The sequence below is a fragment of the Arsenophonus endosymbiont of Crataerina pallida genome (assembly GCF_964020125.1).
In the GTDB taxonomy this organism is placed as follows: Bacteria; Pseudomonadota; Gammaproteobacteria; order Enterobacterales; family Enterobacteriaceae; genus Arsenophonus; species Arsenophonus nilaparvatae.
Genome location: NZ_OZ026540.1, coordinates 2,102,393 through 2,160,063 on the forward strand (window position 1 = coordinate 2,102,393; position 57,671 = coordinate 2,160,063).

Annotated in this window: 53 protein-coding genes and 4 pseudogenes (1 of these 57 cut by a window edge); 26 read left to right on the forward strand and 31 right to left on the reverse strand. The window is 38.1% G+C overall.

Annotation, left to right across the window (positions count from 1 at the left end):
* Positions 1 to 12 precede the first annotated feature (12 nt).
* On the forward strand, positions 13 to 783 hold the full coding sequence (locus AACL31_RS11365; protein WP_310512765.1) for a YciK family oxidoreductase: 771 nt from the start codon (positions 13 to 15) through the stop codon (positions 781 to 783).
* Positions 784 to 862: 79 nt separating this feature from the next.
* On the opposite strand, the gene AACL31_RS11370 is transcribed toward AACL31_RS11365, so the two are convergent.
* The 4 genes and pseudogenes from AACL31_RS11370 to AACL31_RS11385 form a co-directional block, all read right to left on the reverse strand.
* Positions 863 to 1,795 carry a hypothetical protein gene (locus AACL31_RS11370; RefSeq protein ID WP_310512766.1) on the reverse strand — a complete coding sequence of 311 codons (933 nt, stop codon included), beginning with the start codon at positions 1,793 to 1,795 and terminating at the stop codon, positions 863 to 865.
* 158 nt (positions 1,796 to 1,953) lie between these two features.
* Entirely contained in the window at positions 1,954 to 2,880 is a 927-nt protein-coding gene (gene rluB / locus AACL31_RS11375; protein WP_310512767.1) for a 23S rRNA pseudouridine(2605) synthase RluB, read from the reverse strand.
* Positions 2,881 to 2,991: 111 nt separating this feature from the next.
* Positions 2,992 to 3,612, reverse strand: coding sequence for an L-threonylcarbamoyladenylate synthase (locus tag AACL31_RS11380; protein WP_310512768.1), 621 nt, complete (start codon positions 3,610 to 3,612; stop codon positions 2,992 to 2,994).
* Between the two features lie 121 nt (positions 3,613 to 3,733).
* Positions 3,734 to 3,910, reverse strand: a pseudogene (locus tag AACL31_RS11385) (phosphatase); the annotation flags it as partial.
* 8 nt (positions 3,911 to 3,918) lie between these two features.
* Between AACL31_RS11385 and AACL31_RS11390 the strand changes: the two are divergent.
* From AACL31_RS11390 to yciA, 7 genes and pseudogenes are all read left to right on the forward strand, one after another.
* Positions 3,919 to 4,544, forward strand: a pseudogene (locus AACL31_RS11390) (hypothetical protein).
* Between the two features lie 45 nt (positions 4,545 to 4,589).
* A complete protein-coding gene (trpB, locus tag AACL31_RS11395; protein WP_310512769.1) occupies positions 4,590 to 5,780 on the forward strand; it encodes a tryptophan synthase subunit beta in 1,191 nt (396 codons plus the stop codon).
* A complete protein-coding gene (trpA, locus tag AACL31_RS11400; protein ID WP_310512770.1) occupies positions 5,780 to 6,586 on the forward strand; it encodes a tryptophan synthase subunit alpha in 807 nt (268 codons plus the stop codon). The genes trpB and trpA overlap by 1 nt, the downstream gene beginning before the upstream one ends.
* Before the next feature lie 227 nt (positions 6,587 to 6,813).
* Positions 6,814 to 7,128, forward strand: a complete 315-nt coding sequence (locus AACL31_RS11405) for a BON domain-containing protein (RefSeq protein ID WP_032114990.1) — start codon at positions 6,814 to 6,816, stop codon at positions 7,126 to 7,128.
* Positions 7,129 to 7,459: 331 nt separating this feature from the next.
* On the forward strand, positions 7,460 to 8,215 hold the full coding sequence (locus tag AACL31_RS11410) for a YciC family protein (protein WP_310512771.1): 756 nt from the start codon (positions 7,460 to 7,462) through the stop codon (positions 8,213 to 8,215).
* Between the two features lie 340 nt (positions 8,216 to 8,555).
* On the forward strand, positions 8,556 to 9,092 hold the full coding sequence (locus tag AACL31_RS11415; protein ID WP_310512772.1) for a septation protein A: 537 nt from the start codon (positions 8,556 to 8,558) through the stop codon (positions 9,090 to 9,092).
* 69 nt (positions 9,093 to 9,161) lie between these two features.
* Entirely contained in the window at positions 9,162 to 9,602 is a 441-nt protein-coding gene (gene yciA / locus AACL31_RS11420) for an acyl-CoA thioester hydrolase YciA (protein WP_310512775.1), read from the forward strand.
* Positions 9,603 to 9,659: 57 nt separating this feature from the next.
* On the opposite strand, the gene AACL31_RS11425 is transcribed toward yciA, so the two are convergent.
* Positions 9,660 to 10,373, reverse strand: a complete 714-nt coding sequence (locus AACL31_RS11425) for a TonB family protein (protein ID WP_310512773.1) — start codon at positions 10,371 to 10,373, stop codon at positions 9,660 to 9,662.
* 449 nt (positions 10,374 to 10,822) lie between these two features.
* On the opposite strand from AACL31_RS11425, the gene cls reads away from it, so the two are divergent.
* Positions 10,823 to 12,283: a cardiolipin synthase gene (gene cls, locus AACL31_RS11430; protein ID WP_310512774.1), complete on the forward strand. Its 1,461-nt coding sequence runs from the start codon at positions 10,823 to 10,825 to the stop codon at positions 12,281 to 12,283.
* Positions 12,284 to 12,783: 500 nt separating this feature from the next.
* Here the strand turns inward: cls and AACL31_RS11435 are convergent, their stop codons facing one another.
* On the reverse strand, positions 12,784 to 13,428 hold the full coding sequence (locus AACL31_RS11435) for a YchE family NAAT transporter (protein WP_180816526.1): 645 nt from the start codon (positions 13,426 to 13,428) through the stop codon (positions 12,784 to 12,786).
* A 509-nt stretch (positions 13,429 to 13,937) separates the two neighbouring features.
* Positions 13,938 to 14,906: pseudogene (locus AACL31_RS11440) on the reverse strand (IS110 family transposase).
* 188 nt (positions 14,907 to 15,094) lie between these two features.
* Between AACL31_RS11440 and adhE the strand changes: the two are divergent.
* The gene (gene adhE / locus AACL31_RS11445) at positions 15,095 to 17,761 is read left to right on the forward strand and encodes a bifunctional acetaldehyde-CoA/alcohol dehydrogenase (RefSeq protein ID WP_310512401.1); all 2,667 of its coding nucleotides are present in this window, start codon (positions 15,095 to 15,097) and stop codon (positions 17,759 to 17,761) included.
* A gap of 176 nt (positions 17,762 to 17,937) precedes the next feature.
* On the opposite strand, the gene AACL31_RS11450 is transcribed toward adhE, so the two are convergent.
* Positions 17,938 to 18,567, reverse strand: a complete 630-nt coding sequence (locus tag AACL31_RS11450; RefSeq protein WP_310512402.1) for a thymidine kinase — start codon at positions 18,565 to 18,567, stop codon at positions 17,938 to 17,940.
* Between the two features lie 611 nt (positions 18,568 to 19,178).
* Between AACL31_RS11450 and AACL31_RS11455 the strand changes: the two genes are divergently transcribed.
* On the forward strand, positions 19,179 to 19,592 hold the full coding sequence (locus AACL31_RS11455; protein ID WP_063655671.1) for an H-NS family nucleoid-associated regulatory protein: 414 nt from the start codon (positions 19,179 to 19,181) through the stop codon (positions 19,590 to 19,592).
* 814 nt (positions 19,593 to 20,406) lie between these two features.
* Here the strand turns inward: AACL31_RS11455 and galU are convergent.
* Together galU and rssB are read right to left on the reverse strand one after the other, a co-directional pair.
* Positions 20,407 to 21,351: a UTP--glucose-1-phosphate uridylyltransferase GalU gene (galU, locus tag AACL31_RS11460; protein WP_310512403.1), complete on the reverse strand. Its 945-nt coding sequence runs from the start codon at positions 21,349 to 21,351 to the stop codon at positions 20,407 to 20,409.
* A gap of 155 nt (positions 21,352 to 21,506) precedes the next feature.
* Positions 21,507 to 22,523: a two-component system response regulator RssB gene (gene rssB, locus AACL31_RS11465; RefSeq protein WP_339053164.1), complete on the reverse strand. Its 1,017-nt coding sequence runs from the start codon at positions 22,521 to 22,523 to the stop codon at positions 21,507 to 21,509.
* Positions 22,524 to 23,226: 703 nt separating this feature from the next.
* On the opposite strand from rssB, the gene purU reads away from it, so the two are divergent.
* Positions 23,227 to 24,075 carry a formyltetrahydrofolate deformylase gene (purU, locus tag AACL31_RS11470; RefSeq protein ID WP_310512416.1) on the forward strand — a complete coding sequence of 283 codons (849 nt, stop codon included), beginning with the start codon at positions 23,227 to 23,229 and terminating at the stop codon, positions 24,073 to 24,075.
* 382 nt (positions 24,076 to 24,457) lie between these two features.
* On the opposite strand, the gene AACL31_RS11475 is transcribed toward purU, so the two are convergent.
* Positions 24,458 to 25,291, reverse strand: coding sequence for a LysR family transcriptional regulator (locus tag AACL31_RS11475; protein WP_339053165.1), 834 nt, complete (start codon positions 25,289 to 25,291; stop codon positions 24,458 to 24,460).
* 501 nt (positions 25,292 to 25,792) lie between these two features.
* On the opposite strand from AACL31_RS11475, the gene xthA reads away from it, so the two are divergent.
* Positions 25,793 to 26,602, forward strand: coding sequence for an exodeoxyribonuclease III (xthA, locus tag AACL31_RS11480; RefSeq protein WP_310512406.1), 810 nt, complete (start codon positions 25,793 to 25,795; stop codon positions 26,600 to 26,602).
* A gap of 31 nt (positions 26,603 to 26,633) precedes the next feature.
* On the opposite strand, the gene AACL31_RS11485 is transcribed toward xthA, so the two are convergent.
* The 3 genes from AACL31_RS11485 to AACL31_RS11495 are packed head-to-tail and all read right to left on the reverse strand — an operon-like array spanning position 26,634 to position 30,183.
* Positions 26,634 to 28,574 carry a DNA topoisomerase III gene (locus AACL31_RS11485; RefSeq protein WP_310512407.1) on the reverse strand — a complete coding sequence of 647 codons (1,941 nt, stop codon included), beginning with the start codon at positions 28,572 to 28,574 and terminating at the stop codon, positions 26,634 to 26,636.
* Positions 28,575 to 28,577: 3 nt separating this feature from the next.
* Positions 28,578 to 29,621, reverse strand: a complete 1,044-nt coding sequence (gene selD / locus AACL31_RS11490; RefSeq protein WP_032114973.1) for a selenide, water dikinase SelD — start codon at positions 29,619 to 29,621, stop codon at positions 28,578 to 28,580.
* Between the two features lie 10 nt (positions 29,622 to 29,631).
* Entirely contained in the window at positions 29,632 to 30,183 is a 552-nt protein-coding gene (locus AACL31_RS11495; protein WP_310512408.1) for an NAD(P)H nitroreductase, read from the reverse strand.
* 250 nt (positions 30,184 to 30,433) lie between these two features.
* Here AACL31_RS11495 and sppA point away from each other — a divergent pair, with 250 nt between their 5' ends.
* From sppA to pncA, 3 genes are all read left to right on the forward strand, one after another.
* Positions 30,434 to 32,314, forward strand: a complete 1,881-nt coding sequence (sppA, locus tag AACL31_RS11500; RefSeq protein WP_310512409.1) for a signal peptide peptidase SppA — start codon at positions 30,434 to 30,436, stop codon at positions 32,312 to 32,314.
* A 151-nt stretch (positions 32,315 to 32,465) separates the two neighbouring features.
* Positions 32,466 to 33,488, forward strand: coding sequence for an asparaginase (ansA, locus tag AACL31_RS11505; protein WP_310512410.1), 1,023 nt, complete (start codon positions 32,466 to 32,468; stop codon positions 33,486 to 33,488).
* A 10-nt stretch (positions 33,489 to 33,498) separates the two neighbouring features.
* Positions 33,499 to 34,161, forward strand: a complete 663-nt coding sequence (gene pncA, locus AACL31_RS11510; RefSeq protein WP_310512411.1) for a bifunctional nicotinamidase/pyrazinamidase — start codon at positions 33,499 to 33,501, stop codon at positions 34,159 to 34,161.
* Between the two features lie 38 nt (positions 34,162 to 34,199).
* Here pncA and AACL31_RS11515 read toward each other — a convergent pair whose 3' ends face one another.
* Together AACL31_RS11515 and msrB are read right to left on the reverse strand one after the other, a co-directional pair.
* Positions 34,200 to 34,457: a YeaC family protein gene (locus AACL31_RS11515; RefSeq protein ID WP_310512412.1), complete on the reverse strand. Its 258-nt coding sequence runs from the start codon at positions 34,455 to 34,457 to the stop codon at positions 34,200 to 34,202.
* A gap of 40 nt (positions 34,458 to 34,497) precedes the next feature.
* Positions 34,498 to 34,911, reverse strand: a complete 414-nt coding sequence (gene msrB, locus AACL31_RS11520; protein ID WP_180816544.1) for a peptide-methionine (R)-S-oxide reductase MsrB — start codon at positions 34,909 to 34,911, stop codon at positions 34,498 to 34,500.
* 352 nt (positions 34,912 to 35,263) lie between these two features.
* Here msrB and gapA point away from each other — a divergent pair, with 352 nt between their 5' ends.
* On the forward strand, positions 35,264 to 36,259 hold the full coding sequence (gene gapA / locus AACL31_RS11525) for a glyceraldehyde-3-phosphate dehydrogenase (RefSeq protein WP_310512413.1): 996 nt from the start codon (positions 35,264 to 35,266) through the stop codon (positions 36,257 to 36,259).
* A 122-nt stretch (positions 36,260 to 36,381) separates the two neighbouring features.
* Positions 36,382 to 37,278: a D-hexose-6-phosphate mutarotase gene (locus AACL31_RS11530; RefSeq protein WP_310512417.1), complete on the forward strand. Its 897-nt coding sequence runs from the start codon at positions 36,382 to 36,384 to the stop codon at positions 37,276 to 37,278.
* Positions 37,279 to 37,421: 143 nt separating this feature from the next.
* Here the strand turns inward: AACL31_RS11530 and fadR are convergent, their stop codons facing one another.
* On the reverse strand, positions 37,422 to 38,144 hold the full coding sequence (fadR, locus tag AACL31_RS11535; RefSeq protein WP_310512414.1) for a fatty acid metabolism transcriptional regulator FadR: 723 nt from the start codon (positions 38,142 to 38,144) through the stop codon (positions 37,422 to 37,424).
* A gap of 225 nt (positions 38,145 to 38,369) precedes the next feature.
* Between fadR and nhaB the strand changes: the two are divergent.
* Positions 38,370 to 39,913 (forward strand): annotated as a pseudogene (gene nhaB / locus AACL31_RS11540) (sodium/proton antiporter NhaB).
* A 215-nt stretch (positions 39,914 to 40,128) separates the two neighbouring features.
* Positions 40,129 to 40,659, forward strand: coding sequence for a disulfide bond formation protein DsbB (gene dsbB, locus AACL31_RS11545; protein WP_310512415.1), 531 nt, complete (start codon positions 40,129 to 40,131; stop codon positions 40,657 to 40,659).
* A gap of 138 nt (positions 40,660 to 40,797) precedes the next feature.
* Here the strand turns inward: dsbB and AACL31_RS11550 are convergent, their stop codons facing one another.
* Positions 40,798 to 41,130: a DMT family transporter gene (locus tag AACL31_RS11550; protein WP_032114963.1), complete on the reverse strand. Its 333-nt coding sequence runs from the start codon at positions 41,128 to 41,130 to the stop codon at positions 40,798 to 40,800.
* Between the two features lie 185 nt (positions 41,131 to 41,315).
* Here AACL31_RS11550 and AACL31_RS11555 point away from each other — a divergent pair, with 185 nt between their 5' ends.
* Together AACL31_RS11555 and ttcA are read left to right on the forward strand one after the other, a co-directional pair.
* Positions 41,316 to 42,284, forward strand: coding sequence for an IS110 family transposase (locus tag AACL31_RS11555; protein WP_339053166.1), 969 nt, complete (start codon positions 41,316 to 41,318; stop codon positions 42,282 to 42,284).
* Between the two features lie 214 nt (positions 42,285 to 42,498).
* Positions 42,499 to 43,407 carry a tRNA 2-thiocytidine(32) synthetase TtcA gene (gene ttcA, locus AACL31_RS11560; protein ID WP_310510926.1) on the forward strand — a complete coding sequence of 303 codons (909 nt, stop codon included), beginning with the start codon at positions 42,499 to 42,501 and terminating at the stop codon, positions 43,405 to 43,407.
* Between the two features lie 225 nt (positions 43,408 to 43,632).
* On the opposite strand, the gene zntB is transcribed toward ttcA, so the two are convergent.
* Entirely contained in the window at positions 43,633 to 44,613 is a 981-nt protein-coding gene (gene zntB / locus AACL31_RS11565; protein ID WP_422389247.1) for a zinc transporter ZntB, read from the reverse strand.
* A 319-nt stretch (positions 44,614 to 44,932) separates the two neighbouring features.
* Here zntB and AACL31_RS11570 point away from each other — a divergent pair, with 319 nt between their 5' ends.
* Entirely contained in the window at positions 44,933 to 45,487 is a 555-nt protein-coding gene (locus AACL31_RS11570; protein WP_310513035.1) for an Ail/Lom family outer membrane beta-barrel protein, read from the forward strand.
* A gap of 89 nt (positions 45,488 to 45,576) precedes the next feature.
* Here AACL31_RS11570 and AACL31_RS11575 read toward each other — a convergent pair whose 3' ends face one another.
* Positions 45,577 to 46,983 (reverse strand): peptide ABC transporter substrate-binding protein, encoded by a 1,407-nt coding sequence (locus AACL31_RS11575; protein ID WP_310513034.1) that lies wholly within the window; start codon positions 46,981 to 46,983, stop codon positions 45,577 to 45,579.
* Positions 46,984 to 47,262: 279 nt separating this feature from the next.
* Between AACL31_RS11575 and AACL31_RS11580 the strand changes: the two genes are divergently transcribed.
* Positions 47,263 to 48,816, forward strand: coding sequence for a phosphoethanolamine transferase (locus tag AACL31_RS11580; RefSeq protein ID WP_339053167.1), 1,554 nt, complete (start codon positions 47,263 to 47,265; stop codon positions 48,814 to 48,816).
* A gap of 23 nt (positions 48,817 to 48,839) precedes the next feature.
* On the opposite strand, the gene AACL31_RS11585 is transcribed toward AACL31_RS11580, so the two are convergent.
* From AACL31_RS11585 to AACL31_RS11595, 3 genes are all read right to left on the reverse strand, one after another.
* Positions 48,840 to 49,487 (reverse strand): tail fiber assembly protein, encoded by a 648-nt coding sequence (locus AACL31_RS11585; RefSeq protein WP_339053168.1) that lies wholly within the window; start codon positions 49,485 to 49,487, stop codon positions 48,840 to 48,842.
* Positions 49,487 to 50,368: a tail fiber protein gene (locus AACL31_RS11590; RefSeq protein ID WP_339053169.1), complete on the reverse strand. Its 882-nt coding sequence runs from the start codon at positions 50,366 to 50,368 to the stop codon at positions 49,487 to 49,489. The genes AACL31_RS11585 and AACL31_RS11590 overlap by 1 nt, the downstream gene beginning before the upstream one ends.
* A 242-nt stretch (positions 50,369 to 50,610) precedes the next feature.
* Positions 50,611 to 51,201 carry a recombinase family protein gene (locus tag AACL31_RS11595; protein WP_339053136.1) on the reverse strand — a complete coding sequence of 197 codons (591 nt, stop codon included), beginning with the start codon at positions 51,199 to 51,201 and terminating at the stop codon, positions 50,611 to 50,613.
* Positions 51,202 to 51,254: 53 nt separating this feature from the next.
* On the opposite strand from AACL31_RS11595, the gene AACL31_RS11600 reads away from it, so the two are divergent.
* Complete coding sequence (locus AACL31_RS11600) at positions 51,255 to 51,671, forward strand: phage tail protein (protein WP_339053170.1); 417 nt, start codon at positions 51,255 to 51,257, stop codon at positions 51,669 to 51,671.
* Complete coding sequence (locus AACL31_RS11605) at positions 51,671 to 52,204, forward strand: tail fiber assembly protein (protein WP_310513625.1); 534 nt, start codon at positions 51,671 to 51,673, stop codon at positions 52,202 to 52,204. Before AACL31_RS11600 ends, AACL31_RS11605 begins: the two co-directional genes overlap by 1 nt.
* Positions 52,205 to 52,209: 5 nt before the next feature.
* Here the strand turns inward: AACL31_RS11605 and AACL31_RS11610 are convergent, their stop codons facing one another.
* The 8 genes from AACL31_RS11610 to AACL31_RS11645 all read right to left on the reverse strand — a co-directional run.
* Complete coding sequence (locus AACL31_RS11610) at positions 52,210 to 53,274, reverse strand: phage tail protein (RefSeq protein WP_339053171.1); 1,065 nt, start codon at positions 53,272 to 53,274, stop codon at positions 52,210 to 52,212.
* A 96-nt stretch (positions 53,275 to 53,370) separates the two neighbouring features.
* Entirely contained in the window at positions 53,371 to 53,937 is a 567-nt protein-coding gene (locus AACL31_RS11615; protein ID WP_310513015.1) for a phage tail protein I, read from the reverse strand.
* Entirely contained in the window at positions 53,927 to 55,051 is a 1,125-nt protein-coding gene (locus AACL31_RS11620; protein ID WP_310513016.1) for a baseplate J/gp47 family protein, read from the reverse strand. Before AACL31_RS11620 ends, AACL31_RS11615 begins: the two co-directional genes overlap by 11 nt.
* Positions 55,042 to 55,404: a GPW/gp25 family protein gene (locus tag AACL31_RS11625; RefSeq protein WP_310513017.1), complete on the reverse strand. Its 363-nt coding sequence runs from the start codon at positions 55,402 to 55,404 to the stop codon at positions 55,042 to 55,044. The genes AACL31_RS11620 and AACL31_RS11625 overlap by 10 nt, the downstream gene beginning before the upstream one ends.
* A gap of 19 nt (positions 55,405 to 55,423) precedes the next feature.
* The gene (locus tag AACL31_RS11630; RefSeq protein WP_310513018.1) at positions 55,424 to 56,065 is read right to left on the reverse strand and encodes a phage baseplate assembly protein V; all 642 of its coding nucleotides are present in this window, start codon (positions 56,063 to 56,065) and stop codon (positions 55,424 to 55,426) included.
* Positions 56,022 to 57,248 carry a phage late control D family protein gene (locus AACL31_RS11635; protein ID WP_339053172.1) on the reverse strand — a complete coding sequence of 409 codons (1,227 nt, stop codon included), beginning with the start codon at positions 57,246 to 57,248 and terminating at the stop codon, positions 56,022 to 56,024. Before AACL31_RS11635 ends, AACL31_RS11630 begins: the two co-directional genes overlap by 44 nt.
* Complete coding sequence (locus AACL31_RS11640; RefSeq protein ID WP_310513019.1) at positions 57,236 to 57,478, reverse strand: tail protein X; 243 nt, start codon at positions 57,476 to 57,478, stop codon at positions 57,236 to 57,238. The genes AACL31_RS11635 and AACL31_RS11640 overlap by 13 nt, the downstream gene beginning before the upstream one ends.
* 14 nt (positions 57,479 to 57,492) lie before the next feature.
* Positions 57,493 to 57,671: the end of a phage tail protein gene (locus AACL31_RS11645; RefSeq protein ID WP_339053173.1), read on the reverse strand. It continues 703 nt past the right edge of the window; the window shows 179 of its 882 coding nt (coding positions 704-882); its start codon lies off the right edge, out of view; it ends in the stop codon at positions 57,493 to 57,495.

Sequence of the window (57,671 nt, forward strand, 5' to 3'; positions counted from 1 at the left end):
TAGGAAAATATCATGCTACCTTACCAAGCTAAAGCTGATTTACTTAAGCAAAAAACCATTTTAATTACAGGCGCGGGCGATGGCATTGGACGTGAAGCGGCATTAACTTATTCACGTTATGGCGCCAATCTTATTTTAGTCGGTAGAACAACCGCAAAACTAGAACAAGTCAAACAAGAAATTATTTCTAATAGCAAATTTACCCCTTCAGTTTCTATTTATACCCTTGATTTATTAACAATAACCGAATCACAATGCCATGAATTAGCAACTGACATTAGCCAACATTATCCCTATCTTGATGGTGTATTACATAACGCAAGCATATTAGGAAAAATTGCGCCGATTATTGATCAACCTATAAAACTTTGGCATGAAGTTATACAAATAAACGTTAACGCAACTTTTATGCTAACACAAGCCCTACTACCACTGCAGCTACAAGCACCAAATAGTTCCTTAATATTTACCACTTCAAGCGTCGGCAGACGAGGTCGTGCTAATTGGGGGGCTTATTCAGTTTCCAAATTCGCAACCGAAGGTCTAATGCAGGTATTATTTGATGAATATAAAGATACTAATTTACGTGTTAATTGCATTAATCCCGGTGGCACAAGAACGCAAATGAGAGTCAATGCTTTTCCTTCAGAGGATCCTATGCAACTAAAAACTCCACAAGAAATTATGCCGATATATCTTTATCTAATGGGAGAAGATAGTATTAAGGAATCAGGAGTAAGTTTTGATGCACAGCCTAATCGTAAACCCGGTGTGGCAATTTAATATTTAGCTATAAAAACTAACCGCAATAAAAATTAATAATAAATGATATAACCAATTATCAAACAAAGTGATTAGTCAATTAATGAGCTTTATAGTTATTTACTGGGTGCTGCTTTAATATCCCTGCATTAAAAATCATATTTGTTTGATTGATAAAAGCAGAATACTCATCACGATCATGTTTATTCTGCCCTAAATGGAAAGTGCTATAAATTTTCGCCATATTGTAAATGTAGTGGTAATATTCATCATAGATTTGCGCTTTTGATTCTATATTACTGATGTTTTTAAAGTCATCAACAATTTCAACAATTCTATTAGCATAAGATTGTAAAGAATAATTATTAAAATTTGCAATTGGAAGTGCATATTCAAACGAATGCGTTACCGTGTTTTGTTCCTTTATTCCTTTATCAACAGTATGAATATTATTAACTTTTGATCCTACTACTGACAAAAAATCAATAAACTCTTCTTTGGTAAAACATTTTGCTTTCACTTGACCGTCTGATTGTTTACTTTTATTCAAAGCGAAAACATTGAGAAAAGATGCGCCTATAGGGTAATCACATTTAAAAACATTATTATCAATAAATAAGGCATTACTACTTAGTATTGGACCCTGTACTTTTATTCCATCAACAACAATTTGATTATATTTCAAAGAGAATAATTGGTTAGAAATGATTTTTTTAAAAACCGAACTATAAGCATAATAATATTGCCGGGTAGGATTAATAATTCCACCCTGGTTACCAGGGTAAATGATAAATTCAGTTTTTTGGCCAATGGGGTATTCAATCGTATGCTTGCCAGCTCGTAAATCAAGTTGTTTAATTTCACCCTGAACAAGTTTAACAGGTTGATTATCAATCTTAAAATAAAGGGCATCTTTATTATTATGACTAACGTAAAATTTCCCATCAGCAGAATGGGTTAATTGCGGCTCATCACAGCTTGCTAACAGCAATATAAATATGCTGCTAGCGATAATTTGCCCAAATTGTGGCATATAAAATTTCAACCTTCTAATCAAACTTAGCCTAATGAAAGTAGCCTATTCTAAGGATAATCTCAATTAAATTAAAAGTATTTATATAGCACTATTTTTATCTATTAAAAAAGCATTAGGCAGCTGAATTTGACTATAATATTGCCTTTAATTTTATATTATCCTTTACGCGAAGATGTATTACGCCCCCTGGCAGCCCCAGTTGCTCGTTTATTTGTTACTCGCATCGAAGAAACTTGTGTATGCCGTTTTACAGCACGACGGATCTGATTTGCTTTAATACGACGTCTATCTTGCTCAACCGATATTTTACTGGCTGTTTCATCTGTAAGACCAACCAGTTGACGCAAATAATTAATCTGGGCTAAACCTAATTCCGTCCATCCTCCTCTGGGTAATCCTTTTGGTAAATAAATATCACCATAACGAACGCGGATCAGGCGGCTGACTTGTATGCCTACCGCTTCCCATAAACGCCTTACTTCACGCTTACGGCCTTCCGTTAAAGTAACATTAAACCATTGATTCATGCCTTCTCCGCCACGAAACTTCAGTGTCTTAAAATTAGCTTCACCATCTTCAAGTTGAACACCTTTGGTTAATTGCCGAATTTTAGCATCATTAATTTCACCAAAAACACGAACTGCATATTCACGTTCGACCTCATGACGAGGATGCATCAAACGATTAGCCAGTTCCCCATCTGTGGTAAATAATAATAAACCACAGGTATTTACATCTAAACGACCTATCGCAATCCAGCGAGAGCCGGTTAATTTAGGTAAGAGATCAAATACGGTTGGACGTCCTTCTGGATCATGATGAGTACATAGTTCGCCTTCCGGCTTATAATAAGCCAAGATCCGACAAACAGTTTTCTCCGCTTCTTTGATTTTCAAAAGGTGACCATCTAAGCGAATTTTAGTGTTAGATTTAACTTCTATTCGGTCACCCAAGGTCGCTAATTGACCATCAACACTGATCCTACCGGATTGAATAAAACTTTCTATTTCCCTGCGCGATCCATAACCACAACGAGCAAGTACTTTTTGTAACTTTTCACTTTGCTGCTTTTTAACGCTCATAGCGTAAACCTCTTGTGTCACCTTCACAGGCGTCATAATTATAAAAATAACTAAAAAAATAAACTGTGGTTATTATACACCGTTTTTCTATTAACCTCATCTGAAGCTTTTTTATTCAAATGGTATCGTGGAACCCATTCCAACTCGGATGATATTTGGCGTACTCTCTGTTAAATCAACTACAGTGGTTGGTTTTTCACTTAAATAACCACCATTTATAATCAAGTCAACTTGTTGACCAATTAAACTTTCTATCTCATCTGCTGAGGACTGAGCAAAATCTTCACCTGGCAATATTAAACTAGTCGATAGCAAAGGTTCGCCAATTCCGGCAAGCAGATCTCTGGCAATCGGATTATTGGGTAAACGTATGCCTATTGTTTTACGTTTTTTATTCATTATTCGACGTGGGACTTCTTTTGTTGCACGTAAAATAAAAGTGTAATGACCCGGTGTACTATTTTTAATCATTCTAAACACCTGATTATCTAGATAGGCATATTCAGCTATTTCAGATAAATCACGACACATTAGGGTAAAATTGTGGCGAGAATCCAATTGACGTAGGCGACAAATTTGCATAAGCGCGTTTTTATTATCTAACTTACAGCCAATTGCATAGCTGGAATCAGTCGGATAAACAATAATGCCACCTTTGTTTAATATTTCTATACATTGGTTAATTAATCTAGGTTGCGGATTTTGTGGGTGAATATGGAGAGATTGTCCCATGAATGTTCTCTATATATTTATTTAATCACTATATTATTTAATTAAACTTGAAAATTAAGTTATCAATATACCTAGGCTGCTTACTATATAATATTTAAGCCTAAACGATAATCCCAAATTTTTATTGCCAGGTTTGCCAAATCGGTGTAACACCCGCGGGTAACCAAAGATTTCTACCTAGCTCAGTCCAGGCGCAGGGGCGATGAAAATCAGAACCGACCGAAGCATATAAATCATGTAGTCTAGCTAATTCAGTTAAATTTTTTCGTTCATCAGGCGATTGTTGGCATTGAGCAATTAAATTTAATGTTAGCTATTCGTCGGCTAATTATTGGTGACAATAAAGTTTGTGGTCTCACTCTCCCACAAGATGCCCAAAGCGCTTATCAAGTTGGGGCGATTTATTGCGGTTTAATTTTTGCAGACAAATCGCCACGCAAAGTAACACTTGAGCAAGCAAGAGCCGTTATAACCGCAGCCCCTCTTAACTATGTTGGCGTTTTTCAACACCAGGTAAATTCATTAATCGCTGAAATTAGTCATCAGTTAAATTTATTTGCCGTCCAGTTGCATGGTTATAAAACAGCTGCTGACATTCAGCAACTTCGTTCTTTATTACCCGCAAATTGCGAAATATGGCAAGCAGTTAATATGGATCAATCACCACCTTGTTTCAACGCAAAAAATATCGATCGCTATTTACTTGATCATGGTGAGGTGGCACAGGCAAAACTTTTGATTGGTCCAAATTACCTGAGAAACAACTTGATAAAATTATGTTAGCCGGTGGATTAAATGCGGACAACTGCCAACAAGCAGCTGCGTTAGGCTGCTTAGGCCTTGATTTCAATTCTGGTGTTGAACAGCGGCCTGGCATAAAAAGTTGCCATAAGTTACAGATTACCTTTGAAAAATTGTTTGATTATTTATAAGCATAACAATCAAATTAACAATTTAACGATCAAACGAATAAAGCAATGAGTAAATTAAATCCCTATTTTGGCCAATTTGGTGGTCAATATGTGCCTGAAATTCTTATTCCCGCACTTAACGAACTGGAACAGGCTTTCATCGAAGCCCAGCAAGATGATACGTTTCAACAACAATTTCACGATCTATTACAAAATTACGCTGGCCGTCCCACCGCCTTAACGCTATGTCGCAATTTAACCATCGGTACTAAAACTAAACTTTATCTAAAACGAGAAGATCTATTGCATGGCGGCGCACATAAAACAAATCAAGTGTTAGGCCAGGCTTTATTAGCCAAACGGATGGGCAAAACTGAAATTATTGCAGAAACTGGCGCTGGACAACATGGCGTTGCTACAGCACTGGCTTGTGCATTACTTGGGCTAAAATGTCGCATCTATATGGGAGAGAAAGATGTCCAACGCCAATTGCCCAATGTATTTCGGATGCAATTATTGGGCGCTAAAGTTATTACGGTAAATAATGGCTCAGCAACCTTAAAAGACGCCTACAATGAAGCCTTGAGAGATTGGTCAGCCAGTTATAGCAACACCCACTATTTACTTGGCACCGCCGCCGGGCCCCATCCCTATCCAACGCTAGTACGCGAGTTTCAACGTATGATTGGCGATGAAGCCAAAGCACAAATTTTAGCTAGAGAAGGACGACTACCCGATGCCGTAATTGCTTGCGTTGGCGGAGGCTCTAACGCTATCGGATTATTCACGGCGTTTAAACCAGAGCAAAATGTACGTCTAATTGGGGTTGAGCCAGCCGGTCTAGGTATCGACTCTGGCGCCCATGGTGCACCATTAAAACATGGTCGGCTTGGTATTTACTTTGGTATGAAATCTCACCTAATGCAAACCGATGAAGGCCAAATTAAAGAGTCTTATTCTATTTCTGCCGGATTAGATTTTCCTTCAGTAGGACCAGAGCATGCTTATTTGAATAGTATTGGCCGTGCTGATTATGTCTCAATTACCGATGATGAAGCGTTATCGGCATTAAAAAAATTGGCTAATCATGAAGGTATTATCCCAGCTTTAGAGTCGTCACACGCCCTGGCTTACGCCTTAAAAATGATTGAAGCAGAACCGGAAAAAGAACAACTACTGATTGTTAATATCTCCGGCCGTGGAGATAAAGATATTTTTACTGTACAGGCTATTTTGCAAGTCAAAGGAGAGATCTAATGGAGCGTTATCAGCAACTGTTTAACACCTTAAATGCTAAAAATCAGGCAGCATTCGTCCCATTCATCACCTTAGGCGATCCCAATGCAGAAATGTCATTAAAAATTATTGATACATTAATTGAAGCAAAAGCCGATGCATTAGAGATTGGTATCCCTTTTTCTGATCCATTGGCTGATGGTCCAACGATTCAAAAGGCCAATTTACGCGCACTTAATGCGAACATCACGCCAACATCCTGTTTTGAGTTATTAGCACAGATCCGCAAAAAGCACCCTTTGATTCCTATTGGCTTATTAGTTTATGCAAATCTGATTTTTAACTATGGTATTGATAACTTTTACGCTCAATGTCAGAATGCCGGCATCGATTCCGTTTTAATCGCCGATGTACCGATGAATGAGTGCCTGCCATTTCGCACTTCAGCGTTGCAACATAATATTGCACCAATATTTATTTGTCCTCCTAATGCTGATGACGATCTTCTACGCCAAATTGCTTTATATGGTCGTGGCTATACTTATCTACTCTCGCGTTCAGGTGTAACAGGCACAGAAAAAAAAGCCAATATTCCTGCTAGCCAGTTATTAACCAAGCTACAAACCTACCATGCCGCCCCACCACTGTTAGGTTTTGGTATTGCTGAACCAAAACAAGTCACTGAAGCAATCAAAAATGGTGTAGTTGGCGCAATATCTGGCTCTGCGGTTGTAAAATTAATTGAAATTCATCATCAGCAATCTGATATATTACTGGCCAAATTAAAACAGTTTGTTTCACAGATGAAAATGGCTACGCAAAAATAGTCAATTTAAAGCTAGCGGAAAATGGTAGTTAGTCTTGCTATTTTGTAATTACTAATTATCGATTCTAATAAACTATTGTAATTAACAAGTCGCTATCGATACCAGCTATTCATTTGTAATTTATTTATATTTCATCAATAATCAGTATATTGACTGCGATGAAATTTTCATTTAGCACTCATATACGATAAATAAAAATAACCCTCGTATTAATGGAGAATTGAATAATGAAATATCTTAAATCAATGACAGCGCTCTGTACCGTGCTATTTATGGCATTATTCCTTTCTGCTTGTGCTCCAACAGCAAAAACAGAAGGAACTGGTGGATATATTGACGATACGGTTATTACAACTAAAGTGAAGACAGCATTATTGGCAGAAAAAAACTTGAAATCAACGCAAATCAATGTTGAAACCTTTAAAGGTCGTGTGCAATTGAGCGGTTTTGTCAGTTCGCGTGCCGACGCTCAGCGTGCAATTCAAGTAACACAAGGTGTAGCAGGTGTACAATCAGTCATTGATTCGATGAAAATACGATGATTGTTTTACTTTTCAGCCCCAATATAGGGGCTGAAATAAATATAATTTATCACATTGGCCCCTCAAATCAGATAATAAAATAATCGCTTTTATCACCATAAAGTCATTACCATATCAATTATTAAAACCAATCATTACATTGTTATATTCAAAATTACTATAATATAAATATCACTCTATTTTTAGTATTTTATCCTTACTTATAGAATAACCACAAAATTTACTGATATAGCAATAGCTTTACCATAGAAAAGCTATACGCTCTCTTCACTGTCAGTTACAATATACAATTAAAATGTGATGATAAAAACCAGTTATAGGAGCAGTTTTCATGTCCATTACGGCCAACTCACTTATCAGCGATAGCTTTAATTTTTTTAAAAATCAGCTGAGCGGCCTTTTTATCCTGTCATTCATTTCAGCTACCATCAGTCTAATACTTTATTATTTTCTGGTTCCCATCGATGAAATGGCAACCATTGTCAAAACCCTTGGTGGTCAAAATGACTCAACTTCACTTTTAACCTGGGTAAGTCAATTATCTGATGAAGAAAAATCGATAATGATGAGAGTCTCACTACTCTCATTGGCTGCGGTTTTTATCGGATTAATATTATTAGTTTCTTCAGTAGTTACTTATTTGTCAGAACTCAGTACCGGCAATAGCATCAGTGCAGGGCAAGCTTTTGTGCTTTCGTTACGTATATTACCTAACATGTTAATTTTGTTAGTTATATGCACAATTATAATTTATTTTGGCTTTATGCTATTCATCTTACCCGGTATCATTTTAGCTATCGGTTTTTCCTTATCACCCATCATCTTAATAACCGTCAAAAACATTATGCCGCTACGAGCCATGAGTCAAAGTTGGAAAATAGCATTTCGTCATTGGTGGTTAATTCTAGCAATTTTATTACTTTGGCTAGCATTGCAAATGTTACTCACTATGCTACTTGGACAATTTCGTTTTTTACCGAGTATGGTGAATAATATTATCTCTTTTACATTGAATAATTTACTTACCTCTTTTACATTGATCTATTTTTTCCGCCTTTACATGTTAGTTGGAAAAACAACAAATTAACCAAATAAAAATACCACGGCTATTATTTACCATTAGATGGCGTGGTAAAAATTTACTATTAACTTAAACAATTAAAGATTAATTACAGAACCAACGTGCTGACTGAAAATTGCACTGTATTCGTAATAACAAGTTAATTACTTCAATATATTAATAGTGAATTTTATTGCTCAGTAGATAATTTTATTGATAAAAATATACACCTACTCACTGTGTAACATTATTATCAAATAAGGTAATATAATATAAAACAAATTGGCAATAGGATATTTTATAATTTATTAATCAAATAATTATAAAAATTCATATTTACTCGAAAAGGATCAGGATAAGCGCCCTCATGAGACAACTATTAGATTTTATTCCTCTCATTGTTTTCTTTATTGTATATAAAAAAGTAGATATTTTTTACGCATCTGGCGCACTAATGATTGCCACCGCTTTATCGATGCTGGCCATTTATCTTATCTACAAAAAAATTGAAAAAAGTTCGTTAATTACTTTAGTCATCGTGATCATTTTTGGTGGACTGACGTTGATTTTCCACAGTGATCTTTTTATTAAATGGAAAGTGACAGTTATTTACGCTATTTTTTCATTAGCACTGTTAGTCAGCCAATATTTTACCCAAAAACCATTAATCCAAAGAATGCTGGGTAAAGAGATCCATTTAGCTAATGAGATTTGGCATAAATTAAATTTATCATGGGCAATCTTTTTTGCTATCTGTGCGCTAGTAAATATTTATGTTGCCTTTTGGCTACCTCAGGATGTCTGGGTTAACTTTAAAGTTTTTGGTTTGACCGCGGTCACACTAATATTTACAATACTTAGCATGGTGTATATCTATAAACATCTACCTAAAGAACAAAAGTAATTGATATGATAACAACGGATACCTACTTCCAGCAGGTATATTGTGGCAAATAACAGAAGTAAATTTTTCATGACACAACAACAATTACCACAAGGAGAATTAGTTCTCCGTACATTAGCAATGCCGGCCGATACAAATGCTAATGGTGATATATTCGGCGGATGGCTAATGTCACAAATGGATATTGGCGGTGCAATTTTAGCAAAAGAAATTGCACTTGGTCGTGTTGTTACTGTCGCCGTCAATGGGATCACGTTCCAAAAACCAGTCTCAGTCGGCGATGTAATTTGTTGTTATGCTCGCTGCATTAAAACAGGTAACACCTCTATTACCATCAATATTGAAGTTTGGGTCAAGAAAGTTTCCAGTGAGCCAGTAGGCCAACATTATCGAGCCACCGAAGCCATTTTCACTTATGTTGCTGTTAATGAGGATAATTCTCCCCGTTGTTTACCTGAAGAAAAACGTCATTACCAATTATCTAACTCTGATAACGTATCTCCCAATTAATCTATTTTTAAAGGCCAATTTACCTGGCCTTTAAGCAAGCTTTATGACTAAAGCAATTTAAGAAAGATTAATTGAACCATCGATTTTAAACAGGAATGTCTTTTTTAATCCCTTAGCCGGAATTTTTTCATAATACCAACGATTCATCGCCCGCTTAACTTCACGTTCGAACAAACCTCTAGGTGATGAATCAACTACTTCTAAGTTAACAACTCTACCATTTTCATCTATATCATATAGAACATTAACATAACCTTCTTTACCGAGTTTACGAGCGCGATCAGGGTAATCTGGATGTTGAATTCTTAATGCTCTGGGGCCATCTATAGCAATTGATGAGGAAGCTATTTGATTAGTCTGCTGATTGTTATTAACACCAACATGATCATCGCTTGCTAATTTGCTCACGACATTATCTTGTGATTGATTTGACTGTTCGGTAATAGTTTTTTTAATATGATTTTCTACTAACTGCTTAGATTTAGAATTTTGTTTAACGATCGATTTTTTTGGCGTGACCTTTTTTTTCATAGGTAACGCCAGTTTGGCTTCAGCATCAGGCTCTATTTTAGGCGCGATTTCCGTTACTCGCTGTTTAACATTTACCGACTGGCTAATACCACTAGGTGCAGCTAAAGCGACCATGGTTACTGACATAGATTCAGCTGAGGAAGCTGATAATGTAGGCTGTAATAAAAACCAAGATACCGCTAACGAAGCATGAAGGAATAATGATAAGACAATAAATGATGCCGAACGGATCCAACGCATGAGAAAATTCTTTCTTAAAATAAGCAAATTAAATAAGCTCTATTCTAAATGCAAATAGCAATCATATTCAATAAGGATAGCCTGCTAAGTTTAAAAAAGTATCTTGTTGACGATAAAATTAGCTAATGATCTAGTTTTTTATTAACGATATCAACATAGTAAGCCATAAAAGCAAACCAATTATTAACATATTAAATTTATTTAAAGTAACCAAGCTTAGCATTTGAAGTGTATAATAATAAGTGACTATTTAATCTGACAAATTAACATTCATGGATATAGCAAAAAAAATATAAAAATAATTAAAATATTCATAAAATACATTAAATTACTTTCACTTAAGCTAAAAATCGTACTTTTCATATTCATAACAAATTTTATTTTACTATAGTGAATAACCAGATAATCAATAATATCGAACCAACTCTAAGATAGGAACATCTTTGCCTATGGCAACCCTCTATATACTATTAAACTGGGCTGTGCTTTTTCTGTACTGGCTAATGATTGCCACGGTTACTATACGCATTTTATTAAAACGCCGTCCGGTGACTTCTGCCTTAACCTGGCTATTGATTATTTACATCATCCCACTAGTTGGCGTTATTGCTTATCTGGCTTTTGGTGAGTTACACCTTGGCAAGCGACGAGTAATTAAAGCAAAGAATATGTGGCCTTCAGTCGAAACCTGGCTTGAAAAACTCAAACAATCTAAACATATTTTTTGCAAAAGCAATAGCCGAGTGGCAGAACCTTTATTTGAACTCTGCGAAAAAAGACAAGGAATTGGCGGCGTTAAAGGAAATAAAATTCAACTTTTAACCAATTATCAAGACGCTTTAAATACCATTATACGCGATATTAATTCAGCCTATTACAATATCGAAATGGTATTTTATATTTGGCAAGACGGAGGGTTAGTTGATGAGGTTACCGAAGCTCTGATCAATGCAGCAAAACGTGGTGTAAAATGCCGAATTATGATTGATTCTGCCGGTAGCTGGTCTTTTTTTCACAGCCATCAACCAAAAAAAATGCGTGAAGCCGGAATAGAACTAATAGAATCACTAAAAGTAAATTTGTTCCGCTTTTTTCTACGACGAATGGATCTACGCCAACATAGAAAAATAATTATTATTGATAATTATATTTCCTATGTTGGTAGTATGAATATGGTTGACCCTCGCTTTTTTAAGCAAAATGCCGGTATGGGACAATGGGTAGATATTGTTGTTCGGATGGAAGGACCAGTCTCAACAACCCTTGGTATTGTTTATGCATTTGATTGGGAAATGGAAACCGGTCAACGCATTCTTCCTCCTCCTCCAGACACCAATATTATGCCGTTTAAACAAGCTACTGGACATACAACTCAAGTCATTGCTTCAGGGCCCGGCTTTCCGGAAGAATTAATCCAGCAATCTTTAATGACCGCAATTTTTTCTGCCCGCAAACAGCTAATCCTTACCACACCCTACTTTGTTCCCAGTGATGATCTCATCCATGCTATTTGCACTGCAGCGATGCGGGGTGTCGAAGTGTTAATGGTCATTCCTAATCGAAATAATTCTTTTTTAGTTCGTTGGGCAAGCCGGGCATTTTACTCTGAATTGTTAGAAGCGGGCGTTAAGATCTATCAGTTCAATGATGGGCTTTTGCATACTAAAAGCCTATCTGTTGATGGTGAGTTAAGCTTAATTGGGTCTGTTAATCTAGACATGAGAAGCCTTTGGCTTAATTTTGAAATTACTGTTGTAATTGATGATAAAAGCTTTGGTAGCGATCTAATATTAGTTCAATATGATTACATTGCTCGCTCTACACCTTTGATGCAGAAGAATTGGAATAAACGTCCATTATGGAACCGTGTTATCGAACGTATTTGCTATTTTTTTAGTCCATTATTGTAATATTTTTATAAAATTATCAGCGCCAAAAAATTATTTTTGTTAAATTAAGCCAATACTAATAAATCAACCAATAACATTTATTTCCCATAATTGTCAGATAATGATATTCATATATACACCTAATTTATAAAAATAAGGCTAATTTTTATAAATTAGGCTGCACATAGTTAATGACAAAATTAATTCATTGAGCAGATTTCCAGCACCATAACTTACATTTATCTATTATAATCAAGCGGATTAGCTAACAGGAAAAATTTCAATTTTAAATTATTAATCACCCTATTAGACCATAAATTAAAATGGATATTGCTATTGCGGTCCTTAGTAAAAAAGTGTTTTTTACCTATAGAAATTGATTTTATGATGGATTAATAATTCATAAAACTTACAATTATTAGATAAATAAATTTATTAATATAGGTTTTATGACAATATCAATATCCCAAATTTTTATGAATACGTTATAAATATCAATGAGTTATGATGTTATTGCTCGTTTAAAGTAATCCGGGGAAAACAGATTTAGTGCCTGTAATGATAAACTCAATTCCAAGTGACATTAATAATAATCCCATAATACGAGTAATAACATTAATTCCCGTTTGACCTAAATATTTAACGAGAATTGTTGCTGAGCGAAAAAGTAACCAACAACACAAAGCAAAAAAGATACACGTTAGCGATAGACCAACTAAATTTTGCCATCCTAACCAACGAGAAGACCAGACAATACATGAACTAATTGCTCCAGGCCCTGCCATTAATGGTAATGCTAAAGGAACAACTCCAATACTATCACGAATGGCAGTTTCTGATTTTTCCTGTTTATTCTGCTTATCTTCACCTATTCGACCACTAATCATAGACATAGCAATGGCTGCAATAACTATTCCGCCAGCAATACGAAAAGAATCAATAGAGATACCAAATAATTTTAAAAAAACCTCTCCCACCAATAACGAAATACATAAAATAATTGCCACAGAAAAATTAGCCACTAAATTAGTGCGGTTTCTTTCTGTCACAGATTGATAATTAGTCATACTAATAAATACAGGCAAAATTCCTATCGGATTAACTAACGCAAAAAGACCTAAAAAAAACTTAATATAATTAGGAAGATCCAGTAAAGTACCAACCACAATTGAGTCCCTCAATCAAATATTAACGCTTAGCTAAAAATTAATTATTCAAAACAAATAATGTTTAGCCTAGCAGGAAAAACACTTTATCTTAGCGTAGCATACTTATCTAGCTAAAATTCAAAAACTAATTCCAATAACAAAATAAGTTTCTAAATTAAATACCATACAAAATTTTTCTAACTTAATTCTTCAATATTTACTTATATTGCTAATTGAAATTATTCTTATATAACTTATTACTGAATTGATTCAGTATGCACTTTTTTTGATAAAGATCACTTTAGCGCTATTTATAAATGGTAAGCTATATATCTATTGAGTTCTCATAAATATAATGAGCGTTTTTGCTTATTTTTATAATGTGAATTTTTTAAGTCAATTAGCTTACTAAAAACTAATTAGCACTTATATAATATGACACCTCATATTTAATTATATTGCTCCTAATCTAGGCTAATTGACTAAAAAAATTTAACATTTATTAGCAACTGTCTTGAACGTTAAAATTATGGAGAAACGTGATGGTACGACTCATTCCATTCTTCGTTCTTTCTGAGCATCGCGTTCAGGATAGTCAGCAGCTTGCGCATACAGGCGACCAGCGCCACTTTTTTGGCTTTTCCCGCTGCAAGCAGACGCATGTAAAAGGCTTTTATCACCGGATTAAAGCGAGTTGCTACAAGCGCGGCCATATAAAGTGCTGTTCGGACTCCGTCCCTTCCGCCAAATATGGTTCGCCGACCACGCATGGTACCCTAGTCCCGGTTTATGGGGGCAACGCCTACAAGCGCGCTAATAGCTCGCCTCGAGAGGCTGCCCAGTTCGGGAAGCTCCGCCAACAACGCAGCAACTGTCATGGTACCAACCCCTTTAATGCTGCTCAGCCTAGCGGCCAGATCCTTAAAGTGGTTCCTTATGTGGTTGTTCATATCCTCATCGATTCTGGCAAGTTCATCTTCCAGCGCCTTGATGATGATGTTGATGCTTTTTCTATTCTGTGGATGTGCGGTATACAGCCTATTACGTTCTGCCACCAACATTGTAATCAACTGGCGTCTGCGTACGACCATCGCAGCAAGAACCTGACGTTCTGCATTTGGCAGAGTCCGGATAAAGCGCTCTCGCTCCGGATGTCGATTAATAACCTCTGCCATTTGTGCAAGCACTTTGGCATCAATACGGTCAGTTTTTGCCAGATAGCCCATAGCGCGGGCAAAGTCTCGGGATTGTCTGGGATTGATCACAGTGACGTCAAAGCCTTCAGCCTGGAGCGAGCAGGCCACAGTAGCTTCAAGCCCGCCAGTTGCCTCCATCAGAACCAACACCACCGAATGCTTTCTCAATTCGGCGATAATGGCATCAAAACCGTCAGAGTCATTACTGACCGTAAACTGTGCAATATCACAGCTGGCTGCTATGTCCAGCGTTGCTTTAGAAACATCAATACCCACACAAAGTGGATTTGGCTGACTCATGATTACCCATCCTTGCAAATGCGTTATGGAGTACGGACAACTGTTCGGGTTTCAGATGAGTGGCTCAGTGTATGCGCTGGTCGCTAATTAACGGGCTTAAAACCCTAGGAGGAATCGGGCTGCATGCACCTTGCCAAATCTAATCGTAACTATTTTAAACCGTTTTCAAGATACAAGGAGTAATCTTTATGTCTGTAACTAATGTTACTGAACTCAATGAACTTGTCGTGCGTGTAAAAAAAGCACAACAACAATTTGCAAATTTTACCCAGGATCAAGTTGATAAAATTTTTCGTGCTGCTGCTCTTGCTGCTGCTGACTCTCGCATTCCTTTAGCAAAATTAGCAGTTGAAGAATCTGGTATGGAAATTATAGAAGATAAAGTGATTAAAAATCATTTTGCTTCGGAATATATTTATAATGCTTATAAAGATGAGAAAACTTGTGGCATTCTGTCCGAAGATCTTACTTTTGGTACTATCACCATTGCCGAACCTATTGGCTTAATTTGTGGTATTGTTCCAACAACTAATCCTACATCGACAGCCATTTTTAAATCTTTAATCAGTCTAAAAACGCGTAAAGGGATTATTTTTTCCCCTCACCCTCGCGCTAAAAATGCCACTAACAACGCCGCCAAAATCGTATTACAAGCCGCTGTTGCTGCTGGTGCACCAAAAGATATCATTGGCTGGATAGATGAACCCTCAGTCGAACTTTCAAATGCATTAATGCACCACCCTGATGTTAATCTTATCTTAGCAACCGGTGGACCTGGTATGGTAAAAGCAGCTTATAGTTCAGGAAAACCTGCCATCGGTGTAGGTGCAGGTAATACACCTGTCGTGATTGACAGTTCTGCCGACATTAAACGTGCAGTTGCTTCAATTTTAATGTCAAAAATTTTTGATAATGGTGTTATTTGCGCGTCAGAGCAATCAGTTATCATTGTGGACGAAATTTACAATCAAGTGCGCGAACGTTTTGTCACTCATGGCGGTTACTTATTAAAAGGTAAAGAGCTTAAAGCAGTACAAAACATTATTTTAAAAAATGGTAATTTAAATGCGGCTATTGTTGGTCAACCAGCGGTAAAAATTGCTGAACTAGCCGGCATACAAGTGCCGTTAAACACTAAAATTTTAATCGGAGAAGTAAAAGCCACAGATGAGAGCGAACCTTTTGCCCATGAAAAACTCTCACCATTACTTGCCATGTACCATAGTAAAGATTTTGCTGATGCCGTTGGAAAAGCAGAAAAATTGGTTGAGATGGGTGGTATTGGCCATACTTCATGTCTTTATACTGATCAAGACAATCAAACTGAGCGAGTTAATTATTTCGGCGAGAAAATGAAAACCGCACGTATCTTAATTAATACTCCGGCATCTCAGGGTGGGATTGGTGATCTTTATAATTTCAAATTGGCTCCTTCATTAACATTAGGATGCGGCTCGTGGGGTGGAAATTCTATCTCTGAAAACGTGGGTCCTAAGCACCTAATTAATACTAAAACAGTAGCGAAAAGAGCAGAAAATATGTTGTGGCATAAACTTCCTAGTTCTATTTATTTTCGTAGTGGTTGCCTACCATTAGCGTTGGAAGAAATTGCTACTGACGGTGCTAAACGGGCTTTTATTGTTACTGACAGTTACTTATTCAATAATGGTTATGTTGATGAAGTCGTTAATGTATTGAAGACTTTTAACGTTGAAACTGAAGTATTTTTTGAAGCTAAAGCCGATCCTACGCTGAGTATTGTTCGTAAAGGTGCCGCTTTAATGCATACCTTTAAACCAGATGTGATTATCGCTTTAGGCGGTGGTTCTCCTATGGATGCAGCTAAAATCATGTGGGTAATGTATGAACATCCTGAAACCCATTTTGAAGAGCTTGCTCTACGTTTTATGGATATTCGTAAACGTATTCATAAATTCCCTAAAATGGGTGTTAAAGCCAAAATGGTTGCCATCACCACAACATCAGGTACAGGCTCAGAAGTCACGCCATTTGCTGTTGTTACTGATGATGCTACCGGCCAAAAATATCCTTTAGCCGATTATGCAATTACGCCAAATATGGCAATTGTTGATGCCAATCTTGTTATGCATATGCCGAAATCACTTACAGCATTCGGTGGACTAGATGCTATCGTCCATGCATTAGAAGCTTATGTTTCAGTTCTTGCAAGTGAATACTCTGATGGACAAGCTTTACAGGCTTTAACGTTGTTAAAAGAGTATTTGCCAACCAGTTATCTGAATGGAGCGAAAGATCCGATTGCCCGCGAACGGGTGCATAATGCAGCAACCATCGCTGGTATTGCTTTCGCTAATGCTTTTTTAGGTGTTTGCCACTCAATGGCCCATAAATTAGGTTCCGAATTTCATATACCCCATGGTTTAGCCAATGCGCTGCTAATTGAAAATGTCATTCGCTATAACGCTAATGACAATCCAACAAAGCAAACCGCATTCAGCCAATATGATCGCCCTCAAGCTCGTCGTCGCTATGGTGAGATTGCCGATCACTTAGGACTAACCTCACCAGCTGATCGCACAGCTAACAAAATTGAAAAACTGCTTAATTGGTTAGCAACACTTAAAACTATGCTCGGTATCCCCAAATCTATTCGTGAAGCTGGGGTCGCAGAAAAGGATTTCTTAGCTAAAGTGGATAATTTATCTGAAGATGCGTTTGATGATCAATGTACTGGTGCGAATCCTCGCTTTCCGTTGATCGCTGAACTAAAACAAATTATGTTAGATTCATACTATGGTAATAATTTTACTGAAGAGAAAAATATATTTCTGCAAACAGAGGAAAAAAGTCATCTAGTAAAAGAATCTACTTAATAAACATTTTATTTGTAACCATTTATTTAATAATTAGCACTGAAAATATATTCGGTGCTTTTTTAATCGCAAAATATTTTACCAATCCTTATTTGAAAATAATTTAAAACCAAAATAGTTATTTTACGTAATTAATTTTCATTTAAGAATAATAACCTAATATGGGGAGTTAAAAATTATTTAAATGGAACAACGGAAAAAGGTTTTTCACCCGCCTCAATACATTTTGTGTGATTAATTGCATCCATATAATGTCTACGACAGACTGAGATATATTTTTCATTACCACCAATTTCAATCTGTTCTCCCTGATAGACAGCAAGCCCATTATCATCTAATCGCAAAACCCTACTTGCTTTACGACCACAATAACAAATGGTTTTTAGTTCAATAAGTTTATCTGCCCAAGCTAACAGATAGTGACTGCCAATAAATAACTCACCACGAAAATCTGTTCTTAATCCATAACACAAAACCGGTATATTGGCATAATCAACAATTTCACAAAGCTGACTAACTTGCTCTTTAGTTAAAAACTGACACTCATCAACAAGCACACAATGAATTTTTTGACAGCTATTTTTTTCTTTTATTAATCTCCCCATATCTGTCTGTTGCGAAAATAATATTGCATCTGCAGCTAAACCAATTCTGGAGGTTACTTTACCTTGAACAAATCGGGTATCAATCTCAGCGGTGAAAATAAGCGTATTCATTCCCCGTTCATTATAATTATATGAAGACTGAAGTAGTGAAGTTGATTTACCAGCATTCATTGCTGAATAATAGAAATAAAGCTGAGCCATTAGCCCTTTCCTCTTACCTATTTAGACAAATATTTTGAAAGTTTACCACATACATTATCAAACATTATTTTTCATTTGATTATAAATATTGATAACTAACATAACAGATTTTTTAGTAATGTTTATAGTCATGAAAAAGTTCGTATGTTTAAATGTCACGCTCTACAAACAACATCTTTATTTTAACAAAGTATGTGATAAGAAAAGATTATTAATAGCTAACATTCATCAAAAAACTTAGATACCCAGTAGTTATAACTCAACAAAAGCTTAATAAGCAAACTCTTTTACACATATTAAGTTAAAATTTAGTTTATGTTACATACCATAAAGTTGAATAAAAATAAAAAACATCATCTTTACATCTGAATGAAATTCAAATATAAAAGCAGTTCTATCATTTTGGTATAGATTTTTAAGTATCCAGGGTATCTAATATAAGATATATAATATTTTTACAGTGAAAGCTTATATTGCTTTTGCAAAGAAGTTTAAGTTAAAAAAACAATAAATTTAACCTTATTTTGTAACTTCACTATTGCAGAAAATAAAATAGCATTCTATTATTAGTAGATATCAGCCAACATTCATTTTAATTCGAGACCAGGAAAATGAGCGATTCATTGAAATATTTTAAATCATTAAATAACATTCGTACCTTACGTGCGATAGCAAGAGAAATGCCGTTAGAATCATTGCAAGAAATACATGATAAATTTAATACCGTTGTAGATGAACGTCGCGAAGATGAAAATCAAGCGAGAGCACAATTAGAAGCTCATAGTCAAAAAATTGCAAAATATATTAAATTACTGGAAGGAGAAGGACTCAGTCTAGATGATCTAGTTACTGCAAAAACTCCTTCAAAAACATCTAACCGTACTAAGCGCGCAGCAAGACCGGCTAAATTTCAATATAAAGATGAAAATGGTGAAATCAAAACCTGGACCGGTCAAGGTCGTACACCAGCTGTCATCAAAAAGGCACTAGCGAAGGGTAAAAATATGGATGATTTTTTAATCTAAATGTCCTTTCCCTACTTTAAAAATACCCTTTATATAAAGGGTATTTTTATTACACATATCATTAACATTTATTACACAATAAATAACCAACCTTAATAAGGTCTAATATATATCAAAGCGTAAAACTCTGCTCGCTAAGATAAATACTAAATACATTTACATGCCTGCCACTTTTCACTAATAACTAACCATACCTTTTCCTATAATAAAGAAGCCGACATAAAAATGTACAACTTCTATTAATATAAATATTTTGTTATCAGCGATACACAATGTAATGTAAATTTTTGTTGTCTAAACATTTCAAATTATTCCTTCAAGAAATAGTATCGTTGTTTTTTATTGCCATAAAGTCATGCATTCAATGTTCATTATTAGACTTCTCTCTATTTTATTTTGTTAGAGAGGTTGTTAAATTTCATTCTATTCATTATGAAAAAATTTACTATAGAAATAATAAACAGATTACTTTATAAACAAAAAAATAAACGGCTAATCTGATACAAGCTAAATCAATTAAATATAATTACTATACTTTTTTATCATAATTATGATCAGTGTTAACGTAAATATTATTGATAGAAACTCACGCGCCAACACAAGAAATTTTAGCTAGCAACTAAAGTGATATATGATCAGCAAAATCAAATTATTATTATTTGAAATAGTTTGTAATATCTCCATTTAAACAACATCCTTGCCTACTTATATAATTAATAAATCTCATTTTAATTTTACGCATAAATAGAACTTGTTAAAATAAATTTGTAATAACAAATAGGCAATTTTGTATAAAAATACCATGCGGATTTTTTTATTGATTTGAATCAAATTTATCGACAATTAGCAATCTAAGATATTTTTTTACCCACGCGGAAAACTCATCACCTAAAAATTCATGCTGCATACCATATTCAACAAATGCTTTCATGTAACCCAATTTATTACCGCAATCATGGCTTTTACCTTGTAAATGATAGGCTTCAACAGGTTCTCCTTCTATTAACATTTCAATCGCGTCAGTTAACTGGATTTCATCACCTGCCCCCATTGGTGTTTTCTCTAATAAAGGCCAAATTTTCTCTGACAATACATAACGCCCCACGATAGATAAATTAGATGGTGCCAGTTCAATTTTAGGTTTTTCAACAACGCCTTTAATAATTTTGCTGTCACCGGCTTTTAATTCATAACTGTCACAATCTACAACACCATAATTGGATACAGACTCCTTTGGTACCGGCTCAACAAGAATTTGGCTGGCTGATGTTTCATGATAACGCTTCAGCATCGCGGTTAAATTATACTGTTTCAAATCCGAAGAATATTGATCAATAACTACATCCGGTAAAACTACAGCAAAAGGCTCCTCTCCTACCAATGGTTTTGCACATAAAATGGCATGTCCAAGCCCTTTTGCGATACCTTGTCTCGTTTGCATAATTGTGACATGACTTGGGCATATGGATTGTACATCATTTAATAATTGCCGTTTAACGCGCTTTTCCAAAATTGCTTCTAATTCAAAACTGGTATCAAAATGGTTTTCTATTGAGTTCTTTGAAGAGTGAGTGACTAATATAATTTCATGAATACCAGCAGATATACATTCATTTACTACATACTGAATAAGTGGTTTATCCGCTAAAGGTAACATTTCTTTAGGGATCGCTTTGGTTGCCGGCAACATGCGAGTTCCTAATCCCGCGACAGGAATAACAGCTTTGCTAACTTTTTTTTCCGCTTTTTCTAATTTCATTTTTTCTACCAAGTTACCTAAATACAATATACTAATGAAATGTGATAGATAGATTTTCAACAACTTTTGTGGCGAGTATAGCAGTAAAATGTACCAAATAAATAGCAAACTAGAGAAAATTGGCCTAGGTTAACAATCCTGTAAAAAGTAAATAATTATAATATTTCTACCAATGAATTAAACATTAAAGTCATTCGATGTTTATGATTCCATATTTTACATTGCCAATCTATTCCTTTTTCCATTATTTGCTGATAAGCAATTGATTGTAAGCTACCCAATGGTGCACTTGATGACAATTCGACTTCTTTATTCTCGGTTTTTAATTTTACATTAAGTCCTGCTGAAGCTAATACAATTGTTTTACTTTCAGTATGAAAATAACCTAATAAAATTGGAAATTGTCCTTTAATACCTAAATCCATTAATAAAGTGTTTATTTGCTCAAGCATTTCACTAATATTAAATAATTTGTTTGATTGGCTATTAAGATAGGTTTGCAATAATTCATTAAATGCAACTCTAAGTAATAATGCAGCCATAACGCCATCACCCGAAGAATACTCAATATCAAGGCAATAAAAACCTATTTGTTTATCAGAAAGTTCTGCCAAATCAAATAATAATCCAATTTTATTAATATCTTTTAGCTGCCGATAATTAATTTTATAATTTGCCAGTGTTTGATTTACTTTGGGTTGTAGCTCAAGTAAAACTGGTAAAATATCATGCTTTTCGTGCTGGATCATTTGCTGAATATGAGAAAGCTCAGCAGATAAACGAGTGGTTGTTTCTACAATATCTGGATACAAATTACGGATAATCGTCTCTTTAACATCATCAAAATCAACAATCGGTTTTAATAATGCATCATTTACCCCAAGTCGCAGCATTCTATCCAAATCACTAATTCTATTTGTTCCTGAAATAACAATAACTGGGATTTCACACTTCATTTCCACCAGTTTCTGTATTAAAGTCTCACCACTCATCACAGGCATGCTTAAATCACATAAAATCAAATCAAGATGCTCAATAGCATTAATAATATCTAACGCCTCCTGCCCATTGCTGGCTGTATAAGTAATCACATCAAATGATTTAAGGTAATTTCTCAATACAGAGCGAAAAACCACCTCATCTTCTACAATTAATATTTTCTTCCCTTTCATATGCCAGCCTTACATTACATAAAATGCCATTGACGATATTATCTTTTTAGAAAATAGTACTTATGATAGAACAAATATTTTACGGATTTACACTTAAAGTTATATATTTTTTTGTATTGAAATATATAATTATTTTTCATTTATTGGAATCAATTGGTTACTTTTATACAGTTATTGTAATTAGAAATTACTTTCTTAATTTTGTTCCTTTTTTCTTTAATCAAAATAATTCCTATTGTAAATCAAAATTATCTTATGTTTTTTCATCCTGAATCTAACAACTAAAAAACTATTTATTACTTTATTATCAATATCTAAAATTCAAATCAGTAAACAAAAGTAGATAAATGATCAATAGCACTGAGGATGATTCAGTCACTATTGAGTAACATTATTTACCCAATTAAAAGTGAATATAAAGATAAAAATGAACCTTTGTTAAAGTTTTCAGATAAATTAATCATAAATAACTCATATTTATCTATTATAGCGCTTGTTTGCTTTTAATTAATCAATATTCCAAATGATAAAAATGTGATTTACAATAATAAAAAGATGTTTTTTTAAATAATTTTAATGAAATTTTGAAAAAAACATTGCCATAACAGTCCTAAAAGCGTCAGAATTGCCACATTTTATCGTAACAAGATTAAAATTTCCTATTTTGCGATATTTGTAACAAAAAAATTTGAAGGAAAAGACCATTCATGCAACAAGACACAAAAAAAAAATTCTTCGCACCATCTGCCCTGATGCAAAAGGGTTAATCGCTAAAATCACAAATATTTGTTATAAACATCAATTAAATATTATTCAAAATAATGAATTTGTTGACCATCAGACGAACTGCTTTTTCATGCGTACTGAACTTGAAGGTATTTTCAACGATAATACATTATTAGCTGATCTCGACGATGCTTTACCATCAGGGTCTAAACGGGAATTAAGTACAGCAAATCAACGACGCATTGTTATTATGGTAACCAAAGAAGCACACTGCTTAGGTGATCTATTAATGAAAAGCGCCTATGATGGTCTTGATGTGGAAATTGCTGCTGTAATTGGTAATCACGAGACATTAAGATCACTCGTTGAACAATTTAATATCCCATTTCACTACATTAGCCATGAAAATTTAACGCGAGAACAACATGATCATCTATTAAAAGAACAAATTGACCATTATGATCCTGATTATGTGGTTTTAGCAAAATATATGCGCGTACTTACGCCTAATTTCGTTCAACGTTATCCCAATAAAATTATTAATATCCATCACTCTTTTTTGCCAGCTTTTATTGGTGCAAAACCTTATCATCAAGCTTATCAACGTGGTGTCAAAATCATTGGAGCAACGGCGCACTTTGTCAATAATGATCTCGATGAAGGCCCTATTATTACTCAGAATGTGATTAACGTTGATCATAGTTATACTGCTGAGGATATGATGCGAGCAGGTAAAGACGTTGAAAAAAATGTCTTAAGCCACGCTTTATACTGGGTATTAGCACAACGCGTTTTTGTTCATGGCAACCGCACGATTATTCTTTAACCTATCCTCTATTTAATAAAATAGCCTGACTTATTTTAAAGGTAATTATTATACAGAGTACATAATATTACCTTTAAACAATCATAATTATTTTATTAAATTTAATTTTTATAAAATATTTTATTTAATTATTTATCATAATAAATGATTATTTATTATTAACTATATTTAAAAAAAACTGACATCGTTATTACATTTAAATTTTACCCAATGAACAAGGATAACACTTCTGACTAATCGATTAAATTTCAAATAGATAGGCACTTAGAGCAGTTAACGCTTGCTCTGTCTATTCATTAGCAGAAACTTGCAAGTTACCAACCCTGTGGTTACTAGCATCAGATCAACCATAATTTTGCCCAATTCATATTTTACCTATTGATTAATATATTTTTTCAATTGCATCAATAAATCGATTCAAAATACTACCATGTGCTTTAGATTTATAAAAATAACAGCTATTTGTCATGCTATGCTCATCTAGCGGTAGAAAAATAATGTCAGGTGTTGATTGACAGGTTTCGGGTAATTTATCGGTTAAACCGATGTAATCACCATTTTGTATTAATCCATCGCAAAAACCACTGTTTTCCATCCACCTGATATTGATTCTATTTGCCCCTATCGTCGCTTTTGATTCTATATCTCGAATAAATTGACTCTTATATAAAACTGGATCACATAGCCAAGGAAATTGATTCAATAATTTTAATAGATTCTTTTCAGCATGTTCGTAAAGTTGTTTGCGGCAACATATACCAATAGCCTCTTTTTGTAATTTTTTTAACAAAATAAAACGTTCACTTACAATTTTTTCTGAATTTAAAATTAAAATATTGCCATCATAATCTGATATTTCATTTACTTTATCATAATCAAATTTTAAAACGTTTATTGGTATTTTATTAATACCTGCTGTTTGATAAAGTTTTATTAAATGATGGTTTTTACCCCAGTCATAATAAATATTAACCACATTACGAAATTCATTACCAACATATCTTTTGGTAATTTCTTTTTCCTGCAAATATAAATTTTTTAAATCATTATAAAGCTCTTGCCCTTCCTTTGTTAAAGTCATGCCGGATTTTTTCCTTTTAAACAGCGTCTTACCTAATACGGCCTCAAAATCTTTAATTGATTTTGCGACAGGGGGCGCCGTGCGGTGCAATATTCTCGCCACTTTACATAATGAACCTTGTTCAACAACTGCCATAAAAGCTTCTAACTTTCTTGAGAAAAACATAATGATTACTCCACTTCAATCTTAAATATCAAATAGAAAAAATTTAAATATCTATTTAATAATTTATAGCTGACACAGAAATTCAAAAAGAATACCTTTTTACAGCTCTTTAAGATAAAAGCACTTAGGCTAATAATTTAAAGAAAAATAATTAAACCTGGCTAATTAATTTCATAAATTGATTTTTAGCAAACGACATCATTACATCTAACTATTATTTTCTGACAAAAAACAAATTTTCATATAGTGCATTTTTAATTATAGTTTATTAATTTGAATTAAATTAATTATTTTTTTAAAGTTATATATTTTTTTTAAAATTTAATCACTGCTAATCACACTAAACAATTTAAATATAAAAAATAACTCATTAATAAATAAAAGAAAATGTTTTATATAATGGGTTACATTTATATATTCAATCTGATAAAATATTTTTATAAATATATTTCAATTAGGTAACCAATTCGAATGAAATTTGTCTCATTTAACATTAATAGCCTAAGAGCACGCATCCACCAACTTGAAGCTATCATCGAAAAACATCAACCTGATGTCATAGGCTTACAAGAGACCAAAGTTGATGATAGTGCATTCCCTTTAGAGCAGGTTAATCAGTTAGGCTATCATATCTGCTACCATGGACAAAAAGCACATTATGGTGTCGCGCTATTTTGCAAACAAAAACCAATCACTATTCAAAAGGGATTTCCTGGCGACGATATTGATGCCCAGCGCCGTATTATTATGGCAGATATTGAAACAGAAAAAGGCACAATTACCATAATAAACGGTTATTTCCCACAAGGTGAATGCCGTGATCACCTAACAAAATTTGCTGCAAAAGCAAAATTTTATCAAGATTTGCAACTTTATCTGCAAAATAATCTTTCTCCTCAATCGCATATCATTCTTATGGGAGATATGAATATTAGTCCAACAGATCATGATATCGGCATCGGTGAAATTAATAGAAAACGTTGGTTAAGTGCTGGCAAATGCTCATTTTTACCTGAAGAACGCGAATGGATGGATAAATTGAAATCCTGGGGATTAATCGATACTTATCGTCAACAAAATCCAGCAATTACTGATCAATTTTCGTGGTTTGATTACCGTTCCAAGGGTTTTGTCGATAACCGAGGTCTGCGAATTGATTTGATTCTGGCCTCTAGTTCGTTGTTTGCCTGCTGTGGTGAAACAGGCATTGATTATGACATTAGAAGTATGGAAAAACCTTCAGATCATGCCCCTATTTGGGCGAAATTTGAGTTAAATTAAGTTAAAATCAAATGATAGTACTATTTTACGCTTAGCTATCATTTGATTGCCTTTTTTGACTAGCTCTCTTCTTCTTTACTAATAACTTTTTCTCCGTTTTCTCTTCGATGACCGATATCGTACGGAATATGGTTAAATCAGTTTGTTGTTTCGCTTGTTGGATTAACATTTTCAATGTATCTGCCAATGGTGACATAAAATCCTGATAACGAAACTGTTTTTCACTGATTTGGGTTAATTTAGACTCCCAGTGAGCAGTCATATCAGGCAATACTGCCACCAGCGGTAAAACTTTATATAAGGCGATGCCTGCTGGCGCAGCATGGATATAACGACCTTTTTTAACCAAAAACTTACGTTTAAATAACAGTTCTATAATACCCGCTCGGGTCGCTTCTGTTCCTAAACCATCCGTTGCTCGCAATACCTTTTTCAGCGCCTTATCTTGCACAAAACGGGCAATACCGGTCATAGCCGACAACAAAGTGGCATCAGTAAAGGGTTTTGGTGGCTGAGTCTGCTTTTCTATTACTTCACCCTGCTCGCAAAATAACTCATCTTTTACCTTTACCTCAGGAAGTGGCATACCATCATTATCCGCATCCCGTTCCTTAGTAGTTAAAATTGCTCGCCAACCAGGTTCGACCAAAAAGCGAGCTCTGGCGATAAATTTTCCACCTGCGATCTCCAGTTCAATAACCCGTTTATGAAATTTTGCACTAGCCATAAATTGGATAATATATTGAGCAGCAATCAATGCATAAATTTTGCTTTCGTTTTGATCAAGCTGCACCGCTATTGCTTTAGCGGTAGGAATAATTGCATGATGTGCATCAACTTTTTTATCATCCCAACAGCGATTTTGCTTATCTAATTCAGCCAATTCAAATTGTGTAAGTTCTGGCTGATGTATAGCAATAGCTTTTAATACCCCATGGCGATTGGCAAAATGCTCTTGCGGTAAGTAACGACTATCGGAACGAGGATAAGTAATAACTTTATGTTTTTCATATAATTGTTGGCATATATCAAGAACTTCCTTGGCACTTAAGCCATGTTTTTTAGCGGCTTCAATTTGCAAAGCCGACAAAGAATAAGGTAAGGGCGCAATTTCTGATTCTTGTTTATTTTGATAGGCAACAACCAAGGCCGGTTGCTGCGTAATTCGTGCAGCAACATGCTCGGCTAAAGGGCGATGAATCAGACGCCCTTCTTCATCCTGATAATCAATGCAGGCTTCACTTGGCTGCCAGATAGCGGTAAAACGTTCTTTATTCGGCGTGATTATATGTGCTTTTACTTCAAAAAAATCTTTAGCAACAAAATGTTCAATCTCTTCATCCCTTCTAACCACCAATCCCAATACTGGCGTTTGAACTCGGCCAACAGATAATACCCCTTGATACCCCCCTCGCTGGCCAAGCAAAGTATAAGCCCGCGTCATATTTATGCCATACAACCAATCTGCTCTGGCTCGAGCCAATGCCGAAACACAAAGTGGAATAAAATCTCGATTACTTCTTAACCGTTCAATGGCCTTAACTACCGCTTGAGGATTAAGATCGCTAATTAAACAGCGCTGAACAGACTGCTTTTTATCATCGGGTAAGGCTAAAAAATCTAACACTTCATCCACCAGCAATTGCCCTTCGCGATCGGGATCTCCCGCATGCACAATCTCATCGGCCTGAACTAATAGCGCTTTAATAGTATTAAGTTGCTTAATAACTGCCGCCCGAGGCTTTAATTGCCATTTTTCAGGAATGATCGGTAAATCAGTTAATGACCAACGCGCTAAACGAGGATCGTAAGCTTCAGGTTCAGCTTGCTCCAATAAATGACCAATACACCAAGTCACATATTGCGAATCACCACAGACAATAAAACCATCTTGTCGTTTGTGTGGCTTAGGTAAAACATCAGCTATAGCACGCGCTAAACTGGGCTTTTCTGCAATAAATAGACGGCGCATAGGTTATTCAACTACCTCAATCATCGCTCTGCCAGATTTGGATTGCTCTAATTGACCGATTGCGCTAAGAGATAAATTATTTTGCCAGGCAATTTGTTTAACTTCAGCAATTGCTGTTGGTAACACCGCCATTAGTAGTCCTCCTGAGGTCTGCGGATCACATAATACATTGCGTTGTAACGGTGTCATCTGGCCTAAAAAATGGCCGTAACTGGCAAAATTACGTTGGGTTCCACCTGGTACACACCCTTGCTCAATATAACTTTCAATATGAGGTAATTTAGCTATTTGCGAAAAAGCCACCGTCGCCTGTAAATCAGCCGCTCGACAGATTTCAGTTAAATGGCCTAACAAACCAAAACCGGTTACATCGGTCATCGCAGTAACTCCTTCAATATTTGCCAATTCTGAGCCTGATTTATTTAATTGACACATAATCTGAGTCGCTAACCCTTGATGTTCAGGTAACAATAATTTTTTCTTTTCTGCCGTTGTGTGAATACCAATTCCTAATGGTTTAGTTAAAAATAATTGGCTACCCGCAACTGCAGTACTATTCTTTTTTACTTTAGCGGTATTAATAACACCTGTCACGGCAAGACCAAATATCGGTTCTGGCGCATCGATCGAATGACCACCGGCAAGTGATATGCCGGCATCCTGACAAACCATCCGTCCCCCTTCAATCACTTGCTGGGCTATCTCAGCTGGGATTTTATTAATGGGCCAACCTAATATCGCAATCGCCATAATGGGTTTACCACCCATCGCATAAATATCACTAATTGCATTAGTGGCAGCAATACGCCCAAAATCAATCGGAGAATCCACTATTGGCATAAAAAAATCCGTGGTACTAATAATCCCTACGCCATTGCCAAGATCATAAACAGCAGCGTCATCGTTGGTCTCGTTACCAACCAGCAAATGAGGATCATTAAATTTTTTACGTTCACTATATAAAATAGTCTCCAATATATTTGGCGCAATTTTACAACCACAACCCGCTCCATGACTAAATTGGGTTAATTTGATTTCCGATGGCATATTTTTTCCTTTAAAAATAAGTCACAAAATCCTTTATATCCGCGGAAGAACTTTTCATTGTAGGATTAAATTTTGGCGTTCCTAAATAGAGGAAGCCAACAATTTTATCATCTTGTTGGCAAGCTAAACCTGATCTCACCACCGGATCAGAGGTCCAAGAGCCGGTACGCCAGATGCCACCAAATCCTTGAGCAACAGCAGCCATCTGCATAGCATGAACACAACAACCAGCAGTAATAACTTGCTCCCAGGCAGGAATTTTTGTATCGACGACAATTTTAGCAATAACAGCAATAATTAACGGAGCTCGTAGAGGTGCTTTTTTGGCTTTCTCTTCAGCTTCTTTGCCTAAGTTAGCGTTAATTGCGGCTTTTTCCAATAACTGTCCAAATTTATCGAGCCCTTGATTTTGGATCACCACAAAATGCCAGGGGCGTAACGTACCATGATCAGGAGCTCGCATTCCGGCTACCAAAATATTATCCAGTGATTGACCTTCAGGTGCCGGTGTTGTCAAATGACTCATGGAACGACGGGTTAATAATAGTGTTAAAGCATCCATAGATTCCTCCTTGTTGAAATTCACTTATATTGCAACTATTTGCATAGCTACAAATAGCGTAGAAATGACCATTTTATAAGTATGTTTCTAAAAAATAGAATATTATCATCAGCATTAGTATAGTAAGGTAACATTTTCAATCAGCTTGAATAGCAATAAAATAATATTTTTAATTATTCTATGAGTTATGGCTGACAATTATCTTATGTCCTTTTAAGATAAATATGTTAATCATATAATTGGAGATCACATGCGAAACCCATGGAATTTAATCACAACCTGCTTTAAATTTAGTTGGCGATTACTTAATTTTATCAGACGATTTGTCACCAGTTTTATCTGTCTTTTTTTGATCTTTATCGCAGCAAGCAGTTACTTTGCCTATAAAAGTGAAAAAAAATCGACGAGCCAATATCATGGTGCGCTACTTATTGATCTACAAGGTGTAATTGTTGATCAAGTCTCTATCCCTAATCCTCTTGGTAAAATGAGCCGCGAATTGTTAGGCTCATCAAGCAAACGCATGCAAGAAAACTCCTTATTTGACATTGTAAATATTATCCGCCGGGCAACCTATGACGACAAAATTACCGGTATCGTTTTACAACTGGATAATCTGATTGGTTCCGACCAGCCATCTTTACAATATATTGGTAAGGTGTTGATAGAGTTTAAGCAAGCGGGAAAACCTATTTACGCTGTAGGTAATGGCTATAATCAATCGCAATATTATTTAGCCAGTTTTGCCAATCATATCTATATGTCACAACAGGGTCATGTCGGAATTTACGGTTTTTCAACCAATAAACTCTTTTATAAGACGCTACTGGATAACCTAAAAGTCAATAGCCATATTTTCCGTGTTGGCACCTATAAATCAGCAGTAGAGCCATTTATTCGTGACAATATGTCACCTGAAGCACGTGAAGCCGATAAAGTCTGGATTGGTTCACTATGGCAACATTATTTATCAACCATGGCGCAAAACCGACAAATGACGCCAGAAAATATCTTCCCTGGTGCCGATAAATTGATTGAAGAAATGAAAAGCGTCAATGGTGATAGTGCGCAATATGCGGTTAAACAAAAACTCATTGATCATATATTTACCGGCACAGTTATGGAGAAAGAGTTAAACAAAAAATTTGGCTGGAATGATAAAGAGCAACATTTTAATTACATCAGTATCTATGATTATGCCAATGAACAACCCCAGCAAAATCAGCTAATGCGACAAAAAGAATCCGATGAGCAAGCTGGAAATATCGCTGTGATAATTGCCCAAGGCGCCATTATAGATGGACCACAAGAGCCTGGCATGGTTGGCAGCGAAACAACGGTAGCGCAAATACGTAAAGCAAGACTTAACCCTGATATTAAAGCGATTGTATTACGTGTTAATAGTCCTGGTGGCAGTGTTACCGCTTCAGAAGCGATAAGGAATGAGCTTGTGGCTGTCCGCGAGGCCAATAAACCTATTGTAATTTCGATGGGAGGAATGGCAGCATCAGGAGGTTATTGGATTTCAACACCGGCCAATTATATTTTTGCCAGTCCAACAACCCTGACCGGTTCAATTGGTATTTTTGGTGTGATAAATACCTTTGAAAAAAGCTTAGATACAATTGGCGTTTATACTGACGGGGTCTCTACCACGCCATTAGCGGATATCTCAGCTACAAAAGGGATTAATAAACAATTTTCTGACATGATGCAAATCACCATAGAAAATGGCTATAACACCTTTCTAAAATATGTTGCTCAGGCGCGCCATAAAACACCGGCAGAGATAGATAAAATCGCTCAAGGTCGGGTGTGGGTAGGTTCAGACGCGCTACAAAACGGTTTGGTTGATAAACTGGGTGATTTTGACGATGCTGTAAATAAAGCGGCTGAGTTAGCTAAAGTCACTACGCCATCACTTGACTGGATGCAGCCTGAACGTTCTTTTATTGATCAATTAATACTTGAATTAACTTCAAGCGCTGAGGCAATGATGCCCAATACACTGCAATTGTTACTTCCGCAAAAAATGGCTAACGACCTGCAGCAACAAATCAAATTTTACCAGCATATGAATGATCCACAAAATCGCTACGCATTTTGTTTAAATTGTGGTGAAGTTTATTAATAAATAGCCATCATTGTTCAACTCTAGCGCCCTGCATATGGGCGCTTTATTTTATATTAATATTTAATATCCCACAGATTTTATTAGCTAACTACTTTATAATTCTTTAAATTTATCAATTTTCACTTATTCATATCGTTAGGTAAAGAGAATGGAAAAAAAATCCATCTATGTCATTTACATAGGCGGCACTATTGGCATGCAATATTCAACCCATGGATACGTGCCAGCCTCCGGCCATCTACAAAAACAACTGAGCAGCATGCCAGAATTTCATCGCGCTGAAATGCCAAATTTCACTATTCGTGAACATAATCCTTTAATTGATTCCGCTAATATGACATCACAAGATTGGCAGTGCATTGCGGATGATATTAGTGATAATTATGAAAACTATGATGGTTTTGTTATTCTACATGGTACTGATACGATGGCATTTACCGCCTCTGCACTCTCATTTATGTTTGATAACCTAGATAAACCGATTATCGTGACAGGGTCACAAATACCACTGGAAGCGCTAAGATCAGATGGCCAAACTAATCTTCTTAATGCCTTGTACTTGGCAGCAAATTACCCTATCAATGAAGTGACGCTGTTTTTTAATAACAAATTATTTAGGGGTAACCGGACCGTCAAATCACATGCTGATGGTTTTGATGCCTTTACTTCTCCTAATTGTCCACCATTGATTGATGCGGGTATTCATATCCGTTGTTTACAAAGCTGTCCATTGCCAAAAAATGACGGCAATTTCAGCAGCCATAAAATCACCCCTCAACCCATTGGGGTTGTTACTATTTATCCTGGGATTTCAGTACAAAGTATCGAAAACATCTTATTGCAACCCACCAAAGCACTCATTCTCCGTTCTTACGGTGTTGGTAATGCGCCTTCACAAACTGAGTTGTTAAAATGCCTTGAAAAGGCCTGTCAACACGATATTATCGTCATTAATTTGACACAATGCCTCTCTGGACGAGTTAACATGAATGGGTATGCAACCGGGCACGCATTAGCCAAAGTTGGTGTTATTAGTGGTTATGACATGACTTTTGAGGCAACCCTTACCAAGCTTCATTATTTACTTAGTCAATCTTTATCTTCAAATGATATTCGTACGTTGATGCAAAAAAATTTGCGCGGTGAACTTAGCTATAGTGACAATTATTAAGGACGACATAATGACTAATACTGCATTATTGCTGGTCGATCTGCAAAATGACTTTTGTAAAGGGGGCGCCCTAGAAGTATTAGATAGTGAAAGTGTTATTAGTACAGCTAATAATGTTATCACCTACTGCCAGCAACAAAATATCGTTGTTATTGCCAGCCAGGACTGGCATCCTGCTGATCACTTAAGTTTTGCTGTCAACTCAGGAACTCAGGTAGGCACCGAGGGGAATCTTAATGGCCTACGCCAAATTTGGTGGCCAGTTCACTGTGTGCAACATCAGAAAGGAGCACAATTCCATCCAGCACTTAATCAGTCAGCCATTCAGGCAACTTTTCAAAAAGGGATCAATGCCACAATCGATAGTTATAGTGCTTTTTTTGATAATGATCATCAACATGCAACTCAGTTAGATCGTTGGCTAACAGAAAATAAAATCAAACATCTATACATTATGGGGTTAGCAACAGATTACTGTGTAAAATTTACCGTCCTTGATGCAGTGCAACTAGGTTATCAAGTAACGGTTATTCAAGATGGTTGTAGGGGCGTTAATCTTCATCCAGAAGATACTCATAACGCATTACAAGAAATGGTATTAGCTGGTGCTAAATTAATAACATCTTCTGATTTGCTGACGCAATCTATGATTGTAACTAATGCACTTAGCTAAGGAGCTGCAATCTATTATTAACATTGAATAAATTTTGCTTATTGCTGCTGTTCACTATCAAACAATCGCTTTAGCTCATCTTTTGTTTTCAAAATGATATTCCCATCGGTGCCCACCGTCATATGCTGAGCATCATGATTATGCCTAGCCTGCCAAAGCATAATAGCTTGCAGACTATTTTCTTTTTGCTCGGGCGTTAACACAACACCATCAGGCCACTTGCCCAACTCAACGGCAGTCAGCAATCGTTGATAAATGTCGACTGTCATTAACTTAACCAGATCATTAAGTTCCATATTTCATCCCTTCTCTTGTTTATCGTCGTGTAAACCTTACTTAACCCTCAGTTACTTCGCCAGATTGTTGATCAGTAAAACTTAATGCAACAGAATTAATACAATAACGTTGCCCAGTCGGTTGTGGGCCATCGGCAAAAACATGGCCTAAATGTGCGTTACAGTGACGGCAACGCACTTCTATCCGCTGCATACCGTGGGAAAAATCATCAATATAACTGACGGCTTGATCATTAATTGGTTGATAAAAACTTGGCCAGCCGCAGCCAGTATCAAATTTTGTTTGTGATAGAAAAAGCGGCGCATGGCAACAGAGACAGTAATAAATACCTTCTCGTTGATTATGTAGTAATTTACCTGAAAAAGGTGGCTCGGTTCCGGCTTCTTGAGTGACATGATGTTGCATTTTATTAAGTTTATTTGACTTAATGCGTTTATGTTCTTTTTCAGTCATAAGAAAGCTTTCCTTATTTTCTAGTAAAAGTAATTATATTCATATGATGAGCAAAAGTTAACACTAAACCATCTCAATTATTTTTAACCCGGTAAACCGGGTCTTTCTAGTCTGATTTGTGATATAATTCACATATATTAGCAATATTCACTTTAAATCTCTTTATCCAGAACGATAATAGTGAATCAAAACATTGACCTTAAGCTTGTTGGCAAACATACAAAAGGTGCTTTATATGTCAATTTTTCTGGTAATTGACACGATTCCGCTTGACGGATGGCAAGGTTTTGGTAACGATAGAAACAATATTGAATTCTTTTAAATTAAATAAAATATAGCTGGTGGAAATACTATGACTATCAAAGTAGGTATTAATGGTTTCGGTCGTATTGGCCGTATTGTTTTTCGTGCTGCCCAAGAGCGTAAAGATATCGAAATCGTAGCAATCAATGATTTATTAGATGCCAATTATATGGCCTATATGCTGAAATATGACTCAACCCACGGCCGCTTCAACGGTACTGTCGAAGTTAAAGATGGTCATCTGGTGGTTAATGGTAAAACTATTCGCTGCACGGCAGAGAAAGATCCTGCTAACTTGAAATGGAATGAAGTTGGTGTCGGTGTGGTTGCGGAAGCAACAGGTATTTTCTTAACTGATGAAACAGCACGCAAACATATTGCGGCGAGCGCTAAAAAAGTCGTTTTAACTGGCCCTTCTAAAGATGATACCCCGATGTTTGTAATGGGCGTTAATCATAGCACCTATAGTGGTCAAGATATTGTTTCTAATGCCTCTTGTACCACTAACTGCCTAGCCCCATTAGCGAAAGTTATCAATGATAAATTTGGTATCATTGAAGGTCAGATGACCACCGTCCATGCAACGACTGCCACGCAAAAAACCGTTGACGGACCTTCAGCTAAAGATTGGCGTGGTGGACGTGGTGCTTCACAAAACATCATTCCTTCATCAACCGGCGCCGCTAAAGCTGTTGGTAAGGTTATTCCTGAATTGAACGGCAAATTAACCGGTATGGCTTTCCGTGTTCCAACCCCGAATGTCTCAGTTGTTGACTTAACCGTTCGTTTGAATAAACCTGCCACTTATAAAGAAATTTGCCAGGCGATCCAACAGGCAGCAAATGGTGAATTAAAAGGCATTCTTGGTTACACCGAAGATGATGTTGTTTCCACAGACTTTAATGGCGACAAACTAACATCAATTTTTGATGCTAAAGCGGGTATTGCCTTAAACGACAGTTTTGTAAAATTAGTAGCCTGGTACGATAATGAAACCGGTTATTCAAATAAAGTTTTAGATTTAATTGCCCATATTGCTAAATAAATAGCATAATTACTCGCTTCAAGCCGCCATTAATGGCGGCTTTTTTCATTCTGGCATATAATCCAACGATATTTTTAAACTAGCTAATTTCTAATCATAAAAAATATAAAAAGGACGAAATGATGAATGACACGACACTGTTTAGCTTACCTGTAAAAGAAACAATTTCATCCTATATTACACTTCGACAGCTTGATGAAATTCCAGTCATTATTGTTTCTCATCCTAAAGTGAGTGCCGCAGTCAGTCTGCAGGGAGCACAGCTACTTAGCTGGCAGCCCGAGGGGGAAAAAGCAGATTTATGGTTGAGTAAAAATAGTCTATTTCGAAAAAATACCGCTATTCGCGGCGGAATTCCTATCTGCTGGCCATGGTTTGGCTTGGTCGCTCAACCCAGTCATGGTTTTGCTCGTTTACAGGAATGGCAATTGACAGCGCATAGTGAGCTTACAGATAGTGTGATCCTTACCCTAACACTTTCTGATAATGAAATGACAAAAAAGATATGGCCACATGAATTTACCTTAATAATGCGCTTAAAACTAGCAGCGACCTGTGAAATTGAATTTGAATATTATGGTACTGAGCCTACCACCGGTGCATTACATACCTATTTACAAGTAAGTGACATAAATAAGATATATATTGAAGGTCTAGGCAAACATTATATTGATAAAGTAGCTGATCGTGATGTTTACACAGAAGAGACAAAAACTTATATAACCACACGAACTGATCGTATTTATACTGAATCCGATGATTGTAATTTGGTGTATGATAAAAATTGGCAACGTATTTTAGAAATACACCATTACCATCATAGCGACATAGTATGTTGGAATCCGGGCGCTGAACTATCCAGTACCATAAAAGATATGACCAGCGATGGTTACAAAAAAATGCTATGTTTAGAAACAGCCCATATTAGCCAACCAATGCAACCAGCAGGTGAAAAACCTGCCCGCATGTCATTAACCTTAGGTGTGCGTAGCATCAAGATGCAAGACGTAATGTTATAGCTTTGCGATTTTTATGCAGAAATAATAAGCAAGATTGTTAAAATTTATTAGTATTTTACACTAATAACCGCTATCTCAATTAACGCCCTCACTTTTGATGAGGGAATAAAAATAGGCTGATAGCGCATTAACTAGCAACGAGTTTAACGTAATTCAGACAAATTATTTATCATATTGTCTTTATCTTTCATCTCACGCCAAATATTACCACTATCTTTGCCATAACTACGAACCCGATCTAACACCAGATCATTGTTTTCTTGTTCACATATTTTGGCTAAATCATGGTAGAAACGGCAAGCAAGCTGACGCGCCTTAGGATCAGAAAAATAGTAACGGCCAACACGGGTATATAATCCTTTCAAACCATTTAGGATCAAGCCATAGATAGGATTACCAGAGACAAATGCGAGTCCACGAAAAATATTATAATCAACTGTACTAAATGCTTCAGAACAATCTTCTATATTCTCTCTTATTGATAATATCTCTAGTGATTTTGATTTACTTTTACGAAAGGCAGTTCGAATAAAAATAGCTGAAATATTGGTTCTAACAGATAACAAATCTTCAATCAGTTTAGGTGCTCCACTGTGATCTAACCGCGCCAGGGTTTCTAAAATATTAAGTCCTGAGGTTTCCCAAAAATTGTTTACTTTAGTTGGTTTTCCATGCTGAATAGTTAGCCAACCGTCTCTGGCAAGCCGCTGTAAAACTTCTCGTAATGTTGTTCTCGTTACCCCAATTAACTCCGATAGCTCACGTTCAGCGGGTAAAATTGAACCCGGCGGAAAATGGTTATTCCAAATACTTTCAACAATATACTCTTCTGCAAAATTAGCCGGACTTTGCGCTCTAATAATCATATTTTTATCTACCTAAAACAAATTTTTGCCATTAATAAAACGAGATAATATCAGAATGAAAAAGTTTGAGGTAGCCGAGTTATTAAGAAATACTAATCTGACCATAAAGACTTAATGCAATTTGTCGTTAATTAGGAAATCGTTCTTTTAATTTCTGGTATAAAAAACGTAGTATGCTACGTTAGTCAATTTTACTTATATACTAGTGAAGGAAAGCAAGTAATAATGAATATAAATATCAGACAAATTATGTTAAAAAATTTCCTTGGTAATTCCCCTGAATGGTACAAATTGACCATTATTTTCTTCTTGATAATCAACCCGCTGTGCTTTTTTTTGGTTAACCCTTTTATTGCCGGTTGGTTATTGATTGCTGAATTTATTTTTACCCTTGCCATGGCGCTAAAATGCTACCCACTACAGCCTGGCGGATTACTTGCTATTGAAGCGGTAATAATTGGGATGACTTCACCACAACAAGTAAGTCATGAAATTGCCAATAACATTGAAGTAATACTGCTATTGATTTTTATGGTTGCAGGTATTTACTTCATGAAACAATTGCTATTATTTGCTTTCACAAAATTATTACTGTCAATTCATTCTAAACGTTACTCTCACTGGCTTTCTGTTTAGCAAGCGCTTTCCTTTCGGCCTTTTTAGACGCACTAACAGTTATTGCCGTTGTGATAAGTGTAGCCGTTGGTTTTTATTCTATTTATCATAGCTATGTATCCAGCCAGAAAGAGCTTCTTGCGCCGGAAAATAACGCTGACATGACCGAAAAAAGCCAGATCCTTGAACAGTTTCGGGCTTTTTTACGTAGTCTAATGATGCACGCCGGCATTGGCACTGCATTAGGTGGCGTAATGACAATGGTTGGTGAGCCACAAAATTTAATTATTGCTAAATATGTTGGCTGGAACTTTAGTAATTTTTTCTTACATATGATCCCGGTGACGTTGCCGGTATTTGTTTGTGGCTTAATTATTTGCTATTGCGTCGAACGTTTTAAATTATTTGGTTACGGCGCTGAATTACCTGAAAGTGTCCGCCATATTCTGCAAATCCACGATAAAAAAGCCAGCAGAAAACGAGATCGGCGAGAAAAATTGCAACTAATAACGCAAGCATTAGTAGGCGTTTGGTTAATTATTGCTTTAGCTTTCCATCTTGCAGAAGTCGGCTTAATTGGTTTATCTGTAATAATCTTAATAACCTCATTTTGCGGCATAACTGATGAGCACACCATTGGCAAAGCATTTGAAGAAGCTTTACCCTTTACCGCCTTATTAACGGTATTTTTCTCAATTGTGGCAGTTATTATCGATCAACACCTTTTTACGCCATTTATTCAATTTGTATTACAGTCTTCAGAATCATCGCAACTTGTTTTATTTTATTTATTCAATGGATTACTTTCTGCCATTTCAGATAATGTTTTTGTTGGCACTGTCTATATAAATGAAGCGATGAGTGCGTTAAAAGCGGGATTAATATCACGTCAACAATATGAATATCTGGCAGTTGCCATTAATACGGGGACTAATTTACCTTCAGTCGCAACGCCAAACGGTCAAGCCGCTTTTCTGTTTTTATTAACTTCAGCGCTTTCACCACTTATTCGCCTTTCATATGGTCGAATGGTTATCATGGCTTTACCTTATACTATTGTTATGACGCTAGTAGGTTTACTAGCCGTAGAATTATGGTTGATCCCGGTGACAGAGTGGTTCGCTTCATTAGGCTTGATAAATATAGCCAAATAACTTTTTATTAATAATGCTATTATTTATTTGAAAATAATAGCATTCCCCTGTCATTTTAAGCAAAAACTATCGGCTAAATAGAAAATTCATTTTAACAATTTAATTCATTATCCTATCTTATTAGCTAATTTAAATTAGCTGTTTTTTTTGTCGTAAACAAAATAAGATCATATGCTTGCCTAACTAACTTATCGAGATAATGGAATAGAATGAACATGTTTAAATTTTTTTACTCATACTCTCAAACCAGAAAAGCCTGGTTGCTACTAGCTATTAGCGCCTGTATGTTAGAAATTATTGCACTTTATTTTCAACACGGTATGGGACTTAGACCCTGCGTATTTTGCATTTACGAACGGATAGCGATATTTGCTATCTTAGCGGCAGGTTTAATTGCTGCCATGGCACCAAAAAGTGCTTTTCGCTTAGTAGCACTAATTTTATGGTTATATAGTAGCTGGGAAGGATTGAAATTAACCTTCGAACATACCCGACTACAACTCTATCCCTCTCCTTTTGATTCATGTGATTTTGTCGTTAACTTTCCTTCATGGCTGCCACTTAACCGCTGGTTACCGACTGTTTTTGAAGCCTACGGTGACTGTAGCCAAAAACAATGGTCATTTTTGAATATTGAAATGCCCGTATGGTTATTAATTATTTTTATTGCTTATTTCTTGGTGGCAATAATTGTCTTGTTAAGCCAATTTTTATGGTTTAAAAAAATAGTCATTAAGACAATTTGAGCTGGACTAATAGTTATCAGTCCAGCTTTCGCTATGGCGATTTGATGAAAATAGTGCAGGTTTTCAGCTGAAAATAGTCAAATAGCTAAATAAGTATTAGGGTTAAAAGATTATTAACTAATGCTCCTTTAATGATTATTAATGAATACTACTTTTAGAAACCAGATTAATAACTAAAACTCCGGAAATAATCAACAAAATACCTAAAATGGCTGGCCAATCTAATTTTTGCTGATAAAGAAACAACGCTGCCACAGACACCAGCACGATCCCTAAACCAGACCAAATAGCGTAGGCAATGCCTAATGGCATCATTTTGACTACTTGTGATAAACCAAAAAATGAAATGCTATAACCAATAACAACAATAATCGATGGCAACAAACGGGTAAAACCATCGGAAGCCTTTAATGATGTGGTTGCAATCACTTCAGCCACAATCGATATTAATAGATATGCCAATCCGTTCATTTATACTCCTTGTATCTTGAAAACGGTTTAAAATAGTTACGATTAGATTTGGCAAGGTGCATGCAGCCCGATTCCTCCTAGGGTTTTAAGCCCGTTAATTAGCGACCGGCGCATACACTGAGCCACTCATCTGAAACCCGAACAGTTGTCCGTACTCCATAACGCATTTGCAAGGATGGGTAATCATGAGTCAGCCAAATCCACTTTGTGTGGGTATTGATGTTTCTAAAGCAACGCTGGACATAGCAGCCAGCTGTGATATTGCACAGTTTACGGTCAGTAATGACTCTGACGGTTTTGATGCCATTATCGCCGAATTGAGAAAGCATTCGGTGGTGTTGGTTCTGATGGAGGCAACTGGCGGGCTTGAAGCTACTGTGGCCTGCTCGCTCCAGGCTGAAGGCTTTGACGTCACTGTGATCAATCCCAGACAATCCCGAGACTTTGCCCGCGCTATGGGCTATCTGGCAAAAACTGACCGTATTGATGCCAAAGTGCTTGCACAAATGGCAGAGGTTATTAATCGACATCCGGAGCGAGAGCGCTTTATCCGGACTCTGCCAAATGCAGAACGTCAGGTTCTTGCTGCGATGGTCGTACGCAGACGCCAGTTGATTACAATGTTGGTGGCAGAACGTAATAGGCTGTATACCGCACATCCACAGAATAGAAAAAGCATCAACATCATCATCAAGGCGCTGGAAGATGAACTTGCCAGAATCGATGAGGATATGAACAACCACATAAGGAAACACTTTAAGGATCTGGCCGCTAGGCTGAGCAGCATTAAAGGGGTTGGTACCATGACAGTTGCTGCGTTGTTGGCGGAGCTTCCCGAACTGGGCAGCCTCTCGAGGCGAGCTATTAGCGCGCTTGTAGGCGTTGCCCCCATAAACCGGGACTCGGGTACCATGCGTGGTCGGCGAACCATATTTGGCGGAAGGGACGGAGTCCGAACAGCACTTTATATGGCCGCGCTTGTAGCAACTCGCTTTAATCCGGTGATAAAAGCCTTTTACATGCGTCTGCTTGCAGCGGGAAAAGCCAAAAAAGTGGCGCTGGTCGCCTGTATGCGCAAGCTGCTGACTATCCTGAACGCGATGCTCAGAAAGAACGAAGAATGGAATGAGTCGTACCATCACGTTTCTCCATAATTTTAACGTTCAAGACAGTTGCTAAATATAAACTAATCATCACAATGGTAAGATAATCGAAGCGTTGATTGCCAGTATGTGAGGTAAAACTAAAATAACCAGCAAAAGTTTTCTTTTGCTTTAAACTAGCCTAAACTGGTCGCATTTTCTTATCGCTGTGGATTTAAAAATCATTCTTTTGATAATAAAATCGATTACCTTTAATACATTAGTAATAAATATGAATCAACAAAAAGAACAATATAACTTTAATAAACTACAAAAAAAGTTACGTCGTAACGTTGGCCAGGCGATCGCTGATTTCAATATGATTGAAGAAAATGATCGCATTATGGTTTGCCTTTCTGGCGGCAAAGATAGTTACACCCTATTATCAATATTACAAAATTTACAAAAAAGTGCACCAGTAAATTTTACTTTATTTGCCGTCAACCTTGACCAAAAACAACCAGGTTTTCCTGCCGACATTTTGCCATCCTATCTCAACAAACTCGGTATTGAATACCAAATAGTTGAAGAAAATACCTACGGTATTGTGAAGGAGAAAATTCCGGCAGGAAAAACTACCTGCTCACTATGCTCTCGTCTGCGTCGCGGTATTTTATACCGGACTGCCAGCGAACTGGGAGCCACTAAAATCGCGTTAGGCCACCACCGCGATGATATTTTACAAACTGTATTTCTCAATATGTTTTATGGTGGCAAACTCAAAGGGATGCCCCCTAAGCTAATGAGTGACGATGGTAAACATATCGTTATTCGTCCCTTAGCTTATTGCCGGGAAAAAGATATTGCCAACTACGCAAAAATTAAAGCATTTCCAATTATTCCTTGCAATCTTTGTGGTTCTCAACCCAATTTACAACGGCAAGTTATCGGCAATATGCTAAGAGAATGGGATAAACAGTACCCAGGACGAATTGAGACTATGTTTCAAGCGATGCAAAATATTGTTCCTTCGCATTTATGCGATAGCAACCTATTCAATTTCAAACAAATTAATCATACCAGCAACATTATTAATGGTGGCGATTTAGCATTTGATAAAGAAACGTTTCCCATCATCAACGCCCACCAAGATAATTCTCCCTCAGATCGGGTTAATATAGTTGAAATAAAATAAAAAAAAGCCGATGTATTAAACATCGGCTGATAGTGGTCAATTATTCTGTATAAGAACTCAATATGAGAAAAACTACAATTATGGAGCACAACGTTCATCGCTTAACGTTGCATTCACCTGCAAAATCAATTCTGCCCTAGTTAAGGTTAAAACTTCTTGATATAGCTCAATTTATTTTTTACTAAACTAAATAACTGGAAATTTTATATTGGAAAATGTTTTATTTTATAGCCACTTCCCTCTTTTTAGCCACCAGATAACAAAACTAATTAAGCAACTTAATAATAAACAAAAAACACTAAATGCAAATTTAAATTCACTACCAGGTATACCATTGAGGTTAACCCCAAATAATCCGGTTAAAAAGGTTGATGGAAGAAAGACAATCGCTAACATTGACATAGTATAAATCCGTTTATTTGTTGCCTCTGATATCAACGCATTAATTTCATCGGTAATTACAGCGGTACGAGCAACAAAACCATCTAATTCATCAATACAGCGTCCAAGCCTTTCGGCATTTTCCTGCATGCGGTGGCGATCATCATCGCTCATCCATAAAAATTTTTCTGTCGCTAAACGAGCAAAAACATCCCGTTGAGTAGACATATAGCGGCGCACAATAATAATCTGTCTTCTTAATAACGCTAATTTTCCTCGTTCAGGGATCTCTTCAGTTAAGATCTTTTCTTCCATTTTAATTAAACGATCATGCAAAATATCGGTAAAATCACTCACTTCATCGTTAATCGAATCAGCAACTTCGACTAACCATTCTCCGCTCGTTTTTGCGCCAACATGATGATTAAGATCGTCAATAACAGGCTCAAGAGATTTAACTTTGCGATGTCGACTAGAAATAATTATCTGATTATTAATATAAATACGAAAGGCAACTAGCTGTTCAGGCCGGTCACCAATATTTTTATTAATCGTTTGTAAATTAACCAATGTACCCTCACCAGTTCTTATTATACGCAACCGATTAATATTTCCTGTTAGTCCATCTTTGATGGTTGAATTGAATAATCCAGAATGCTTTATCCATTGATAACTGGCTTTATTTCTATAATCATAGTGAAGCCAAAATGGCATTTGTGGTGTCGCTTCCGCATTAACATCGATAGCAATAAATCCACCTTCACCATCTAATTGGTAAGCATGCACAGGTTCAGAGCCCTGAATTATTGAGCCATAAATAGCCACAACAAATATCCCCCTATTACGGTCAATTTTTGTTCTTTTCCTTTTAAAAATAGTCGTATTTCTGCTTAATTAAAGCTTTCTTACTCGATTGTTATAGGATTAATTGCGTCTGACATTTTATTTTTCATGTCAATAAGCGATTCTGTATGCCGTTATTCATTATAAAAAATAATAAAATTAAAAATAAAATAAATTTAAAATAATTAATAATGCATTTTAATTCAATGAATTAAAATTAAAAACAAATTAATAAAAAGTTGATCACAAGTGAAAAATGATTAAAATAATTTATCATATAAAACATAAACTAGGGACAGTTATGAAAAAAACCGTTATTTTTACATTAATAACTAATTTATTTTTTTCAGCAAAAGGATTTTCAACTTCACCTCAATCGCAAACCTTCAGTCTAGGCTACTCTAATCTCTATTATCATGGTAATTCGCTTACTGGTTTCAATATTAATTATGACTACCAAATAGACAACCATTGGGGAGTATTAACGTCGATAAGCTGGAATAAAGGCAATCAATATTGGCGTAGTTACAATTATTCCTATCAACCAGTTAAACATAAAGTGAATATCGATTACCTCAGCTTACAAGCCGGCCCCAGTTATCGTTTCAATGATTACTTAACTTTATATGGCACTATCGGATTTGCTCGTTTTACCCTAAATCATCGCGAAAAATTCGATAATATAACACTGAATTCGATGAAGCATGATACAGGCCTTAGTTGGGGAGTCGGCATAAAAATCAACCCAGTCAACATGCTAAGCCTCTATTTTGGCTATGAAGGGGCAAATAAGGATGACTATCTGTCAAATCCCACAGTGAATGGATTTAATATTGGTTTAGGTTATCGATTCTAGTTGTTTAATTTACAATTTTGCACACTAGATGATATTCAGGGCATAATTTCATCACTGCCCTGCATTATGGAGGCTAATTTAGCATTGAATTAATGTTTAATAACATAAAGGGTATGACTATAACTTACACTTTCTGGATTGTTGACTGGATAGCCCTTTAACCAAGATTTAATTAAATAGCCGCGACTGTAATAGTAAATTGGTGCAATAGGCGATTGAGTTAACAACATTTTTTCTGCTCGATTATAAAATCGATTACGATTTTTACTATTTTTTTCCATCATGGCTGATGCAACCATTTCGTCATAGTCATTATTTTTGAATTTGGCCCAATTACCAGCGTTGGAAGATGTCATGACATTTAAAAAACTCGATGGCTCATTATATTCAGTAACTCTAGCAGCACCCAGCACATTAAAATGACCTGCATTACGACTTTCAGTGTAAGTTTTCCATTGCTGATTAATCAAAGTTATTTCAGCACCTAATTTTCTTTTCCACATAGAGGCGATAGCAGTAGCCACCTTTTTATTATTTTCTGAATTATTGTACACCAGAGAAAGCTTTAACGGATTATGGCTACTAAATCCCGCTAAATGCAATAGAACTCTAGCTTGCTCATCTAACTCTTTTTGGCCATAGCCATCATAAAAACCTCTTTCCGGGGTAAAATCAGCAATGATATCGGGTATAAAACGATAAGCGGCTTTCTCGCCATCAGCTAATATTTTATTCGTGATAACTTCTCTATTAATTGATACAGATAATGCTCTTCTAACTCGGCTATCATTAGTTGGTGGCTTTTGCGTATTAAAAACATAATAATAAGTTGCCAATTGCTCGGCCAAATAAAACTCATCAGGTATTTGCTGCAATAATTTGCTATCTAAATGCTCAGGCAAAAATTCTGTTTCGACAACATCACCTGCAAAATAACTTTGCCATGCGCGAGCTGTCTGTTTAATCGGTACAAAAGTTACTTTAGTTAAAATTGTATTTTTATGATCCCAATAATGTCGGTTAGGTTGCAAAACAATTTTTTCGCCAGCAATACGCTCAGATAACATAAAAGCACCATTGCCAACTAAGTTTGTTGGTGCGACCCAATTTTGGCCATATCTGGCGATTATTTTCTGATTAACCGGAAAGAAATTAAAATGGTTAGTTAAATTTAGAAAATAGGGTGCCGGCTGCTCCAAAGTGACCTTTAAAGTATGATTATCAATAGCTTCAACACCTAACTTTTCAATTGGTAGTTCATTATTAATAATTTTTTGCGCATTCTTGATACCCGCCAGGGTGGCAAAATAAGCAAATGGTGAATTATTTACTGGATCAACCAAGCGACGCCAGCTATAAACAAAATCTTTAGCCGTGACAGGGTCACCATTTGACCACTTGGCATTCGGTCTTAAATAAAAAAACCAAATCCGATTACCGGCGGTTGTCCAACGATTTGCCACACCAGGAATCGGACTACCGTCTTCATCCTTCAAATAAATTATTTAATTAAATTTAATCTATTAATCAATAATTTAATCAACAATGCTGCGTCAAATTCTATTTTCATATACACAATTATGTACAAATTATTTTTCTACCCTTGACGTGCTATCTTTTCCACGCTACAAAAAACAAAACCACCGTCTCGCACATAACCACTTACACGCAACCAACAACTAATAGTTAACAACTTCCTCCAACGCTGCTAATATGATGCCCCTGTGATGGGGTTTTAATAACTTTTTCTAAATAAAAATTTCACAGGGGAACCAATGCTGAAAGACAAAATAAAAAATATATTATCTAGAAGTGATTATTTTATACCAAAATTAATGTTTCTTTTTATAACGTTCTCTCTCGTTCATTTCGGATTAGGTTATGCTACAAAACCTATATATACTGTAGGAATTGTTGCTTTTCTTGTTTCTATAAACAGGCTAAATTTTTTATACTACCTATTTGTGATTATTTTTTCTGTTATTGCGGCAGTTTATTTACCAGCCAGCATAATGTATGGACAGCCTTCTTTTAACATCGCCTCTTCTATTCTTTATACAGATCAAAATGAAGCTAAAGAGTTTATATCAACAATCCCTTATTATTATTTTTTAGTATCAATTTTGATTATATCTCTTTCGTTTTACAGTCTGAAATTTAAATTTAACGTATCAAAAAAATTACGCATAACATATTTAGTTGTTTTTTTAATAATATTAATGCATTCACCAATAAAAGATAAACACAGTAATGATTATATTGATATTTCTAACTCAGGATATCCAGAAATCAAATTTTTTAAAGATTTTTATTTATCGATAAAAGAATCAAATAACGAACAAAGTAAAGTTATTTCTTTAATATCAAAAAAAGATGATTTTAATAGTGTCAAAGCCAATAACAAATATAATACTTACGTTCTTGTTATTGGTGAAAGCGCCAGACGTGATTTTATGAATTTTTATGGATTCAAAATTAATAATACTCCATTTATGAATTCAATAAATGGTATCTTTTTCACCAATTACACTTCCGCATCCGGCTCTACGCAGCTATCTTTAACTAATACTCTGGCTATAAGTGGTAATTTATCAAATAATGTGATTTCATTAGCAGAAAAAGCTGGCTTCCATACCATATGGTTATCAAACCAAGGCTCCATTGGTATCCATGATAGCCCTGTTGCTTCTGTGGGTAAAAAAGCAGACAAATTTACCTTTATAAAAAAAGGTGATTCGGATATTGAAAATAATAAAAAAAATGATAATCATCTTTTACCATTCATTAAATCGGCAATAAATAAAACTAAAAGAAATAAATTAGTAATCATTCATTTAATGGGTAGTCATCCACCCGCTTGTGCTAGAACAAACGATAATTATGATTATTTTTATGAAAATAAAGAAATATCTTGCTACATACAAAGTATAAAAGATACTGATAATTTATTAGCAACCATTCATGAATATTTAATTGAAAGTCAATCGAAATGGACAATGATGTACTTTTCTGATCATGTCCTTTCTATAATCGATGAAAATAATAAAAATAAATTAAGATTGATACATAATGATAAATACAGACAAAATTTTGAAGTTCCTTTTTTTATTACATCTTATGATTCAAAAGAAAAAATTTACATTAACGCAAAGAGAAGTGCGTTTAGTTTTATGACCTTATTTTCTGAATGGACAGGCATTAATGATGACATTATTAATAAAACATGTAATATGATTTCTAATGAAAAATGTGACAATCAAAATAAAATTATCAATTTTAATAATGAAATAATAAATTATTTTGATTTACCTATGCAAAAAAATATTTAAGGGAGTCTCCTCCCTTTTATTTATTAATTTGGTTTTTCAGGCCATTCAATATCAGGTGCAGTCGAAATGTCCTTTCGATGAAGGTTTAACCGATAGAGTTTCCAACTTCTTAATTGAATTTTTTCTTCCTCTGTTGCCATATCTAAATCAACCGCATCTTGCAAAGGTTGTATGATTTCTGACGCTCTATCAATGCGATATCGCTTTTCATACTTTGCAGATTGAATAGCGTCCTTTTTCTCAGCTTCTTTATCGGTTACCCATTTGTCACCATCCCAATAATCAAAAGGCGTTTTTGGTGCTAAAAGAGTAAAACCCGTTTTTATTTCGCCGGGGTAATCAACTGTGTAGTAAGACTGATCATCGGTATTATATACCGTCTTCCCTCTGTGATCTGGCACATATAACCACCTTTCATGATCTTCACTACGAATAATTGCAAGCTCATCATTATCTGGTATCACAGGTGCATCTAGGGCATAGCCGTAACCCGGCCTTGTATTCTCACTGACGTACCTATACCTTGCTCCAGAGTATTCTCTCGTCGAATCCGCCAAATATTCATAAACCAACATATATCCATCCGATATAGCAAAACCGCTTTCTCCAAGTTTCGTAATCGAACTTTCAGTAATGTCATTCTTATTTGTTATTTCTAAGCTGTATCTCATTATGCTGCCCTCACGATGTATAAAAATGTGACATTTCGCGGTCTGTTTTCATTGGCAGTTGGCACGACACGAGAAAGATCAAAACTTACTTTTCCTAGTTCGTTATTATTACTATGCCCCGCTCCTAACGCGTTCATACTTTCTAATTTAAATACACCAGTGACATACTCAGGGTTAAAGCGCCCTGCAGAACCCTTAAATGTTCCTGTTATATTCCGAATAGCATCACCTTGTGCGCTCAATACGGTTCTTCCTACGTCAACATTTTCTCTTCCAGCAGAGAGTCCACGAATAAATTCACCACGTAAATCTGGCAACTTTCCTGAAGGATAAGCGATTAGCAATTTGGGGCATTTGACTTTATCAAAGGGATCACCATTGCACACCAAATAGCCTTTTGGTGGGTTTGCTTGAGGCCAAGGAATGGGCGCGCCGACCGGATAATTGTTAATCGCGTCCACATCAGACGTTAACGCCAAAGTGCCATTTTTATTCGGAAATATTACCGAATTTTTAAGCGTATTGTCTGGATTGCGATAATCAAGTTTGAATGTTTTTTTGTCAGAATTTAATTCAAAGATGGAATTACTATTATCACGGGTGGTTTGGAATTTTAACGTAGGATTGCCGTATTTTATGATAATCCCACCCGTGGTAAATCCTTCTTGTGAATTTTTCTTGGCAAAAATATCGGTACAGGCTTTTTGGCTGATGACTTTATCGGTAGCATTACCCGTCGTTTGTAATACGCTCGCTTTATCGAATTTTTTATTAACCGCATCAATACTCACTGTTTTCGCTAGGTCATAAGCAATTTTGACTGCTTTGGGGGTGGCAGCCAGCGTTTCATCGTCACTATTCGTGGCGCTACTGAGTTTCATTATTCCTGCTACTGTTTTTGTGGCGGCTGGCACGGTGTTATTCACGTTTTTCGATAATGCACTGATAAGTCCGGCTTTCAGTTTATCAACGTTGCCATCGTCCAGTACATCACTGTTATTGGTTTCAGCGATGAATTGCGCGATGACATGCGCTATCTGATGCGGCGTGCGATATTTGAAGCCAAAACGTGCGATAAATGGCAGGCTACTTTTGTTTCCATCAGTGCAACGAAATTACACTGTCATTTTTCATCGGAGGCACTTTGGTCTGTTTGAGTGGTACGATCAACGGGACAATATTTGTAGATGCTGGTCAATGAAACTCCATACAGTAACGCCAGCTGCTTTCTACTATGGCCGGACTCAAGTAATTTTTTAGCCTGCTCTTGCTGTGCAGAAGATAATGAGCAAGGTCTACCGCCGATACGTCCTCTGCTTCTCGCTGCGGCTAAACCTGCCTGAGTACGTTCAACAATTAGTTCTCGCTCCATTTGTGCTAATGCACTCATCACATGAAAGAAAAAACGACCTGCTGACGAAGAAGTATCGATGGAATCCGTCAAACTATGAAAATGAATACCTTCATCTTCCAGTTTGGATATTAAAGTAATCAAATGTTTAATGCTGCGACCCAGTCTATCTAGCTTCCAGACCACCAATGTGTCACCCGATTTCAGTGCGTTTAGTGCCCGTTTTAATCCGGGTCTCTGGTCTATTTTTCCGCTGATTTTATCTTCAAAAATCTGTTCACAATTTGTACAAATGAGTGATTTTCGCTGTAAATCGGTGTTTTGGTCATTTTTTGACACCCTCATATAGCCTATTTTTGCCATTTTAGCCCTTTCTCCTCCCTCTGTAAGCCTTGTCATCGCTGCTTTTGGTCAAAATGTTAGCAAAACTCTTCATTACAGAAAACCTTGGTTTATTGGAAACGGTAGATTGTGCAAAAAACGCACTGGATAAACGAACCGGCGGAACTATCAACGGAGGTGTCACATTAGGGCAAAATTTAACCATTTCATGGGGCGGCAGAAGGGCCACTTATCATGAAAACGGTGATATTACTGGCCCACTCTGGGGAGGGACTTTAAGAGGATGGCTTGATAATACCTTTGTGCGTGATATTCGATTAGGAAGTTTAGAAAGTGTGGCGGCATGGAATGGCCCCGGATATTACGATCAGGCCGGTTATGTCTTAACGGGTGCCAGCAATTTCAATCACGATCATTATATTGATACTCTTTACCGCCGCCCTTTACAAAAAAATATTAATGGTCAATGGATGAATGTGAGTAGCATATAATGCAAAATATTAAAAACTTTAAACGATATCACCCTGATTCTGTTGATAAAAAATGTCTAGAATACGCTGTTGGTGCGATTTTTCTTATCTCAGAAGATGATCAGGACTGGTATGAGTGCCAGAAGTTATTTCAGCCCGATACGATGAAAGTTGAGTATGAAACCGACGGGATTATACGCTCAATGGGCTACGATATCAGTGCCTTCTGTCCCGATGGGTGCAGCATATCTGAAGTATCCGAATGGCCTAAAGAGGCCGCCCCTAACCGAAAATGGTGTTTTATCGATGGTGAGGTTGTTCCACGTGTTTATACCGCAGATGAACTTATGGAGCAAGCTACCCATAAGCGAGATTATCTACTTGAACAGGCAGCAAAAATTATAGCCCCGCTTCAGGACGCCGTAGACCTCGACATGGCGACAGAAACCGAAAAAGCGGCACTGTTGGCCTGGAAAAAATACCGCGTGCTGCTAAACCGTGTCGATATCAGCAAAACGCTGGATATTGCGTGGCCGGAAGCTCCGAAAAGATAAAAACTTTATGCTGCCCTGACAATGTAGTTAAACGCGACATTTCGCGGCCTTGTTTCTGAAGCGGTTCTCAAACCAGACTGAAAACTGGCTGAGCAATCAACAGCGAATACGCCGCTGGTTCCTCCAGTAATGCTACTACTGGCCATTCTTCTTCCCATTTTGAAAATCCCACTGGCTGATGATTGACCGACAAACTGAATGCCGGTTATGTTTCCAGTGAAATTTTGAAGGGTATCACCTTGTACGCTTAATATTTTGCGTCCGTTATCCACTTTTCGTCCTGCATCCCAGCCCCGAATAAATTCGCCACGTAAATCAGGGAGCTTTCCCGACGGGTAAGCCAGCGCTAAAAGTGGACATTGTTTTTTATCGAAGCGCTCACCGTTACAGATACGCCAACCTATCGGCGGTTTTTCAGTAGGCCAAGGCAGAGGAACGCCGACAGGGATTTCGACACGCAATACTTCGGGAGTAACAGCATGAACATCTGTAGCGGTTAGCTGCACATCCTGAGTCAGCGTTTTGCCGTTAATTTTACGCTGATTGGGTGTTGCATTTTTAGCCAAACTTATTATTTCCAATAAACCAAGGTTTTTTAAAAAAAGATTTTTGTCTGGGATGTCGGCGCCGTTGTCATTTTTTGATAACTTCTGCTCAAGAAGCTGATTGAGTTTTTCAGCAAATTTAGGGTTATTGTCGATGGCTTTTGCCAGTTTATTCAGGGTGTCTAATGTTGAGGGTGCACTGTCGATCACCGCGTTCAGCCTGTCATTGACAATTTTTACCGCTTTCGGAGTCGCCGCTTCCGTTTCACTGCTGCTCTGATTGGCGTTGCTGAGCCTGACGAAACCTTTTTCACTTACGCTCGCATCCGGGTGGTTTCTCGAGCGCGTATGCGCAGTCAACGCCGCTTCGGCCTCTTCTAATTGCTGCTTTAACCAGGCGGTACGATTCGCCAGTTCACGCGCGGGTCGGTTGGTGATGCCATCTGGCCCACCCAATACCGGGTCGGAGGTCTCTATCTGGTAGATACCGTCTTCCCAGGCAGCCGTTTCTTTTAAATAGCTCATTTCATCGTTCTCCATAGGGTCTGATTCCATCCTGGTGGTTTTTTTAGTCACAGTGTAGTTTTTTTTTGTCTATTGATTAAGTGTTTTTGCATACTATTAACTGCTGCCATGATTATAGCGCCCGCTGTAGGTCGTCTGAGCGTTATAGCGCAGCGGTACCGCCGTATAATCCAGCGCCACCAGTTCGCTGCGCGCCGGCGCAAACGCCGCGAGCGTCTCGCGTAATTTGGCCGCCTGGTCATTGGTAATCAACGTATTGAGTACCACCCGATACAGCGCCCAGTGCGTCTCGCTATCAGGATACGCGGTTGCCTGTTCCTGTTTGAGCGCCGCTCCCCCTTCGGTTATCGTCACCTCCCCAAACCCCAGCGCCCGTATCATGGCACGAATCGACCAGGGGGTACCCTTATAGCGATGCAGCGTGATGGCCGATTTCAGCATCGCCCGGCGCGCATCATCCGATTCTGCTAAATGCCAGCCATTGACCCCGGTTAACGCCAGTTGTTCAGCCAGCCAGGGCAAGGCCGACGCCTCGGTCATATCCAGCAGATAAACCAGCAGCGGCGTCAGGTCAATCTGCTGTAACCGTGCGGCCTGTGCTGCCAGCGCCTGAAAATGTTTCTCTACCGCCAGCAGCGGCGGTAACAGGCTGTTATCGGTCATCAGCACTCTCCGCGCCCAGGGTTAACTGAATGTCGCTACAATGCGCCCATTGCTGGGCAGACAGTACCGTCGGCTCCAGGGTCTTGAAACTCGTGAGTTGCACCCGGTAAACGCCCGGTACCGAGAGTGCCGCGATAATCTGGCTCGGCACAATATCCCGTCCCAGCTGTTTAGCCTGGCGGGCGACATACTGCTCGGCGGCCTGCCGCGCCTGTTTCAGTACCGGCTTCCCCGGCTGGCTGGCATAACAGGTCAGTTGTGCGGTAATGGCATAGTCAACTTTTTCGGGGGCCAGCACCTGCACGGTATCGTTCAGCGGGCGCACCCGCTCTTCCGAGCACAGGGCCGTCACCAGACTCAGCACCGTCTTGTCCGGCAGCCCGCTGGTCAGCAGCGGATACAGGTTGACCGTGCCGGGTTTGGGTCGGGTCACCGCCACATCACAAATCCCCGGATGGGCACTCATGGCATGAAAACGGTACGCTTCGCGTGAACCGGCGGTACTGAAGGACGCCGGGGCCAGACGAATACGGTTGCGTAAATGCTCATCGTCTTCAGCGTCTGAGCCGCCCGCGCTCGGCGTGGTATTGGTCACCTGGATATCCCCGTCATCGATGGCCTCCATCAGGGTGCTGATTTGCGCCGGTTGCCAGCCATTACCCTGTATCCCCGCCTCGCTGCAGGTGGCGCTCACCGTCACCGTTGATGCCGTCGGCGTCAGCCTGACCTCGCTGTCGGTGGTAAATATCAGACTGTCGGTGGCGCTGAGCCGTGTGCCTGCCGGTATCGGTATCGTGACTGAGGGCGGAACCGCCAGTGAAAATTGCACCGTGGTGCGTGCCGGTTGAGCCGGTAAACGGTAAACGCCGACCAGCTCGGCCAGATAGTCCAGCATCGGGGCACGGGCAAAGGCCACCAGGTTTTGTTCGGCGGCGGATTGAATGGCACTGCGCACCAGGGTTTCCCGGTAGGCAAACAGGTCTATCAATAACCGCTCGGCCTGCGCCGGCCACAGGGTTTTACCGCTGGTCGCTTCATAGGCGGCAATCATCTCGCGGGTAATGGCCTGCGCATCCGCTGCAACAAAAACCGGCTTCTCGAGGGTTAACGCCATGCCACCTCCGTTTGTTGATAAGCCTGACGGCCCGGCAGTCGCCAGCGCAGCAGGAGATTGACCCGCTCACCCTGCGCCTCCAGCGTGACCTGATGTAATTCGCATCGGGGCTCCCAGCGTCTGATGGCCTCCACCGTTTCCCGTACCACATGCGGCAAGGCCCGTTCGACCGGCATATCCAGATAGCGATGCAGATCACTGCCAAAATCCGGTCGATGCGGGTCGCTACCTTTCGGGGTGCCTAAAATCAGTCTTAGACACTGCTGAATATCCTCGACGCCGCTGACCCGTTCACCCGGCGCGTGCAGCGCGGGTTGCCAGTCTGCGGTGCCAGGACCTGTCATTATGTTCATCAAACGTGTTCCCCCTCGCTTATAACGGCTTGCCGGTGGGCTTACCGTCATGTCCGTTGCTGTGTTGATGGTGTTGCAGCGACACCCGACCCGCCTGGATATCACCACTGGCCTGGAGCGTGCCGTCAATGATGGCTGTCGCGCCGCTGCCGCCCGAACCGCTCATGCCGCCCTGGTACGTCAGTTGCTTTTGCACCGTCAGGTTGCCCGTCGCGACGGTGTTTGGTGCATCCAGTAACAGGGTGTGACTCGCCTTCACCGTCGCGTTTTGCGTCTGAATGAGCACAGAGGCCTGGGTGGTCAGCGTCAGGGTCTGTATCTCGCCCCCGATAGCCATCGCATGGTTTTTGCGGTCATACTCGACAAAAGTCCCGTCGGCAAAATCCACCCGCCGTTTATCGCGGTTTGCCACTATGGGTGGGTCAACATCGGAATACACCGCCCCTAACACCACGCCGTCATCGCCGTCAGCATCCAGCAGCAGACTCACCTGCTCACCTAAATCCGGTAGCCCGTAATCCTTGTTATTCTGGGTATTGCGTTGCAATACCGGCAGCCAGGCGGTGCGCAGATTATCACAGGTCGGCAGCCGTACCCGTACCCTGACGTTTTGCTCATCAATCTGGCTGATGGTACCGAACATCAATTGCAGTCCTTTCATCGTTGTTTTTTTCTCCGCGTATCGTCTCTTTTTCATTCAGCGGACCCACGCTGCCATCGGCGTTTACCCCAATCACCTGTTGGGTCGCCGACTGATCCGCGCGAGTCGTTTTCCTGTTCGTGCGCGCCATCGGCCCCTGGCCCAGGGTGAGTTCACAGGTATAACCGCTTTGGCGCGACAGGGCATGGCGAACTTCCGTCATCAGCCACACCCCGGACAGGCGACCAAAAGCGTCAAGCCGCACGGTTAACCCGGCTCGATACGCCGTATTGCCCGCCAGCGCTACCGTCGCCACCCGTTGATATTCATTATGCCGGTTCAGGCCCGCGCACACCTTGGCGGTCGCTTCTTCCTGGCTCCGTGCCCGGCTGTGCAGTCTTAAGGTATCGGCGCTGGTTGAACGTCCCTGTTTTTGAGGCGCCGTTTCTCGCGCCACTTCGCCTATCGTGCCATCGGCCTTGATACCGACCGTGACCAGTTGTTTGCGCTGGCTGTCCTGGTATTTCACCTTGCCCTGCTGATAGATACGGTTAAGCGTATCGCGCAGGCTGTAATGGCTGACGGCTTGCGGGGTAATGACGTTAACCGGCGAGGCTTCTCGCAATCTGATACGTTCAGAAAAAACCAGCGTGTGGGGGGTAACTTTGACGATATAGCCGTATTCCTCCGCCAGACGGCGCAAAAAAGCCAGGTCGGTTTCATGTTGCTGCGTCACCCGATCAAGGGGCAGCGGTGCAATCTGCCCTTCCAGTGTCAGGTGGTGTTTTTGTGCAATCCGCCGGGCGATGGCCGCCAGGGTGGTCTGCTCAAATGCCCGGTAGCTCCGGGTGCGCAGCGCGCTGGTCACCGAAGCGGATAACCCGCGCAGCGACACCGTATCTGGCGGGCCACTGAGTTCTATTTCATCAATCGAAAAGGTGCCACAGGGACGTAATGGCGCGCCGACCATGCCGAGCGCCAATGAGAGCGTATCGCCTTTACCCGGATACCAGGCCCCGCGCCAGCGCCCGGCGCTGTCTTCCAGTTCGACCGTCAGCTCGTCAGACTGGCCACTGAGCTGATCGGTAAAGCGGATCCCGAGCACGTCCGGGGTGATATCGTGCGTGATGTCTTTTTGGCCATAATGCAGGGTCCAGGTCGGGGTCGGTACCGCCTGCTGTCGTTGTGTCGTTAACGTAACCATGGCGGTGTCTCCTCCACGCTGTCCTGGGTGTTAATCAGCGGGATAGCCAGGGTGATGCCGGCAGGCAACACCGGTGTGATCGGAATAGCCGGATTGGCGGCAATGATCCGCACATAGCCCAAGGCGTCACCGTAATAGTGGGCGGCCAGCGTATCCCAGCGCTCGCCCTCACGGGTAATATGTTGCCAGAGGCCTGGGTTATGTTCCTGTTCATGTTGGCTTGCAGACATCGTCCTGTTCTCCTTTAGCGGCGCGTCACCAGATGGCTCGTCAGACGGCTCAGCACCGGTGCGACGTCGTTCCAGGTACTGAGGGCACCGCCCACCTGACCGGCCACCGTATCCAGTGCACCGGGCAGTGCCTGGCCGGTACTGGGGGTCAGGGCACTGAGCGTGTTTTTCGCCTCGCTGGCCGTGGTCGCCC

Excerpts from the sequence above, each read along its gene's own strand:
- AACL31_RS11365 (WP_310512765.1), top strand. The coding sequence starts at position 13 with ATGCTACCTTACCAAGCTAAAGCTGATTTACTTAAGCAAAAAACCATT.
- AACL31_RS11370 (WP_310512766.1), bottom strand. The coding sequence starts at position 1,795 with ATGCCACAATTTGGGCAAATTATCGCTAGCAGCATATTTATATTGCTG.
- rluB (WP_310512767.1), bottom strand. The coding sequence starts at position 2,880 with ATGAGCGTTAAAAAGCAGCAAAGTGAAAAGTTACAAAAAGTACTTGCT.
- AACL31_RS11380 (WP_310512768.1), bottom strand. The coding sequence starts at position 3,612 with ATGGGACAATCTCTCCATATTCACCCACAAAATCCGCAACCTAGATTA.
- trpB (WP_310512769.1), top strand. The coding sequence starts at position 4,590 with ATGAGTAAATTAAATCCCTATTTTGGCCAATTTGGTGGTCAATATGTG.
- trpA (WP_310512770.1), top strand. The coding sequence starts at position 5,780 with ATGGAGCGTTATCAGCAACTGTTTAACACCTTAAATGCTAAAAATCAG.
- AACL31_RS11405 (WP_032114990.1), top strand. The coding sequence starts at position 6,814 with ATGAAATATCTTAAATCAATGACAGCGCTCTGTACCGTGCTATTTATG.
- AACL31_RS11410 (WP_310512771.1), top strand. The coding sequence starts at position 7,460 with ATGTCCATTACGGCCAACTCACTTATCAGCGATAGCTTTAATTTTTTT.
- AACL31_RS11415 (WP_310512772.1), top strand. The coding sequence starts at position 8,556 with ATGAGACAACTATTAGATTTTATTCCTCTCATTGTTTTCTTTATTGTA.
- yciA (WP_310512775.1), top strand. The coding sequence starts at position 9,162 with ATGACACAACAACAATTACCACAAGGAGAATTAGTTCTCCGTACATTA.
- AACL31_RS11425 (WP_310512773.1), bottom strand. The coding sequence starts at position 10,373 with ATGCGTTGGATCCGTTCGGCATCATTTATTGTCTTATCATTATTCCTT.
- cls (WP_310512774.1), top strand. The coding sequence starts at position 10,823 with ATGGCAACCCTCTATATACTATTAAACTGGGCTGTGCTTTTTCTGTAC.
- adhE (WP_310512401.1), top strand. The coding sequence starts at position 15,095 with ATGTCTGTAACTAATGTTACTGAACTCAATGAACTTGTCGTGCGTGTA.
- AACL31_RS11450 (WP_310512402.1), bottom strand. The coding sequence starts at position 18,567 with ATGGCTCAGCTTTATTTCTATTATTCAGCAATGAATGCTGGTAAATCA.
- AACL31_RS11455 (WP_063655671.1), top strand. The coding sequence starts at position 19,179 with ATGAGCGATTCATTGAAATATTTTAAATCATTAAATAACATTCGTACC.
- galU (WP_310512403.1), bottom strand. The coding sequence starts at position 21,351 with ATGAAATTAGAAAAAGCGGAAAAAAAAGTTAGCAAAGCTGTTATTCCT.
- rssB (WP_339053164.1), bottom strand. The coding sequence starts at position 22,523 with ATGAAAGGGAAGAAAATATTAATTGTAGAAGATGAGGTGGTTTTTCGC.
- AACL31_RS11475 (WP_339053165.1), bottom strand. The coding sequence starts at position 25,291 with ATGGCAGTTGTTGAACAAGGTTCATTATGTAAAGTGGCGAGAATATTG.
- xthA (WP_310512406.1), top strand. The coding sequence starts at position 25,793 with ATGAAATTTGTCTCATTTAACATTAATAGCCTAAGAGCACGCATCCAC.
- AACL31_RS11485 (WP_310512407.1), bottom strand. The coding sequence starts at position 28,574 with ATGCGCCGTCTATTTATTGCAGAAAAGCCCAGTTTAGCGCGTGCTATA.
- selD (WP_032114973.1), bottom strand. The coding sequence starts at position 29,621 with ATGCCATCGGAAATCAAATTAACCCAATTTAGTCATGGAGCGGGTTGT.
- AACL31_RS11495 (WP_310512408.1), bottom strand. The coding sequence starts at position 30,183 with ATGGATGCTTTAACACTATTATTAACCCGTCGTTCCATGAGTCATTTG.
- sppA (WP_310512409.1), top strand. The coding sequence starts at position 30,434 with ATGCGAAACCCATGGAATTTAATCACAACCTGCTTTAAATTTAGTTGG.
- ansA (WP_310512410.1), top strand. The coding sequence starts at position 32,466 with ATGGAAAAAAAATCCATCTATGTCATTTACATAGGCGGCACTATTGGC.
- pncA (WP_310512411.1), top strand. The coding sequence starts at position 33,499 with ATGACTAATACTGCATTATTGCTGGTCGATCTGCAAAATGACTTTTGT.
- AACL31_RS11515 (WP_310512412.1), bottom strand. The coding sequence starts at position 34,457 with ATGGAACTTAATGATCTGGTTAAGTTAATGACAGTCGACATTTATCAA.
- msrB (WP_180816544.1), bottom strand. The coding sequence starts at position 34,911 with ATGACTGAAAAAGAACATAAACGCATTAAGTCAAATAAACTTAATAAA.
- gapA (WP_310512413.1), top strand. The coding sequence starts at position 35,264 with ATGACTATCAAAGTAGGTATTAATGGTTTCGGTCGTATTGGCCGTATT.
- AACL31_RS11530 (WP_310512417.1), top strand. The coding sequence starts at position 36,382 with ATGAATGACACGACACTGTTTAGCTTACCTGTAAAAGAAACAATTTCA.
- fadR (WP_310512414.1), bottom strand. The coding sequence starts at position 38,144 with ATGATTATTAGAGCGCAAAGTCCGGCTAATTTTGCAGAAGAGTATATT.
- dsbB (WP_310512415.1), top strand. The coding sequence starts at position 40,129 with ATGTTTAAATTTTTTTACTCATACTCTCAAACCAGAAAAGCCTGGTTG.
- AACL31_RS11550 (WP_032114963.1), bottom strand. The coding sequence starts at position 41,130 with ATGAACGGATTGGCATATCTATTAATATCGATTGTGGCTGAAGTGATT.
- AACL31_RS11555 (WP_339053166.1), top strand. The coding sequence starts at position 41,316 with ATGAGTCAGCCAAATCCACTTTGTGTGGGTATTGATGTTTCTAAAGCA.
- AACL31_RS11570 (WP_310513035.1), top strand. The coding sequence starts at position 44,933 with ATGAAAAAAACCGTTATTTTTACATTAATAACTAATTTATTTTTTTCA.
- AACL31_RS11580 (WP_339053167.1), top strand. The coding sequence starts at position 47,263 with ATGCTGAAAGACAAAATAAAAAATATATTATCTAGAAGTGATTATTTT.
- AACL31_RS11585 (WP_339053168.1), bottom strand. The coding sequence starts at position 49,487 with ATGAGATACAGCTTAGAAATAACAAATAAGAATGACATTACTGAAAGT.
- AACL31_RS11590 (WP_339053169.1), bottom strand. The coding sequence starts at position 50,368 with ATGAAACTCAGTAGCGCCACGAATAGTGACGATGAAACGCTGGCTGCC.
- AACL31_RS11595 (WP_339053136.1), bottom strand. The coding sequence starts at position 51,201 with ATGGCAAAAATAGGCTATATGAGGGTGTCAAAAAATGACCAAAACACC.
- AACL31_RS11600 (WP_339053170.1), top strand. The coding sequence starts at position 51,255 with ATGTTAGCAAAACTCTTCATTACAGAAAACCTTGGTTTATTGGAAACG.
- AACL31_RS11605 (WP_310513625.1), top strand. The coding sequence starts at position 51,671 with ATGCAAAATATTAAAAACTTTAAACGATATCACCCTGATTCTGTTGAT.
- AACL31_RS11610 (WP_339053171.1), bottom strand. The coding sequence starts at position 53,274 with ATGAGCTATTTAAAAGAAACGGCTGCCTGGGAAGACGGTATCTACCAG.
- AACL31_RS11615 (WP_310513015.1), bottom strand. The coding sequence starts at position 53,937 with ATGACCGATAACAGCCTGTTACCGCCGCTGCTGGCGGTAGAGAAACAT.
- AACL31_RS11620 (WP_310513016.1), bottom strand. The coding sequence starts at position 55,051 with ATGGCGTTAACCCTCGAGAAGCCGGTTTTTGTTGCAGCGGATGCGCAG.
- AACL31_RS11625 (WP_310513017.1), bottom strand. The coding sequence starts at position 55,404 with ATGAACATAATGACAGGTCCTGGCACCGCAGACTGGCAACCCGCGCTG.
- AACL31_RS11630 (WP_310513018.1), bottom strand. The coding sequence starts at position 56,065 with ATGAAAGGACTGCAATTGATGTTCGGTACCATCAGCCAGATTGATGAG.
- AACL31_RS11635 (WP_339053172.1), bottom strand. The coding sequence starts at position 57,248 with ATGGTTACGTTAACGACACAACGACAGCAGGCGGTACCGACCCCGACC.
- AACL31_RS11640 (WP_310513019.1), bottom strand. The coding sequence starts at position 57,478 with ATGTCTGCAAGCCAACATGAACAGGAACATAACCCAGGCCTCTGGCAA.